The 57,671-nt window shown below is 62.1% G+C and carries 50 protein-coding genes (2 of these 50 running past the window's edge); 29 read left to right on the top strand and 21 right to left on the bottom strand.

Features of this window, described 5'->3' with window-relative positions:
* From JP75_RS04275 to JP75_RS04320, 10 genes are all read left to right on the top strand, one after another.
* On the top strand, positions 1 to 872 hold the 3' portion of the coding sequence (locus tag JP75_RS04275; protein ID WP_035079689.1) for a LysR family transcriptional regulator. It extends 34 nt beyond the left edge of the window; only the last 872 of its 906 coding nucleotides appear in the window; its start codon lies beyond the left edge, outside the window; the stop codon is at positions 870 to 872.
* A 109-nt stretch (positions 873 to 981) separates the two neighbouring features.
* Entirely contained in the window at positions 982 to 2,034 is a 1,053-nt protein-coding gene (locus JP75_RS04280) for a LacI family DNA-binding transcriptional regulator (protein ID WP_244446250.1), read from the top strand.
* 149 nt (positions 2,035 to 2,183) lie between these two features.
* Positions 2,184 to 3,059, top strand: coding sequence for an ABC transporter permease (locus JP75_RS04285; protein WP_244446251.1), 876 nt, complete (start codon positions 2,184 to 2,186; stop codon positions 3,057 to 3,059).
* Positions 3,059 to 3,958 (top strand): carbohydrate ABC transporter permease, encoded by a 900-nt coding sequence (locus tag JP75_RS04290; RefSeq protein ID WP_035079695.1) that lies wholly within the window; start codon positions 3,059 to 3,061, stop codon positions 3,956 to 3,958. The genes JP75_RS04285 and JP75_RS04290 overlap by 1 nt, the downstream gene beginning before the upstream one ends.
* A 220-nt stretch (positions 3,959 to 4,178) precedes the next feature.
* Positions 4,179 to 5,612, top strand: a complete 1,434-nt coding sequence (locus JP75_RS04295; protein WP_035079697.1) for an extracellular solute-binding protein — start codon at positions 4,179 to 4,181, stop codon at positions 5,610 to 5,612.
* Positions 5,613 to 5,816: 204 nt separating this feature from the next.
* Complete coding sequence (locus JP75_RS04300; protein WP_035079699.1) at positions 5,817 to 6,986, top strand: ADP-ribosylglycohydrolase family protein; 1,170 nt, start codon at positions 5,817 to 5,819, stop codon at positions 6,984 to 6,986.
* Positions 6,987 to 6,995: 9 nt separating this feature from the next.
* On the top strand, positions 6,996 to 9,092 hold the full coding sequence (locus JP75_RS04305) for an ADP-ribosylglycohydrolase family protein (protein ID WP_035079702.1): 2,097 nt from the start codon (positions 6,996 to 6,998) through the stop codon (positions 9,090 to 9,092).
* 13 nt (positions 9,093 to 9,105) lie between these two features.
* Positions 9,106 to 10,173, top strand: coding sequence for an ABC transporter ATP-binding protein (locus JP75_RS04310; protein WP_035079705.1), 1,068 nt, complete (start codon positions 9,106 to 9,108; stop codon positions 10,171 to 10,173).
* Positions 10,170 to 11,366: a CaiB/BaiF CoA transferase family protein gene (locus tag JP75_RS04315; protein ID WP_035079707.1), complete on the top strand. Its 1,197-nt coding sequence runs from the start codon at positions 10,170 to 10,172 to the stop codon at positions 11,364 to 11,366. The genes JP75_RS04310 and JP75_RS04315 overlap by 4 nt, the downstream gene beginning before the upstream one ends.
* Complete coding sequence (locus JP75_RS04320; RefSeq protein ID WP_051960340.1) at positions 11,366 to 12,154, top strand: HpcH/HpaI aldolase/citrate lyase family protein; 789 nt, start codon at positions 11,366 to 11,368, stop codon at positions 12,152 to 12,154. The genes JP75_RS04315 and JP75_RS04320 overlap by 1 nt, the downstream gene beginning before the upstream one ends.
* A 208-nt stretch (positions 12,155 to 12,362) precedes the next feature.
* Here JP75_RS04320 and JP75_RS04325 read toward each other — a convergent pair whose 3' ends face one another.
* The 9 genes from JP75_RS04325 to JP75_RS04365 form a co-directional block, all read right to left on the bottom strand.
* Positions 12,363 to 13,175, bottom strand: coding sequence for an inositol monophosphatase family protein (locus JP75_RS04325; protein WP_035079714.1), 813 nt, complete (start codon positions 13,173 to 13,175; stop codon positions 12,363 to 12,365).
* The gene (locus JP75_RS04330) at positions 13,172 to 14,008 is read right to left on the bottom strand and encodes a glycerophosphodiester phosphodiesterase (RefSeq protein WP_035079717.1); all 837 of its coding nucleotides are present in this window, start codon (positions 14,006 to 14,008) and stop codon (positions 13,172 to 13,174) included. The genes JP75_RS04325 and JP75_RS04330 overlap by 4 nt, the downstream gene beginning before the upstream one ends.
* Positions 14,005 to 15,045: an ABC transporter ATP-binding protein gene (locus tag JP75_RS04335; protein ID WP_035079720.1), complete on the bottom strand. Its 1,041-nt coding sequence runs from the start codon at positions 15,043 to 15,045 to the stop codon at positions 14,005 to 14,007. Before JP75_RS04335 ends, JP75_RS04330 begins: the two co-directional genes overlap by 4 nt.
* A 367-nt stretch (positions 15,046 to 15,412) precedes the next feature.
* A complete protein-coding gene (locus JP75_RS04340) occupies positions 15,413 to 16,240 on the bottom strand; it encodes an ABC transporter permease (RefSeq protein ID WP_051960341.1) in 828 nt (275 codons plus the stop codon).
* Between the two features lie 2 nt (positions 16,241 to 16,242).
* The gene (locus JP75_RS04345; protein WP_051960342.1) at positions 16,243 to 17,121 is read right to left on the bottom strand and encodes an ABC transporter permease; all 879 of its coding nucleotides are present in this window, start codon (positions 17,119 to 17,121) and stop codon (positions 16,243 to 16,245) included.
* A complete protein-coding gene (locus JP75_RS04350) occupies positions 17,118 to 18,269 on the bottom strand; it encodes an extracellular solute-binding protein (protein ID WP_035079723.1) in 1,152 nt (383 codons plus the stop codon). Before JP75_RS04350 ends, JP75_RS04345 begins: the two co-directional genes overlap by 4 nt.
* A 349-nt stretch (positions 18,270 to 18,618) precedes the next feature.
* Positions 18,619 to 19,632 (bottom strand): LacI family DNA-binding transcriptional regulator, encoded by a 1,014-nt coding sequence (locus JP75_RS04355; RefSeq protein ID WP_035079727.1) that lies wholly within the window; start codon positions 19,630 to 19,632, stop codon positions 18,619 to 18,621.
* Positions 19,633 to 19,693: 61 nt separating this feature from the next.
* On the bottom strand, positions 19,694 to 20,524 hold the full coding sequence (gene fghA, locus JP75_RS04360) for an S-formylglutathione hydrolase (protein ID WP_035079730.1): 831 nt from the start codon (positions 20,522 to 20,524) through the stop codon (positions 19,694 to 19,696).
* Positions 20,525 to 20,689: 165 nt separating this feature from the next.
* On the bottom strand, positions 20,690 to 21,799 hold the full coding sequence (locus tag JP75_RS04365; protein WP_035079733.1) for an S-(hydroxymethyl)glutathione dehydrogenase/class III alcohol dehydrogenase: 1,110 nt from the start codon (positions 21,797 to 21,799) through the stop codon (positions 20,690 to 20,692).
* 127 nt (positions 21,800 to 21,926) lie between these two features.
* On the opposite strand from JP75_RS04365, the gene gabD reads away from it, so the two are divergent.
* From gabD to JP75_RS04385, 5 genes are all read left to right on the top strand, one after another.
* Positions 21,927 to 23,378 carry an NADP-dependent succinate-semialdehyde dehydrogenase gene (gabD, locus tag JP75_RS04370; RefSeq protein WP_035079736.1) on the top strand — a complete coding sequence of 484 codons (1,452 nt, stop codon included), beginning with the start codon at positions 21,927 to 21,929 and terminating at the stop codon, positions 23,376 to 23,378.
* 345 nt (positions 23,379 to 23,723) lie between these two features.
* On the top strand, positions 23,724 to 25,328 hold the full coding sequence (locus tag JP75_RS04375; protein WP_035079739.1) for an OpgD/OpgG family glucan biosynthesis protein: 1,605 nt from the start codon (positions 23,724 to 23,726) through the stop codon (positions 25,326 to 25,328).
* Positions 25,325 to 25,459, top strand: a complete 135-nt coding sequence (locus tag JP75_RS27185) for a hypothetical protein (protein WP_280113984.1) — start codon at positions 25,325 to 25,327, stop codon at positions 25,457 to 25,459. Before JP75_RS04375 ends, JP75_RS27185 begins: the two co-directional genes overlap by 4 nt.
* Positions 25,460 to 25,469: 10 nt before the next feature.
* A complete protein-coding gene (gene mdoH, locus JP75_RS04380; protein ID WP_051960343.1) occupies positions 25,470 to 27,221 on the top strand; it encodes a glucans biosynthesis glucosyltransferase MdoH in 1,752 nt (583 codons plus the stop codon).
* Complete coding sequence (locus JP75_RS04385; RefSeq protein WP_051960344.1) at positions 27,214 to 28,422, top strand: OpgC family protein; 1,209 nt, start codon at positions 27,214 to 27,216, stop codon at positions 28,420 to 28,422. Before mdoH ends, JP75_RS04385 begins: the two co-directional genes overlap by 8 nt.
* A 116-nt stretch (positions 28,423 to 28,538) precedes the next feature.
* Here JP75_RS04385 and JP75_RS04390 read toward each other — a convergent pair whose 3' ends face one another.
* Positions 28,539 to 29,573, bottom strand: coding sequence for a LacI family transcriptional regulator (locus JP75_RS04390; RefSeq protein WP_051960345.1), 1,035 nt, complete (start codon positions 29,571 to 29,573; stop codon positions 28,539 to 28,541).
* Between the two features lie 276 nt (positions 29,574 to 29,849).
* Here JP75_RS04390 and JP75_RS25075 point away from each other — a divergent pair, with 276 nt between their 5' ends.
* The 5 genes from JP75_RS25075 (at position 29,850) to JP75_RS04415 (ending at position 37,318) form a co-directional block, all read left to right on the top strand.
* Positions 29,850 to 31,166, top strand: a complete 1,317-nt coding sequence (locus JP75_RS25075) for an extracellular solute-binding protein (RefSeq protein ID WP_051960346.1) — start codon at positions 29,850 to 29,852, stop codon at positions 31,164 to 31,166.
* Positions 31,167 to 31,361: 195 nt separating this feature from the next.
* A complete protein-coding gene (locus tag JP75_RS04400) occupies positions 31,362 to 32,252 on the top strand; it encodes a carbohydrate ABC transporter permease (RefSeq protein ID WP_051960347.1) in 891 nt (296 codons plus the stop codon).
* On the top strand, positions 32,252 to 33,061 hold the full coding sequence (locus tag JP75_RS04405) for a carbohydrate ABC transporter permease (RefSeq protein WP_035079742.1): 810 nt from the start codon (positions 32,252 to 32,254) through the stop codon (positions 33,059 to 33,061). The genes JP75_RS04400 and JP75_RS04405 overlap by 1 nt, the downstream gene beginning before the upstream one ends.
* Positions 33,058 to 36,252, top strand: coding sequence for an alpha-mannosidase (locus JP75_RS04410; protein ID WP_051960348.1), 3,195 nt, complete (start codon positions 33,058 to 33,060; stop codon positions 36,250 to 36,252). Before JP75_RS04405 ends, JP75_RS04410 begins: the two co-directional genes overlap by 4 nt.
* Before the next feature lie 10 nt (positions 36,253 to 36,262).
* Positions 36,263 to 37,318 carry an ABC transporter ATP-binding protein gene (locus JP75_RS04415; protein WP_035079745.1) on the top strand — a complete coding sequence of 352 codons (1,056 nt, stop codon included), beginning with the start codon at positions 36,263 to 36,265 and terminating at the stop codon, positions 37,316 to 37,318.
* 95 nt (positions 37,319 to 37,413) lie between these two features.
* Here the strand turns inward: JP75_RS04415 and JP75_RS04420 are convergent, their stop codons facing one another.
* Together JP75_RS04420 and murQ are read right to left on the bottom strand one after the other, a co-directional pair.
* Complete coding sequence (locus JP75_RS04420; protein WP_051960349.1) at positions 37,414 to 38,418, bottom strand: IS30 family transposase; 1,005 nt, start codon at positions 38,416 to 38,418, stop codon at positions 37,414 to 37,416.
* A gap of 114 nt (positions 38,419 to 38,532) precedes the next feature.
* On the bottom strand, positions 38,533 to 39,465 hold the full coding sequence (gene murQ / locus JP75_RS04425; protein WP_035079750.1) for an N-acetylmuramic acid 6-phosphate etherase: 933 nt from the start codon (positions 39,463 to 39,465) through the stop codon (positions 38,533 to 38,535).
* A gap of 237 nt (positions 39,466 to 39,702) precedes the next feature.
* Here murQ and JP75_RS04430 point away from each other — a divergent pair, with 237 nt between their 5' ends.
* From JP75_RS04430 to JP75_RS04460, 7 genes are all read left to right on the top strand, one after another.
* On the top strand, positions 39,703 to 40,551 hold the full coding sequence (locus tag JP75_RS04430; RefSeq protein ID WP_035079753.1) for a MurR/RpiR family transcriptional regulator: 849 nt from the start codon (positions 39,703 to 39,705) through the stop codon (positions 40,549 to 40,551).
* A 594-nt stretch (positions 40,552 to 41,145) separates the two neighbouring features.
* Positions 41,146 to 42,210, top strand: coding sequence for an ABC transporter ATP-binding protein (locus tag JP75_RS04435; protein WP_035080237.1), 1,065 nt, complete (start codon positions 41,146 to 41,148; stop codon positions 42,208 to 42,210).
* Between the two features lie 50 nt (positions 42,211 to 42,260).
* Positions 42,261 to 43,502, top strand: a complete 1,242-nt coding sequence (locus JP75_RS04440; protein WP_035079756.1) for an extracellular solute-binding protein — start codon at positions 42,261 to 42,263, stop codon at positions 43,500 to 43,502.
* Between the two features lie 71 nt (positions 43,503 to 43,573).
* A complete protein-coding gene (locus JP75_RS04445) occupies positions 43,574 to 44,494 on the top strand; it encodes a carbohydrate ABC transporter permease (RefSeq protein WP_244446252.1) in 921 nt (306 codons plus the stop codon).
* A complete protein-coding gene (locus JP75_RS04450; protein WP_035079760.1) occupies positions 44,491 to 45,354 on the top strand; it encodes a carbohydrate ABC transporter permease in 864 nt (287 codons plus the stop codon). Before JP75_RS04445 ends, JP75_RS04450 begins: the two co-directional genes overlap by 4 nt.
* Positions 45,351 to 46,022, top strand: coding sequence for an N-acetylmannosamine-6-phosphate 2-epimerase (locus JP75_RS04455; protein WP_035079762.1), 672 nt, complete (start codon positions 45,351 to 45,353; stop codon positions 46,020 to 46,022). Before JP75_RS04450 ends, JP75_RS04455 begins: the two co-directional genes overlap by 4 nt.
* The gene (locus JP75_RS04460; protein WP_051960351.1) at positions 46,019 to 46,957 is read left to right on the top strand and encodes an N-acetylglucosamine kinase; all 939 of its coding nucleotides are present in this window, start codon (positions 46,019 to 46,021) and stop codon (positions 46,955 to 46,957) included. Before JP75_RS04455 ends, JP75_RS04460 begins: the two co-directional genes overlap by 4 nt.
* Before the next feature lie 202 nt (positions 46,958 to 47,159).
* Here the strand turns inward: JP75_RS04460 and JP75_RS04465 are convergent, their stop codons facing one another.
* The 3 genes from JP75_RS04465 to JP75_RS04475 form a co-directional block, all read right to left on the bottom strand.
* Positions 47,160 to 49,454: a Tex family protein gene (locus tag JP75_RS04465; RefSeq protein ID WP_035079764.1), complete on the bottom strand. Its 2,295-nt coding sequence runs from the start codon at positions 49,452 to 49,454 to the stop codon at positions 47,160 to 47,162.
* Positions 49,455 to 49,668: 214 nt separating this feature from the next.
* Entirely contained in the window at positions 49,669 to 52,224 is a 2,556-nt protein-coding gene (locus tag JP75_RS04470; RefSeq protein ID WP_035079766.1) for an ABC transporter permease, read from the bottom strand.
* Positions 52,224 to 52,988, bottom strand: a complete 765-nt coding sequence (locus tag JP75_RS04475) for an ABC transporter ATP-binding protein (RefSeq protein WP_244446253.1) — start codon at positions 52,986 to 52,988, stop codon at positions 52,224 to 52,226. The genes JP75_RS04470 and JP75_RS04475 overlap by 1 nt, the downstream gene beginning before the upstream one ends.
* A gap of 139 nt (positions 52,989 to 53,127) precedes the next feature.
* Here JP75_RS04475 and JP75_RS04480 point away from each other — a divergent pair, with 139 nt between their 5' ends.
* Both JP75_RS04480 and JP75_RS04485 read left to right on the top strand, forming a co-directional pair.
* Entirely contained in the window at positions 53,128 to 53,643 is a 516-nt protein-coding gene (locus tag JP75_RS04480; protein WP_152565724.1) for a hypothetical protein, read from the top strand.
* A 581-nt stretch (positions 53,644 to 54,224) separates the two neighbouring features.
* Entirely contained in the window at positions 54,225 to 54,440 is a 216-nt protein-coding gene (locus JP75_RS04485; RefSeq protein ID WP_035079772.1) for a hypothetical protein, read from the top strand.
* Between the two features lie 275 nt (positions 54,441 to 54,715).
* Here the strand turns inward: JP75_RS04485 and JP75_RS04490 are convergent, their stop codons facing one another.
* The 6 genes from JP75_RS04490 to JP75_RS04515 all read right to left on the bottom strand — a co-directional run.
* Entirely contained in the window at positions 54,716 to 54,991 is a 276-nt protein-coding gene (locus tag JP75_RS04490) for a hypothetical protein (RefSeq protein WP_035079774.1), read from the bottom strand.
* Between the two features lie 120 nt (positions 54,992 to 55,111).
* Positions 55,112 to 55,309: a hypothetical protein gene (locus JP75_RS04495; RefSeq protein ID WP_035079776.1), complete on the bottom strand. Its 198-nt coding sequence runs from the start codon at positions 55,307 to 55,309 to the stop codon at positions 55,112 to 55,114.
* Positions 55,296 to 55,445: a hypothetical protein gene (locus tag JP75_RS26765; protein ID WP_035079779.1), complete on the bottom strand. Its 150-nt coding sequence runs from the start codon at positions 55,443 to 55,445 to the stop codon at positions 55,296 to 55,298. Before JP75_RS26765 ends, JP75_RS04495 begins: the two co-directional genes overlap by 14 nt.
* A gap of 52 nt (positions 55,446 to 55,497) precedes the next feature.
* Positions 55,498 to 56,064 (bottom strand): phosphonate metabolism protein/1,5-bisphosphokinase (PRPP-forming) PhnN, encoded by a 567-nt coding sequence (gene phnN / locus JP75_RS04505; protein WP_035079783.1) that lies wholly within the window; start codon positions 56,062 to 56,064, stop codon positions 55,498 to 55,500.
* Positions 56,061 to 57,197 carry an alpha-D-ribose 1-methylphosphonate 5-triphosphate diphosphatase gene (locus tag JP75_RS04510; protein WP_035079786.1) on the bottom strand — a complete coding sequence of 379 codons (1,137 nt, stop codon included), beginning with the start codon at positions 57,195 to 57,197 and terminating at the stop codon, positions 56,061 to 56,063. The genes phnN and JP75_RS04510 overlap by 4 nt, the downstream gene beginning before the upstream one ends.
* 1 nt (position 57,198) lies before the next feature.
* Positions 57,199 to 57,671, bottom strand: partial view of a DUF1045 domain-containing protein gene (locus tag JP75_RS04515; RefSeq protein WP_035079790.1) — the 3' portion only. It continues 217 nt past the right edge of the window; the window shows 473 of its 690 coding nt (coding positions 218-690); its start codon lies beyond the right edge, outside the window; it ends in the stop codon at positions 57,199 to 57,201.

Below are 57,671 nucleotides of genomic sequence, written 5' to 3' on the forward strand. Positions count from 1 at the left end.
TGGAAGTGTTCGTCAGCGTCGTGCAGCTCGGCGGATTTTCCCCGGCAGCGCGGGCGTTTCGGATGACGCCATCGGCGGTGAGCAAGCTTATAGCAAGGTTGGAAGAACGGCTCGGGACGCGGCTACTCAACCGGTCCACCAGGCAATTGCAACTGACGCCAGAGGGCTCGGCTTTTTATGAGCGGGCGCGCGATATTCTGGCTGATCTTGAGGATGCAGAGCGGGCCGCAGGAATGGGCGAGCAACCGGTGGGGCGGGTGCGGATCAATACCAGCGCGTCCTATGCCAACCATGTGCTGGCGCCGATCCTGCCGGAATTCATGCAACGATTTCCAGGCATTACGCTCGACATCGTGCAGACGGACCTGGTGGTAGACCTCCTTGCCGAACGGACGGACGTGGCCGTGCGGGCCGGGCCGCTCAAGAGTTCGAGCCTTGTCGCCCGCAAGCTGGGGGAGACGACGCCGACCATTGTCGCCTCCCCGGCCTATCTCGAGCGCTGCGGCGAGCCCCAGACGATTGCCGAGTTGGAGCGGCACAATCGCCTGGGCTTTGGCTATGCCCGGACGGTGGATGGCTGGCCGCTGCGCGAGGATGGCAGGACAATCGTCGTGCCGCCCGCCGGGCGCGTGCAGACCAATGATGGCGAGGGCATGCGGCACCTGGCGCTGGCGGGCGTGGGCTTGGCGCGGCTTTCCATGTTCACGGTGCGGGACGATATCGCGGCGGGCCGGCTCAAGCCGGTGCTTGCGCATCTCGAAACCGGCGAGATGGAAGCGTTTCACGCCGTCTATGTCGGACAAGGCGGGCCTCTGTCCTCGCGCATCCGCGCCTTGCTGGACTTTCTGGCCGAGCATGGCCGGATCAACTGATCTCTCCGTCAACCGAAGGCACGCAAAAATCTCATTCGGTGACGGATTGGTTGTGGGGCGGTTGACATTTGGATAACGCGTGGTAACGTTCCCACGAAGGTCATGATAATTGACCACGGAGGATCTGCCGTTGCGCAAGCGCCGGCCTACCATCATTGATGTGGCCGAGCGGGCCGGGGTGTCGAAAAGCACCGCGGCGCGCGCCCTTGCGGGTGCCGAGAGCATCCTCGATGAGACGCGCGAGCGGGTGCTCGCGGCGGCGAAAGCCGTTGGCTATGAGCGCAATCACCTCGCGGTGGGGATGCGCTCAGGGCGTTCCGGCATGTTGGGGCTGGTTATTCCCGATATCACGAATCCCTTCTGGGCCGATGTGGCGCGTGGTGCGTTGGATCGGGCGGCGGAGGCGGATGTTTCGCTGCTGGTGTTTTCCTCGGACTGGGACCCGGCCAAGGAAGAGAGCCATTTGCGGGCCTTGCGGCGGGCGCGGGTCGACGGGGCCATCGTCAATCCGGTTTCCGATGCGCTCGACGATCTCGACAAGTTCGGCCTGCCCTTCGTACTGATCGGCTCGAGCGCCGAGCGCTTTGCCGATGTGTCGAGCGTGGGTTCGGATATTACCCAGGCCGTTGAACTGGGGCTCGATCATCTCGTCTCCAAAGGGCATCATGCGCCGACGCTGATCGTCGGCCCAAAATCGCGCCTGGCGCGGACGCGCTTCTTGAATGCCGTGCAACGGCACAGCATCAAGCGGGATGTCGATCCGGCGCAACTCATTGTCGAAGATGGCGAATATACGCTCGAAGGCGGGCGTCTCGCCATGCTGCGGCTGCTTGATCGGCCGCGCCTCGGGCATATCTGCGTGTTCGCCGCCAATGACATGATGGCCATCGGCGCCATGATGGCGGTGCGCGAGCGCGGGCTGCGCTGCCCCGAGGATGTTTCCATACTCGGGTTCGACGGCATCCCCTCGGGCGCCTTTACCTTTCCGGGCCTTACCACCATTGCCAAGCCCGGTCGAGATATCGGCGCGCGGGCGGTGGAGAGCCTGTTTGACGAAATCGAAGGACGGCCGGAACACGGCCGCGTCTATATGCCTTGCCGGCTGATCGATCGGGCTTCGCTCGCGGATCTGTCGCGCGAACCCCGCAAACTGGCGGGGTAGGGAGGATCTGACTGATGGCAGAACCAAGTGCTGGCCGCATTGCTGCACCCAACAATGGGAACGTTCCCAAACCTGATGCCGTTTTGGATAACGGAGGGCGGGAGTTCGCTAACAGACTGTTACCGTCTGGCGTAACGTTCGGGGCGCAAGTGCGACAGTGGTGGCCCTATTACGCCATGATGGCGCCGGGGCTAATCTTCTTCATCATCTGGCACTACGTGCCGATCTGGGAAGCCAAGATGGCTTTCGAACAGGTGCGCATCATCCCGCCCAATATCTGGGTCGGGCTGAAGAACTTTCAGGTCCTGTTCTCGTCGCCGATCTTCTATCAGGTGCTCGCCAATACGCTGATCATTTCGGGCATGAAGATCATCTTCGTCTTCCCCGTGCCGATCATCGTTGCGCTGCTGCTCAATGAAATCCGCAGCGGCAAGCTGCGCGGCACGCTGCAATCGGCGATCTACCTGCCGCACTTCCTCTCCTGGGTCGTCATCTCGGGCGTGTTCATTGCCCTGCTCTCGCCCACCGATGGTGCGGTCAATCAGATTCAGACGGCGCTCGGCTTCCAGCCGGTGAGCTACATGACCAATACCGGCACCATTCGCTGGGTGCTGGTGATCTCGGAAATCTGGCGCTCGGCCGGCTGGGACAGTCTTCTATACCTTGCCGCCATCTTCGCCATCGATCCGCAGCTCTATGAGGCCGCCGAGATGGATGGGGCCAATCGCTGGCAGAAAATCTGGCACGTCACCATTCCCGGCATCGTGCCGACCATCGCGACGCTCTTCATTCTCAATATGGGCATGTTCCTCAGCGCCGACCTCAACCAGGTCATCAACATGCAAAACGACGTCAACGCTTCGACGATCGATATTCTCGACACCTATGTCTATCGACTGGGTCTCTCGACCGGCGAATACGCCCTCGCCACCGCCGCCGGGCTCTTCAAGGCCGTCATTGGCATGATCCTCGTGATCACCTCGCATCTCGTCAGCAAGAAGCTGACCGGCAAGGGAGTGTGGTGATGTCGAGCCAAGTGCGCCGCAGCCCGCTTGAGCGGGTCGAATATGTGCTCATTGTTTCCACGCTCCTGCTGCTGGTGGTGTTTACCCTGCAGCCGCTGCTGAACCTGCTTGCTTTGTCCTTTTCGGACCCGAGCAAGGTGGCGGGGTTCTCGGGGCTCTCCATCGTGCCCGATGGGTTCTCGCTCGATGTGTGGACGCTGCTCTTGCAGCATCCCAATGTGCAGCGCGGGCTGTTCAATTCGGTCTGGATGACGACAACCAGCGTTCTCATCGGCGTGATGGGGACAGCGCTGATGGCCTGGGGCCTGTCGCGGCCCGGCCTGCCAGGCCGGCGGCTGATCTTTCTGATGGTGCTCGTCACCATCGTTTTCGAGCCGGGCATCATTCCCGACTACTTTCTTATGAAGCGGCTGGGCCTGCTCAATTCGCCCTGGTCGGTGATCCTCTACAAGGCGGTCAGCGCCTGGTACCTGATCATCCTCGTGCGCTTCTTCGAGGAGATTCCGAAGGAGCTGCTGGAAGCCGCCGAGCTCGATGGCGCCAATCCGTTCCAGACCTTTTTCCTCGTCGTGCTGCCGCTGGCAAAGCCCGCGCTCGCCACCATTGCGCTGTTCTACTTCGTGTTGCACTGGAACGAGTTTTTCCGCTCGATGATCTACCTCAACGACCAGACCAAATGGCCGCTGCAGGTGGTGCTGAGGCAGTTCGTTATCGAGGGCGACAAGATCGCCATCGTCGGGGCGAACAATGCCAACAACAATATCGGGCTGGCGCAGATCAATATCCGCGCGCTGAAGGCCGGGATGATTTTCATCACCATCCTGCCGATCCTCGCGATCTACCCGCTCATCCTCAAATATTTCACCAAGGGCACCATGTCGGGGGCGCTGAAGGGATGATGCTGGGGCCGATCAACATTCTCGATGGTCGTCACCACCCGGCTTGTCCGGGTGGTCCATGGGCGCCGCGGCATCGCTGGATTGCCCGGACGAGCCGGGCAATGACGACGTGGCGAGGGCCGGGCGAGAGAACCGACGCCGCTGGCGGGGAGCCACTGAGCCTAAAATTTCAAAAATACCGCGAGAGCGGGAAGACTAAAAACAACGGAGGAGACTACCAATGACACTGAAGAAACTGCTCCTGGCCACCACGGCTATGGCGATGGTTGGAGCGCTTGCCGCGCCCGCCATGGCGCAGACCACTTTGCGTCTCGTCAGCAAGGACCTGCTTACCACCAACCCCGATGACATGAAGGAAATCGAGGCCATCGAAGCTGCGCTCAAGGCGCAGGGGACCGATGTCGATATCCAGACGATCGACCTGCCGGGCGGCACGTCGGCCTATGTCGATGCGCTGGGCGTGATGCTGCTTTCGGGCGATATTCCCGACATCATCTACTTCCAGGGCGGCGACCAGAAAATGGCCGAGCAAGGGATTCTCGAAGACCTGACGCCCCATATCGAGGCTTCGCAGCACGTCAAGGCTGCGCTCTGGCCGCATAATGTGGATCGCCTCGCCAACTATCCCTACCTGATCTACATCTACCCGCCGCGCGCGCCGCAGCCGGTGATCCGCACCGATTGGCTGGAAAAGCTGGGCCTACAGGCCCCGACCACGGTGGAAGAATATGAAGCCCTGTTCCAGGCCATTCATGACGCCGATCTCGATGGCGATGGCACCGCCGGCAATACGCTGGGCCTGACCGGTTTTGGCAATACCGGCGAACTCGACTCCATCTTCAACCAGGCTTTTGGCGTGACCGGGACCTGGATGAAGAATGCCGATGGGCAGTGGGTCAATTCGCGTGTGACCGACGCCGAAAAGGCCAAGATCGAGTTCTATGCGCGGCTGGCCGAAAAGGGCCTCTTCGACAAGGAATATGTCACCAACACGTTCGACGTGAAGGAAGACAAGTTCTACACCGGCAAGGCCGGCGTGGTGTTTGGCTCTTCGCCCGAAGTGATCGACATTTATGCCGGCAAGATGCGCCAGGCGCATCCGGGCGAGGATATTTCCCTCACCCTGCTTCCGGTTCCCTCGGGCCCGGGCGGCCAGGGTCTGGCGGCAGTCGACGTTTCCAAGGAATCGCGCGGCTGGGCCATTTCCTCGCTCTCCGAGCACAAGGAAGAGGCATTCAAGGTGCTCGATTTCATGGCTTCCAAGGAAGGCCAGGATATCGACCGCATGGGCTTTGAGGGTACGCAATATACCAAGGACGCGAGCGGGGCGGTGACGTTCACCGACGCGATCTCGACCTGGTATGCGCGCTTCTTCAACTCGGCCAACTGGACCCCGCCGACCCCGCTGCTTTCGCCCACCGCGCAGGCTGCACTGGATACGATCAAGGCCGACTTCACGGCGGACAATGCCTTTGTCTGGCCGGCCGAATTTGCCGCCGATGTCGATGCGACCGAGCAGGTCTATCGCTCGTGGGTGGCAAAATTCATCACCGGCGAAGCCGGGCTCGACCAGTGGGATGCGTTTGTTGCCGAATACAATGCTGCCGGTGGCGAGCGCATGGCCGAACACGCAAGGACTGTGTTGGGCGAATAAGGACGAAACAGGCTCCCTCCCCCAACTTGGGAGGGAGTTCACTGAGCCTGTTCAACCACGATGTCATTCCCGCGAAAGCGGGAACCCCTGTTCACCAAACGGGGGTCCCCGCTTTCGCGGGGATGACACGGTGGATGAGCGGGCAGCAAGCGCCGGACCCGAAGGTTTGGCGACAACTAAAATGACAAAAGAGTCGGAGTCGAGATGACCCCATCCTTCCAGTCCCGCATTCGGGCCATGCTTTATGGCATTGCCCTGGGAGATGCGCTGGGCGCGCCGGTTGAAAAACTGTCGGCGGCGCAGATCAGGGCGCGCTATGGCCGCGTGACATCGGTGATGACGCGCTGGCACAAGATGGACCTGCCGCCCGAACAGCGGAACCATCGGGTGCGCGGGGATGGCATTATCACCGACGACACGATGATGACCCTGGCGCTGATGGATATTTATGCCGAGACCGGGCGGCATCTCGACGCCTGGGACATGGCCGATGGCATGGTCAAGCAGATCGCCTGGACGCCGCGCTGGGTACCGGAATTGCAGCGCGAGGCCATGCTGATCGACCGGCTATTTTATCCCGAAAAGTGGATTTTCCAGCGGCACCAATTGTCCAATTGCGACCCGCGCCAGGGCGGGATCGGCAATATGGTGAACTGCGGGGCGGCGATGTATATCGCGCCCATCGGGGTCGCCAATGCGGCCAATCCGCGGGCGGCCTATGACGAGGCCGTCGGTTTCGCGGCCGGGCATCAGGAAAGTTATGGGCTCGAGGCGGCCGGCGTGATGGCGGCGGCGGTGGCTGCTGCCTTTGTGCCCGGAAAAACCATTGAAGGCGTGGTCGAGACCGTCTTGGGGCTCGCCAAGGATGGCACGCGCGATGCCATTGCCGAAATTGCCGATGTGGCCAATCGGTTGCGCGGCAGCGGGGCAGAGCATGCCGAAATCTGCGATGCGTTTCACGCCGCCATAGCGCCGTTTTCGGTGATGGGCGACGACGTCAATCACATGCCCGAAAAAGTCGGGCGGCTGACCGATGCCTATCGGCCGAGCCGGTTGCAGGCGATCGAGGAATTGCCGCTGGCGCTTGGGTTCTGTCTGCTGAACCAGGGGAATTTCCGTGCCTCGATAGAGGATGGAATCAATTCGGGGCGCGACACGGACTCCATCGGGGTCATGGCCGGCGCCATTCTCGGCGCGCTGCATGGTGAGGCGGTTATCGATGCTGCTGATCTTGCTCAGCTTAATTCGGCCAATCGTCTCGATCTCATGACTTCGGCTGACGCCTTTGCGGCGACGGCTTCCAAAATCATTGCCGCCGATCGCGCCGCTGCCCGCGCCCGCGAAGAGGCTTTTTCCCTACTCAATCTTGCCTGAAAGTTGCCCATGCTGACCGAAACGCAAATCCTAGAAAAGATCTATGCCGGCTTCATCGCCAAGGCCATCGGCGTGCGGCTTGGCGCGCCTGTGGAGCCGACCATCTGGAGCTATGACCGCATCCAGAAGACCTATGGCGAGGTGACGCAATACCTTCGCGATTTCAAGAATTTCGCGGCTGACGACGATACCAACGGGCCGGTCTATTTCATCCGGGCGCTGCGTGACTATGGGCTGAATTGCACGGCCGAGGACGTGGGCAAGACCTGGCTCAACTATGCGGCTGAAGAGCATGGCATGTATTGGTGGGGCGGGTTTGGCGTTTCGACGGAACACACCGCCTACAAGAACCTGCAGGCCGGCATTCCGGCGCCGCATTCGGGCTCGATTGCCACCAATGGCACGACTGTGGCCGAACAGATCGGTGGGCAGATTTTTATCGATAGCTGGGGCTGGGTGAACCCGGGCAATCCCAAGCGCGCGGCAGAAATGTCGGCCATGGCGGCTTCAGTGGCGCATGATGGCGACGGGCTCAATGGCGCGCGCTTCTGCGCGGCGGCGATTGCGGCTGCGTTCGAGGCCAAGTCGATCGACGAGATCATCGAGACGGCGATGGCGCAGATTGATGCGAACTCGACTTACGCAAAAGTTTGCCGGGCGGTGATCGATTTCCATAAGGCCAATCCGGACAATTGGCGGCTGTGCCGCGACATGCTGACGGCGGGATGGGGCTATGATCGCTATCCCGGCGTCTGCCACATCATCCCCAATGCCGGGGTGACGATCATGTCGATCCTTTATGGCGCGGGTTCGCTGCCGCGCACGGCCGAGATCGCCACCATGGCGGGCTGGGATACCGACTGTAACGCGGGCAATGCGGCGGCCATCGTCGGGACGTTCCAGGGGCTCGATGCGAGCTGGGACAAGTATCGCAAGCCGATCAGCGATTTTCTGATTGCCTCGGGCATCGTGGGCTCGATCAATATCGTCGATATTCCGAGCTTTGCGCGGGAGCTGACGGTGCTGGCGCTGCAACTGGCCGGGTGCGATGTGCCGGCGCGGTGGCTGGAAGATTTTACGCGGCGCGGGCTGCGGTTCGATTTTGATCTACCGGGCTCGACGCATGGTTTCAGGACCGAGGGGTTCAATCAGATCAGTCTGAAACATTCCGATGAGCGGCATGTCGAGGGATCGCGCGGGTCGCTGGAAATCCAGCTTGATCGGCTGGAGCGCGGACAGGGCGGGCGGATTTTCTGGAAGCCGTTCTATCGCCGGAGCGATTTTGACGACGAGCGTTATCGTCCGATGTTCTCGCCGGTTGTCGATGCTGGGCAGGTGGTCAAGTTCAAGCTGTGGCTTGATCCATGGAATGGCGACGGCAATCTGCGGGTGGCGCCCTATGTGCGGCGCGCCATGAGCGGGACGATCGAGGAAACCGGCGCCTGGCATGTGCCGTCGCATGAAGGCTGGCAGGATTATGAATTCGTGGTGCCCGAGGGGGTCGAGGCAATCGACGAGATCGGTATTTCGGTCGAGTATTTTGGGCGGCTAAAATTCCTCGGGCGGTTGTTCCTTGCGGACTTTACGGTCTCGGGACCGGGGCATCTGACCATCGATCCGGCCACCGAGATCCAGGAATGGGGCGCGATTTCGCGCTTTACCTGGAACCGCGGGCACTGGACCAAGCAGTTTGGCCGTATCCATGGGCATGCTTCGAGCGATGCCGATATGTGGACCGGGCACTATTATAGCCGCGACGTGACGGTGTCGGCGGATCTGGAAGTGCTGGCCGGGCAATCGCAACTGGTGACGGCGCGCGTGCAGGGAACCGGGCGGTTCTATGCCGGCGGTTTCCAGAATGGCGAAGCGGTGATTGTGAAGCATGACTTTGGGCAGACGGTGCTGGCGAGCGTGCCGTTCAAGCCGGAGGCCGGGCGCGTTTATCGCGTGGAGCTGAGCGTCGAGGGCGACATGCTAGCGCTGTCGATTGATGGCAAGGCGCTGGCGTCCGCGAATGACAAAACCTTTGCCTATGGCATGTCCGGGCTGCGGCTTGGTTCGGCTGGGCGCATGGCGGTTGATCGCTTTGCCGTGACGGAAAAGTAGGAGGCCTACGAAAATGCCGGAAATCGAACTCCGCAATGTCAGCAAGAGCTATGGTGGTGTGACGGTCATCGAGGACCTGTCGCTCTCCATGGAAAAGGGCGAGTTCGTGGTGCTGGTCGGACCCTCGGGCTGCGGCAAGTCCACGCTTTTGCGCATGATTGCCGGGCTGGAGCCGATTTCCGGCGGCGAGATCACCATTGGCGGTAAGGTGGTCAATAACATGCCCGCCAAGGAGCGGGACCTTGCCATGGTGTTTCAATCCTATGCGCTCTATCCGCATATGAAGGTGGCGGACAATATGAGCTTTGCGCTGCGGCTAGCCGGGATTTCCAAGGCCGAGCGCGACAAGCGCGTGGCCGAGGCGGCTGCGATCTTGGGGCTGGAAAAGCTGCTGGACCGGTTGCCGAAGGAGCTTTCGGGCGGGCAGCGGCAGCGTGTGGCCATGGGGCGGGCCATCGTGCGCAATCCGCGGGCGTTTTTGTTCGATGAGCCGCTGAGCAATCTCGATGCGAAACTGCGCGTGCGTATGCGCGGCGAGATCAAGGCGCTGCATCAGCGGCTCGGGAAGACTACCATCTATGTCACGCACGACCAGACCGAGGCCATGACCATGGCCGACACGATCGTGGTGCTGAATGGCGGCAAGATCGAACAAGCCGGGGCGCCGCTCGATCTCTACAACGATCCCAATAATCTGTTTGTGGCGGGTTTTATTGGCTCGCCGGAAATGAACCTGCTTGAGGTTACAACGCTCGGACCTGATGTCTCGAGCGTGGCTCTGGCGGGCGGGGAAAAGCTCCCAATTCCCCGTCCGCTGTCGCTGCCCGCAGGGATGCCTGTGGTCTATGGCATCCGGCCGCAGCATATCGGGCTCAATGCCGGTGGCGTTGCAGCCGAGGCGCTGGTGGTGGAGCCGACGGGCGAGGCGCAGGAAGTGCGGGCGCGGATTGGCGGGACCGAGATCAGCGTCGTCATTCGGGATGCAGAACTGCTGTCACCGGGACAAAAGATTGGTCTCGGGATTGATCCCTCAAAGGTGCTGCTGTTTGACAAGGCGAGCGGGGAAAGGCTCGACCGGTGAGTTTTTCGCGAGCCCGGTTTGATGGCACGGCGACGGGGCCGCTGGAAGGTATTCGCGTCGTTGATCTGTCGCGGCTGATGGCGGGCAATATGCTGAGCCTGCAGCTCGGGGACTTTGGCGCCGATGTCATCAAGGTGGAGCCGCCCGAGGGTGACCCCCTGCGCGACTGGAAGGAGGAGGGGCACTCCTTTTTCTGGAAGGCCTATGGGCGCAACAAGCGTTCCATTTGCCTCAACCTGCGCGAGGCGGCGCAGATGGATGTGCTGCTGAGATTGCTCGATACGGCCGATGTGTTCATCGAGAATTTCCGGCCGGGCACGCTCGAAAAAATGGGGCTGTCGCCGGACATTCTGCTGGCGCGTAATCCGCGACTGGTGGTGGTGCGGATTTCGGGGTTTGGGCAGACCGGGCCCTATGCGCATCTGCCAGGGTTCGGGACCATTGTCGAGGCGATGAGCGGCTTTGCGGATCGGACGGGGTTTCCGGATCGAGAGCCGGTGCTGCCGCCGCTAGCGCTGGCCGATATGATTGCCGGCGTATATGGGGCGTCGGCGACGATGACGGCGCTTTATGCGCGGGATGTGCGGGGCGGCCGCGGGCAGGTGATTGACCTGTCGTTGCTCGAATCCATGTTTTCGGTGCTCGGGCCCGAGGCGGGGATTTTTGCAAAAACCGGGAAGATCAAGCAGCGGGTGGGGAGCGCGTCGAATACGGCTTCGCCACGGAATGTGTATTTGTGCGCCGATGGCGGCTATGTCGCCTTGTCGGGGTCGACGCAGACGGTGGCGCGGCGGATTTTTGAGATCATCGGCCAGCCGGACATGAACGATGATCCGCGCTTTGCCACCAATTCGGATCGGGTGAAGCACCGCCATCTGGTGGACGCGGCGATTTCCGCGTGGTTTGCGACGCGGACGCGCGATGCGGCGCTGGCGGAGATGCGGGCTTCGGGGGCGACGGTGGGGCCGGTCTATAATATCGGCGACGCGATGGACGACGCGCATTTTCAGGAGCGCGAGATTGTCGTGGCGCTGGACGATGAAGAGTTTGGCACTATGCCCATGCACAATGTGGTGCCGCGGCTTTCGGGAACGCCGGGCGGATTTCGGCTTCCGGCGCCGGGTCTCAATGAGCATGGCGCGGAATTGCTGGCGGAGCTTGGATTTGACGGGGAATTCCGGAGGGTCGCCTGATGCGCTCGCTGCTCTATGTGCCGGCCGACCAGGACCGGTTCATCGCAAAAGCGCATCTGCGGGGCGCAGATGCGGTCATTCTCGATCTTGAGGATTCTGTCGCGGAAGACCGCAAGGATTTTGCGCGGAGCAATCTTGGCGAGGCGGTAAAAAGCCTGCGGCAGGGCTCGGGCGCTGTGGCGGTGCGGATCAATTCGGGGGTTGAGGCCGATGTGGCGGCCGCGCTTGGTGCGGGGGTGGACCTGTTGGTTTTTCCCAAGGCCAACTCTGTGGCTGCGGTGGATGAGCTCGACACGATGATGCGGCGGCATGGCGGGGAAGAAATCCCGGTGCTGGGCACGATCGAGAGCCCGGCGGGCGTGCTGGATGCGGCGGCGATCTGCCGGCATCCGAGACTTCAGGCGATCAATCTGGGCAGCGAGGATTTTGCACTGGAGCTGGGCGGGATGCCGGACCCGGATGTGCTGCGCGTGCCAAAACTGCTGGTGCATTATGCGGCCAAGGCGGCAGGGAAACGCTCGCTGGGGCTGCTAAGATCGATTGCCGATTATGCAGATATGGAAGCCATCGCCGAGGCGGCGCGGGAGGCGCGGCGGCATGGATTTGATGGGGCAACCTGCGTACATCCTTCGGCGGTGCCGCTGCTGAATGCGGCGTTTGCGCCGAGTGTCGCGGAGATCGAGTGGGCTCGGGCGGTGATGACGACCGAGGGGACGGTAAGCCTTGATGGCAAGATGATCGACAAGCCGTTGCGGGATCGGGCGGCGGCGATTTTGCGGCAGGTGTAGGCCGCGCAGAGGCGGCAATCCTGGGTCCGAAACGGAGGTCCCCGCTTTCGCGGGGATGACACGGTGGGTGTTTGGGCGCCGATTCCCGAACAGTCGTCGGGCTCGTCCCGGCAATCCACTCCCGAGGGAGCATGGACCACCGGGACGAGCCCGGTGGTGACGATGGAGGGAGAAGTTGGGGCTATCAGTCCGGCTCCAGTCGGAGGAATCAGGCGGCCGGGTTCTTCTGCGGCACCTCCCGAAGATGGTCGAGGAGGAAGGCGTGGGTCGCGGGGTTGGCGACGACGAGAACGCCGGTTTTTTCAAAGGTTTCCGGGCCGCGGCCCCACCAGTCGGTGACGATGCCGCCGGCTTCTTCGACGAGCAGGATGCCGGCAGCGGTGTCGACGAAGCCGGTTTCTTCGAAATAGCCGGTCAGACGACCACAGGCGACCCAGGCGCAGGAATTGGCAGCGCTGCCGACGATGCGGACGGCGCCGATGGGGGCGCGGATGGCGTCGAGGCGGGCGTAAGCACCTGGATGTAATGAGAGATTTGGCGTGGGGAGGCCCGTGCCGACGCACATCATGGCAACGTCGGTGGAACGGCTGACATGGAGGCGCTCGCCGTTGAGGAAGGCACCCTGCCCTTTTATGGCCGTGAACATCTCGTCGGCGACGGGGTCGTAGACGAGGCCGCAGATGGTTTCATTGCCACGACGCAGGGCAATGGTGATGGTATAGTGCTGGCCATTCAAGAAGTTAGTGGTGCCGTCGATGGGGTCAACGAGCCAGCGATGGGTTTCGTCGTCGCGCTCGGCGGGGGCGAATTCCTCGCCGGTCAGGCCCCACGGGTACCGAGAAAGAAGGCGGTCGCGGATCAGGGTTTCGGAATCGCGGTCGGCATCGGAGACGAAGTCACCCGGGCCCTTTACGCCGATCTCCAGATCGCGAAAACGCTTGAAATGTTCGAGGGTTAGCGCGCCGGCCTCGCGGGTGGTGGCGACCATGTCGGCGAGGATGGCGTTGTAATCGTGGCTCATGATGCGAGGGCCGCGATGAGCCCCTCCGGGTCGTCGGTGGTGATCTGGTCGACTTTGAGCGCCAGGAGGCGCCGGACTTTTGGGAGAGTCGTGTCGTCGACTGTGCGGATGGTCCAGGCGTCGATGCGCCGGCCGGCGGCGTGAATGGGCGCCACGATGTCAAAGCCCGCGGCGTCGGCTTCGAGCACGATGTCGTAGGCGAGGTAGATCATTTCGGCGTCGGGCGCGGTGTTGAGGGCGTCGTTGATGAATGCCGAGAAGTCACCCGTGGCTTTCAGACGGGCGAGGGATTCGCCGTAGCAAGGGTCGTAGCCGGTGCGCAGATTGGGGGCCGAGTTCGCTAGCAGACTGATAGCATCGAAGTCGCCGCCCGAGAGAATGAGTGAACGCGCGACAGGGCCGACGGTGGCGCCGAAATTGGCGACCACTTCCGGGGTGAGGGCCGCGCAATCTTCCTTGAAATCGAGCTGCAGCAGCGCATCGGGATTCGGCTGGTTTTGCGCGAGCAGGCCGCAGAGGTCTTCGAGCAGCATCACCTTGTCGGCGATGGGCTGCCCATCGCTGCCGCGCAGGTGCAAATCGCGGAGGACTGCGGCCGGCGTTTCGCGCACGAGGCCAGACCCGGTGGTCTCTTCTTCGAGCGAGAAGTTATGGAGGATAGCACAGCCGTGGCCGGCGTGGATAACCAGGTCCACCTCGACGCTGGCGCCGAGGCGCATGGCTTCCAATATGCGGCTGCCGGTGAAGACTGGGTCAGAGGCCTTGCGGCGGCCGCGGTGCCATTTGAGCCAGGTGCGGTGACCGCCCTGTTCGATATGGAGCGGGTCGCTCATGCCTCGCTCCGGAAAATCTGCTTGTTGTCGCGATAGGCGGCGACGGCGCGGGGGGCGAGGTTGACGCCCTGACCGTTTTTGAACTGGCCGGGGTGATCAACCATGGCTTTTACGCGGGTGCCGTCGGGCAGGTTGAGATCGAGGAGGCCGTGGGTGCCATAATCGGTGACCCGGTGGACCTTTGCGGCACCCGGTTCGGCGGCGACGAGATCGAGGGCTTCGGGGCGGATGGCGAGGGTTGCCGGGCCGTCGGCGACGGCGAGCGGATGGCTGAAGCTGGCGCGGGTGAAAGTGCCGTTGGAGACGGTGCCTTCGATCAGGTTCATCGTGCCGATGAAGCCGGCGACGAAGGGGGTTTGGGGATCGCGGTAGACGACGTCGGGGCGGTCGATCTGCTCGGTGCGGCCATCGCGCATGACGACGATGCGGTCGGCCATGGAGAGGGCTTCGTCCTGGCCGTGGGTCACGAACAGGGTGGTGATGCCGACGCGCTGCTGGATGTCGCGGACTTCTTCACGCAGGCGCTCGCGCAGGTGCTGGTCGAGGCTGGCAAAGGGTTCGTCGAGCAGCAGGATTTTGGGTTCGAGCACGAGCGAACGGGCAAGGGCGACGCGCTGCTGCTGGCCGCCGGACAATTGGGTGACGCGGCGCGAGCCATAGCCGCCGAGGCCTACGAGTTCGAGCACGGCTTCAACCCGGCGCTTGATCTCGTCGGCCGGGAGGCGACGCAGTTTCAGGCCAAAGGCTAGGTTTTTGAAGACGTCCATATGGGTCCAGAGCGCGTGACTCTGGAACACCATGCCAGTGGGACGTTTTTCCGGCGGCATATGGGTGATGTCCTGGCCGTCGATGGTGATGAGGCCCGAGGTTGGCTGTTCAAAACCGCCAACCATGCGCAGGAGCGTCGACTTGCCGGAGCCCGAGGGGCCGAGGAGGCAGACGAGTTCGCCATCGGCCACTTCGAGCGAGAAGGAGTCCACGGCCTTGGTGCCGCCGGGGAAGAGCTTTGTGACGTCTTTGATAGTCAGAACGGACATTTTTATTCCTTCACCTCTCGGGCGGCGGCGAGATTGGCGCGAGGGGCATCGGCCGGAAAGCTGGCGTGGGATGGGGTGGAGCGCAATGATGGCAGGGGGTGCCAATGGACACCCTCACCCCCAACCGAATTCGCTTCAGCGAATTCGGTGACGCTGCGCGATTCGACCTCTCCCCCAGAGGGAGAGGTGAGCCGCAACCAGAGAGCTAGCGTGTGCCGGCACCCCCTCCCAACCTCCCCCGTCAAGGGGGAGGTGCTGGATCGAGTTTGGCGCAGGCAGCGGGTCAAACCCACCGCTGCGGCACCCTCCCCCTTGCGGGGAGGGTTGGGGAGGGGGGCGGGAGCCGAGATGTGTGAGATGGCCACGCTCATGCGCCAAAGCCCTTGGCGAAGGAGCCGGAATTGACGACGCGGCGCGCGAAGAGGAGGGCGATGAAGCTTGGGACCCAGAGGAGGACCGAGAGCACTGCGCCATATTGGATGACGGGCTGGTTGTTGATGAAGGAGATCATCAGCACCGGCAGGGTGCGCACCTGGGGCGCGCCGATGAGCCAGGCGCCTTCGGTTTCGTAGAAGGTGCCGACAAAGCTCAGGAGCAGGGCCGCAGCGATGGTCGGGCCGGCCTGTGGCAGGGTGATCGACCAGAAGACCCGGAGCGGCGAGGCGCCGACATCCCTTGCGGCTTCTTCCATGCGGCGGTCGACGGCCTGGAAGGCGGCGACGGGAATCCAGATCATGAAGAGAAGGGTTCCCACGAGCTGGATGAGGACGACACCCCAGAAGGTGCCGATGAGATTGAGTTGCAGGAAGATGCCGGCGATGGCGACGAGCAGGCCGAATTTTGGAAAAGCGTGACCGGCGAGAAACGAGAAAAACAAAATATCGCGGCCGGGGAAGTCGAGGCGGGCGAAGGCGTAGGCCGCGGGCAGGCAGATGATGGCGGAAAGAACCGTCACCGTGGTGGCAAGCGTCAGGCTCATGGTGATGGAGCTCCAGACGTCGGCCCGGGCCAGCGTCTGGTACCAGAACTTTAGGCCAAATTCCTGCGGGATGACCGAGGGGAAGCGCCAGACATTGGTGAAGGCCCAGGTGCCGACGACGAGCAGCGGGAAGACGATCACGAGTGTGAGGATGACGGCGAAGGCGATGCCGGTCCAGTCGATCGGCTGTGAGACTTTGATAGAGGGGGCGCTCATTTTTAGGGCGTCCTGTTCTTGGCGACGGACCGCACATAGAAGAGCCCGAAGACGATGCAGAAGCCGAACGTGATGACGGCCTGGGTGATGGCATTGGTGGGATCGAACAGGTCGCGGAAGGTGCGCTGCATGAACGGACCCATCATTTCCGGCGCGGCGGGACCCAGCACGTAAGGCAGGGTAAAGGCCGAAAAGATGCCGAGGACGGCGAAGGAAATGGCGACGAGGATCGAATTGGAAATGCGCGGCAGGATGATGTGCCGGAGGAGCGCAAAGCGCCCTGCCCCGACATCGCGCGCCGCTTCGATGGCCTGATTGGACACATTGCCGAGGCCAGAAAGAAGGATCAGCACCGTCAAGGGGATATTGTCCCAGACAAGGCCGATGACCGGGCCCCAGGGGGTGAGGTAGGGCGACTTGATCTTGGGGAGGCCCACGGAATTGAGCAGGAGATCGACAGTGCCATTGGGGCCGAGCACGCGGATGAAGGCGAAGCTCAGGATGATCGAGGGCACGAACATCGGGAAGATGGCGAGGCCCTGCACATAGGCTGCGATGCGCGAATTGGAAAAGCGCAGATAAAGCGCGATCGGCAGGCAGATAATCAGCAAGAAAATGGCGCAGACGCCCGTGGTCCAGAGCGTGATGGCAAGGTTCGCCCGGCTATAGGGATCGCTGGCGAAGAACTGGTAGCTCGAGACCGAAAGGGCGCGCCCGCCATCGGGCGTCGGCAGCCAGAGGGTCTGGATCACAGCCGAAATGATCGGCCAGATGATGAGCCAGAGAACGAGCAGGACGGGGGCGGCCACGAGCAAGAGGCCGATCGGCCTCTTGCGTTGCGTGGGTGCGGGCGCCAAGGCGCCCGCGTCTGTAGTGGTCACGAGGCAGGGTCCACGTTCGGAGCAACGGCGCGGTACCAACCATCATTGATGGCCGTTTCCCATTTGCCGCCCGGGAAGGTCGGGATGGAGGCCGGGATGATGTCGGCAAACTTCTCGCGCAGATCGGCGGAGATATAGTCCCAGCTGACGCCGGGGAAGCCGCCGAGTTCGGTGAGAACGGCAGACTGGATTTCCTCGGTGAGGAGGAAGTCGGCCAAGAGCAGCGCCGAATCCTTGTTGGCGCCGTTGGAGAGCACGGCGATATAGGTGAAGCCGCCGGGCAGGCCGAGATCCTGAAGCTGGACGAGGCCGGTGGTTTCCGGGAGAACGCCCTGGGCGATGGCCGAGAGAGCCTGATCGGACCAGGCCGGGATCATGGTGACGGCCGACTGGCCGAGCAGCTGCAGCGACTGGGTATTGCCCGACGTATAAGCGCCGCCTTCGAAGAGCGAGGGGGCGAGGTCGTTGAGCATTGCAAAGGCCGGCGTCAGGGCCTGTTCGGCAAATTCGGGGGTGAAGTTGTCGACGGTAAACTTCTTCGGATCGTTGCCATTGGCTTCAAAAATGGCGCGACGAACGAAGTTGCCACCCGAACCGCCCTTGTTGGGACGATTGTAGATGAACTGGCCCGGGTTTGCCTTGATCCAGGTGACGAGGTCAGCCCAGGTCTTCGGCACGGAGGCCGGATCGAGCTTGGTGGTGTCGTAAGCGAGGAGAACCTGCGAACCGCGATAGGCGAGGCGGGTCGGGATGTCGTTGGCGAGCGGGTTGACCTTGGAATAGTTGGAAAGGCCGGCGGCTGCGAAATCGACGAAGAGACCCTTGTCGATGGCGCCAGCATTGACGCGGGTATCATAGCCTTCAAAGAGGTCGGCCTGCGGATCGGCACCGCTGGCAAGCGCTGCGAGAGCGCGGTCGCCGATGGCGGCAACGCCCGGACCGTCGCCACCGTCAACGAGGTTGAGCGTGATGCCGGCATGGGCGGCTTCGAATTTGGGCTTCACCACATTGGTCCAGAAGTCGATGACGTTCTGGTCCGAGGTGAAATAGACGTCAATCACGCCTTCGGCGGCGAAGGCCATGCGCGGCATAATCGTGACGCCGGCCGTGACGGCAGCGGCGGAAATCAGGAAATGGCGGCGTTTCATCGTGTTCTCCCATATGGGTAGCCCCAAGAGCTACCCTAGCTGCGCTGGCGACGGAGTCCATGAGCCGGCAAGGCCGACAAGCCGATGCGCACCAGCCCGCATCCGCAAACTCTGATGGAACTCCCCTCCTCTGCTGCGTCGCGCGGGGCAATTCCGAATTCTCTGTCGGATATTGCCGGCCACGCAACGCGCATGCATAGACAACACCGAATGACGCTTGCACACAAGTGCATTTGCATCTCTTTCGGTGAAGCTAGATATTTGGCTTCGATAACGCTTTCATGACAGCGTGTTCATTGCGCGCGTGTGCAACGCTGTGCAAGGGGCAAAACGAGCCCGGCCGGACCGGCTATTCCGCTGATGGCCTTACGCTTTTTCGCCAGATGGGAATGGGCTCGAAAATCCGCCTGCCGGTTTCGGCAGGAACGGTCTGACCGAGCAGTTCAACCAGGTGATCACCCATGGCGGCGAAGGGCTGGGCGAAGGTGGTGAGCTTGTAGGATTGCCAATCGCCCTCGTCGATATCGTCGAATCCGACAAGGCAGAGATCGCCCGGCAGGGAGAGGCCGAATTCGTGGCGGGCGGCATCCATGAAGCCGAGCGCCAGGAGATCGGTGACGCAGAAGACGCCATCGGGGCCATCGGAGCGGCCGAAGAGGCGGCGGGCGCTTTCGTAGCCGGAGGCGTAGTTGGTGGGACCGGCGGCCATGACGGTGACGTCCATGCCTGCCTCTTTCGCGACCTCGACGAAGACGCGTTCGCGTTCGAGGAGGCTCGCGGTGCTCGCCGTGGAGGTGACGAGGGCGAGGCGCTTGCAGCCGGCGCGGCGGAGCAGGAAGAAGGCTTCGCGTCCACCCATTTCATTGTCGACGCTGAGATTGTGGCAACCGGTCAGGGGATCGTCGCGATTGATCAGCACGACCTGCTGGCCATTGGCGAGGCTGGTTTCGATCAGTTTTGCCGAGGGCGTGCCGGAAAGGACCACCGTGGCATCGGCGCGATAATTGAGGGTCTGGCGCAGGGCTGAGGCCACGCTTTCCTCGTCGGTGCCGGTATTGATGATCATGATCACCTTGCCGGCAGCCTGCAGTTTTCGCGTGAGGACGTCGACGAGGCGGGCACGGATGGGGGTCGTCATGTCGGCGACGACGAGGCAGACGATATTGCTGCGTTCGCGCAGGCCGCGGGCCAGGTGATTGACGTGGTAGCCAAGTTCGCTCGCGGCTTCGAGCACCTTGCGGCGGGTTTCCTCGGAAACGCTGGCGCCATCGGTAAAGGTGCGCGACACGGCCGAGCGCGACACGCCGGCGCGTTCGGCCACCGTGCGGGCGCTGACAAAGGGGCGGCGTTCCTGCTCGCTCATGATGGGGGCCTTTGGTTGACGGCCGCGATAGTGCTTTCTATGCGGCCGCCGTCAAGGGGCGTCAGGCCTTTAGCGCGTTTGCGTGGTGGGCGATGTGGGTGCCGATGAAGCTGGCGATGAAATAATAGGAGTGATCGTAGCCGAGGCGCAGGTTGAGCGTGACCGGGTGATTGTGGCGCGCGGCTTCGGCGGTGAAGATTTCGGGTTTGAGCTGCTCGGCGAGGAAATTGTCAGCTTCGCCCTGGTCGATCAGGATGGGCAGGCGTTCGGTCGCGGAAGCGAGGAGCGCGGTTGCGTCGTATTGTTTCCACGTCTCGCGGTCGGGGCCGAGATAGGCGGCAAAGGCTTTTTCGCCCCAGGGCACCTGGCTTGGCGCGACGATGGGGGAAAAGGCGGAGACGGCGCGGTAGCGGCCGGGATTTTTGAGGGCGATGGTGATGGCGCCGTGGCCGCCCATGGAGTGGCCCATGATCGAGCGGCGTTCGCTGACCGGGAAATTGGCTTCGATGAGAGCGGGCAGTTCGTCCACGATGTAGTCGTACATGCGGAAGTGTGCGGCCCAGGGGGCTTGGGTGGCGTTGAGGTAGAAGCCGGCGCCTTTGCCGAGGTCGTAGGCGGGGTCGTCGGCGACGTCATCGCCGCGGGGCGAGGTGTCGGGGGCGACGACGATGACGCCGTGCTCAGCCGCATAGGCCTGGGCGCCGGCTTTTGTCACAAAATTCTGCTCGGTGCAGGTGAGGCCGGAGAGCCAGTAGATGACGGGGAGGCGGGTGCCTTCAGCGTGCTGGGGCACGAAAATGCCGAAGGTCATGTCGCAGTTGAGGGTTTTGGACGTGTGCCGGAAAACGCTCTGCGTGCCGCCGAAACTGGCGTGTTGTTCGATGAGATTCATTGGATTGGTATCTTCGTGCCGGGTCTGGCTGCAAAGCTCCGGCCGCCCCTCTTCCTCGATGTCATTCCCGCGAAAGCGGGAACCCCTGTTTTAAACGGAGGTCCCCGCTTTCGCGGGGATGACGGTCGGTGGGTGGCGCGACTTGGCTGCCAAATTACAAAAGAATCAGTACTTGATGACCGAGCGGATCGACTTGCCTTCGTGCATGAGGTCGAAGGCGGTATTGATCTCGTCGAGGCCCATGGTGTGGGTCACGAAGGGTTTTAAGTCGATCTTGCCCGCCATGGCGTCTTCGACCATGCCGGGGAGCTGGGTGCGGCCCTTGACGCCACCGAAGGCGGTGCCCATCCACTTGCGGCCGGTGACCAGCTGGAACGGGCGGGTGGAGATTTCCTGGCCGGCGCCGGCAACGCCGATGATGATCGACTGGCCCCAGCCGCGATGGGCGCATTCGAGCGCGGCGCGCATGACGTTGACATTACCGATGCACTCGAAGGAGTGATCGACACCCCAGCCGGTCATTTCGACGATGACCTGCTGGATCGGCTTGTCGTGATCTTTTGGGTTGATGCAGTCGGTGGCGCCGAATTCGCGGGCGAGGTCGAATTTGCCGGGATTGGTGTCGACGGCGATGATGCGGCCGGCCTTGGCCTGGCGGGCGCCCTGAATGACGGCGAGGCCGATGCCGCCGAGACCGAAGACGGCGACGCTATCGCCTTCCTGCACTTTTGCCGTGTTGTGGACGGCGCCGATGCCGGTGGTGACGCCGCAACCGAGCAGACAGACGTGCTCGTGGTTAGCTTCGGGGTTGATCTTGGCGAGGGAGAATTCGGCGACGACCGTATATTCGGAGAAGGTCGAGCAGCCCATGTAGTGGTAGAGCGGCTGGCCATTATAGGAAAAACGGGTGGTGCCGTCGGGCATGACGCCCTTGCCCTGGGTGGCGCGCACGGCGGTGCAGAGATTGGTTTTTCCCGACTTGCAGAAGAGGCACTCGCCGCATTCGGCGGTATAGAGCGGAATGACGTGGTCGCCCGGTTTTACCGAGGTGACGCCTTCGCCGACTTCGACGACGGTGCCGGCGCCTTCATGGCCGAGAACGACGGGGAAGAGGCCTTCCGGGTCGTCGCCCGAAAGTGTGAAGGCATCGGTGTGGCAGACGCCCGTATCGGTGATCCTGATCAGCACTTCGCCCTTCTTGGGCGGGGCGACGTCGATCTCGACGATTTCCAAGGGCTTTCCGGGTGCGAAGGCAACGGCAGCACGGGATTTCATCTGGGCTCTCCTTTTGGGCGTCTGTTTCCGTCAGGTACAAGTGGAACCGGGCCGGCGCAAGCCCGGTGGGTGTCCATGGCCGGGTCCGATTGTATATGCTGTCCCCGACAGCCCAAGGGAGTGGACCATGCAGCTCAAGGATTCGACGCTTTTTCGCCAGGCCGCGCTTGTGGGGGAGCGCTGGATCGAGGCGGATGGAGCCGGCATTGCGGTGACCAATCCGGCGACGGGCGAAGTAATCGGGCATGTGCCCAAGCTGGGTGCGGCGGAAACGCGCGAGGCCATCGAGTTTGCCGAGGGCGCGCAAAAACTGTGGGCGAAGCGGACGGCCAAGGAGCGGTCCAATATTTTGCGGCGCTGGTTCGAGCTGATGATCGAGAACAAGGAGGACTTGGGCAAGATTCTCACGCTCGAACAGGGCAAGCCTGTGGCCGAGGCGACGGGGGAGATCGTCTATGGGGCGAGCTTTATCGAATGGTTCGCCGAGGAGGCACGGCGGGTTTATGGCGACCTGATCCCCGGGCATCGGGCGGATGCGCGGATCATGGTGATGAAGCAGCCGATCGGTGTGGTCGCGGCGATTACGCCGTGGAATTTTCCTAATGCGATGATCACGCGAAAAGCGGGGCCGGCGCTGGCGGCGGGTTGTGCGATGGTGCTCAAGCCGGCTTCGCAGACGCCATTTTCGGCTATTGCCATTGCGGTTTTGGCGGAGCGGGCTGGATTGCCCAAGGGGCTTTTCAGCGTCGTAACCGGCTCCGCTAGGGAAATTGGGGCGGAGATGACCGCCAATCCGATCGTGCGGAAGCTGACGTTTACTGGGTCAACCGAGGTGGGGGCCGAGCTCTACAAGCAGAGCGCGCCGACGATCAAGAAACTGGGGCTGGAGCTAGGGGGCAATGCGCCGTTTATCGTTTTTGACGATGCCGATCTCGATGCGGCTGTCGACGGGGCGCTGATCGCGAAGTTTCGCAACAATGGGCAGACCTGCGTCTGCGCCAATCGCATCTATGTGCAGGACGGTGTGTATGACGCCTTTGCGGAAAAGCTCAGCAAGGCCGTAGGCACGCTGAAAACGGGCAATGGCTTTGACGAGGGTGTTATTCTGGGGCCGCTGATCGATCAGGCGGCGCTCGAAAAAGTGGAAGAGCACGTCGCCGATGCTTTGGGCAAGGGCGCAAAAGTGCTGCGCGGGGGCAAGGTTTCCCCGCTTGGGGGCACATTCTATGAGCCGACGGTTCTGGCCGATGTGACGGCGGAGATGGCCGTGGCGCGGGAAGAGACCTTTGGGCCGGTAGCGCCGCTGTTCCGCTTCAAGGACGAGGCCGATGTCATCGCGCAGGCCAATGATACCGAGTTCGGGCTGGCTTCTTATTTCTATGCGCGGGACCTGAGCCGGGTGTGGCGGGTTGCCGAGGCGCTCGAATATGGGATGGTCGGTGTAAACACCGGGCTCGTTTCCACCGCCGAGGCGCCGTTTGGCGGCGTAAAACTCTCGGGGCTGGGGCGCGAGGGGTCGCGCTATGGCATCGAAGACTTTGTCGAGATCAAATATGTCTGCCTCGGGGGAATTGCCTGAGATTTTTGGCAACTGGCATCGGCGCGGGGGCTAAAACCGCTGCCGGAGGCCGTGTCCCACACTGCGACAAATCGCGCGCCGAACCTCGGAAGTCACTGACTCACGGGGGTTTTCTTTTCCGTCATATGACAGTTTTTTAACGTTTTCTTCATGCGCCAGTCTTTCGCCCCATTTGCCCCTTAGCTCAGCCTCGCCTGCTCATCACGAGACGGTGAAGACGGTTTCAAGGCGGTTTTTGGGCAGCATTGCGCCATGCGTTTGCTGCATGCCCGCCATGCGACAACTTTACCGGCTTGGCGACGTTGCCGGAAATTGATGGATAGCGAAGAACAACAAGCGTCACAAATGCTCACCGCCCCAAATAATCGACTGTCTCGCCGCGCCTTTCTCTCCGGCGCCGCCGCTTCCATCGCCTTGCTTACTTCCACATCGCTGACCCAGACTGTCCTGGCGATCGAGCCCATGTCGGGCGCCTTCGACTATGACAGCTTCTCTCAGCGCATGAAGGACCTGGCGGCTCAGCCCTATCAGAGCCCCGTCCTGATCGACTCCCCGGTCTATACCGGCCTCAACTATGACGGCTATCGCCGCGTGCAGTTCAACACGGACAAGGCACGCTGGCGCGGTGACGATCACGGTTTTCAGATCCAGGCCTTTCCGCCCGGTTGGCTCTTCAAGGAAACCGTCTCGGTCTATGAAATCACCGATGGCGATGCGCATCCCTTCGCCTTCGACAGCGAAGATTTCATCTATCACTTCGATGACGATACCGAGCGCAAGACGATTGAGACCGCGGAATTCCCGGGTATTGCCGGCTTCCGTATCAACTATCCTCTCAATACGCCCGACCTCGCAGACGAACTCGTCGCGTTCCTGGGCGCCAGCTATTTCCGCGCCCTGGGCCGCGGCAATATCTATGGGTCGAGCGCGCGTGGCCTGCTCATCAATTCCTGGCGCGAAGGCCCGGAAGAATTTCCGCGTTTTTCCGAATTCTATGTGGAGCGCCCCACGGGCGAGGGTCCACTGACTGTTTATGCCGCGCTTGAAAGCCCGAGCGTGACTGGCGCCTATCGTTTCCTGATTTCACCGGCGGGCGAAAACCAGCAGGAGACGGTGATGGATGTCACGGCGCGGCTCTATTTCCGCAGCGATATCGGGGAAATCGGCATTGCGCCGCTGACCTCGATGTTCCTCTTTGCCGAGACCAATCGCCACCAGTTCGACGATTTCCGGCCGCAGGTGCATGATTGCTCTGGGCTCGTCTTCGAACCCGAGGCCGGGCTGCCGCAATGGCGCCAGCTCAATAATACGCCGCAATTGGGCAATTCCTTCTTCTGGGATGCCAATATGCGCGCCTTTGGCCTTTATCAGCGCAATCGCAACTTTGACGACTACCAGGATGCCGGCGCGCATTACGAGCGCCGCCCCTCCATGCGTGTCGAACCGACCCATGATTGGGGCCAGGGCCAGGTGCGTCTCATCGAAATTCCGGCCAAGTCGGAAACCGATGACAACATCGCGGCGTTCTGGATTCCGAACGAACCGCCCAAGGCCGGCCAGGAACGTGAATATGGCTATCGCCTGATCTGGGGTGACCTCGTTCCCAAGGAAGATGCCGAACTGGCGCATGTGGTTGAAACCCGCATTGGCCAGGGTGGCGTTTCCGGCGTCGAAAACGCGGCAACCCTGCGGAAATTCGTCATCGACTTCGATGGCGGGCGGCTCGCAGACCTGTCGCCGGACACGATCTTCGAAGTCGATGCCAAGGCATCGGCCGGTGAAATTACATCGTCGACCTTCTCGCAGATCGACGCCAATGGACTTTGGCGTCTGGTCCTCGATGTCGAGACGGAAGGTCAGAACCTTATCGAGCTGCGGGCCAGCATTGGCTCCGGCGGCGAACCACTGACGGAAGCCTGGCTTTATCAGTGGCGCGGAGAACCTGCATGAAGCACCAGCCCTTTCAGCCTATTGACGGCCTTCCCAATGCCCCTCTCGCCATGCCCAAGCAGACGCTTGAGCGCGGCCCGGCCTTTGGCGGCTTCTTCAAGGCCTTCTTTCTCGTCTGGCAGCGCAACTAGGGCAAGGTGAATGGCTAATCGGTTCACTCCGGGGCGGGCTGGGTGGCTGCGGCTGCTCACGCTGGGCTTCGCCGCGGCCGTGAGCCTGACCGCCGGCATCGCCTTTCTCGACCTGATCGGGGGCAATCGCCCGGTTTTTCTTGATTGGTTGCGCACGATCCTGCTCGTCCTGACCGGCTTCTGGCTGGTCTGGGGTGGCACGATCGGGCTTTTGGGGGCGCTGTCGCCGAAATCGCGGCGCCTCATGGACCTGACGCGGCCCGAGGGCAAGACGGCCATTCTGGTGCCGATCTACAATGAAGACCCGGTCGAAACCTTTGCGCGCATTGCGGCGATGAACCGGCAGATTGTCGCCAAGGGTCTCGGCGAGCATTTTCATTTCGCCATTCTCTCGGACACGACATCGCTCGAGGTTGCGGCCGAGGAAGCGAGCGAATTCGAGCGGCTGATCGTCGAGCCGGACGCGCCGGGGCGCATCTTCTATCGCCGCCGCGAGCGCAATGTCGGCCGCAAGGCCGGCAATATCGAGGATTTCATCGCCCGCTCGGGCGCGGCTTATGACTATGCCATCATTCTCGATGCCGACAGCCTGATGGAAGCCGAGACCATGCTGGCCATGGTGCGGCGCATGGATAGTGATCCGAAACTCGGACTCTTGCAGACGGTGCCGGTGGTGATCGCCGCGCGGACCCTGTTCGGGCGCATGATGGCTTTTTCCTCGGCCTATTTTTCGCGCTATTTTGCCCGTGGCTCCGCCATGCTGCAGGGCGAGGACGGTCCCTATTGGGGGCATAATGCCATTGTGCGCGTGCGCGCCTTTGCCTCCTGCTGCGGCCTGCCGGTGCTTTCGGGAAAACCGCCCTATGGTGGGCATATCTTGAGCCACGACTATGTCGAGGCGGCGCTTTTGGCTCGCGGCGGCTGGAAGGTTGAGGTCGATCCTGAACTGCTCGGTTCGTTCGAACAGGGGCCGGAGAACCTCATCGAATATGCCAAGCGTGACCGCCGCTGGTGCCAGGGCAACCTGCAGCATCGCCGGCTGATTGCTGCGCCGGGGCTGAAATTCTGGAGCCGGTTCACCTTCGTCCAGGGCATCATGGCCTATCTCGCCTCGCCGCTCTGGCTGCTGTTGATGGCGGCGAGCCTGCTTTCAAGCCTTACGCCCGATAGCGGCGGCGAGCGCTGGGGGGCGACGCCCTGGGTGATCGGCGCCGGTGTGCTGGCAACGCTGCTCCTGCCCAAATTCGCCATTGCCCTCCGCGGCGCCATGGACGGCACCAATGCGGCCTTTGGCGGCTGGCGGATCATTCCCTCGGTGTTGAGCGAGATTGTCATCTCGACTGTGATCGCCCCGGTTCTGCTCGGCTTTCAGAGCCGCGCGGTGTTCCAGATTCTTTTCGGCATGGATGGCGGCTGGCCGGCAACCGAGCGCGACGCCAAGGCGGTGCCGCTGAAGACGGCGTTTTCGGCGAGCTGGTGGATCGTTTTGGCGGCGCTCGCGGCCTTGGTGTTCATGGCCTATGCCGGGCCGGCATTCCTGCCCTGGTTGCTGCCGGTGGCGGGTCCTGCCCTCCTCGCGCCCTTCGTCATCTGGGCAACGGCGCGCGGCGGCGAGCGGCCGGTCAGCACCTGGCTATTCTCGACCGCCAATGAACGGGCACCAAGCCCGATCATCGTCGAAGCCGATGCCATCCTCGCCAGTTGGCGGGCGACCGAGCCTGTCGTGACGGTGGGCCTTGCCGAAGTCGCCGTCCATGCTTGAGCGCAAGCCGACCGTCTGGGATCGTATCCCGGGCCTGCGCGCCATTGCGGCTGGCCCTGCCCCCCTGCCCCAGGGCGCGCGCGACGAGCGGCTCGACATGTTCCGCGGGCTGGCGCTGGTGATGATTTTTATCAATCATGTGCCGGGCAATGTGTTCGAGGCTTTCACCAATCGCAATTTCGGCTTTTCCGATGCGGCTGAGGCTTTCGTCTTCATGTCGGGCGTTGCGGCAGGACTCGCTTATTCGGGCGCGTTCCTCAAGCAGGTGCCGGTCTGGCTTGCTATTGCGCGGCCCTGGGCGCGAGCGCGGCAGCTCTATTTCGTGCACCTGACGCTGACCTTCATCTTCCTCGGCACCTTTGCCGCGGCGGCGCATTTTTTTGGCCTCTATGAGCTGCTGACGACCAATAATCTGAAGGCGCTGGCGCAGAAGCCGCTCGAGGTGCTGATCGGCATTCCGCTGCTGACGCATCAGTTCGGCTATCTCAATATCCTGCCGCTCTACCTGACCTTCCTGCTGGTGACGCCGGCGCTGATCGTCGTCGGTTTGAAAAAGCCCTATTGGTTGGTGGCGGGCTCGGTGCTGCTCTGGGTGCTGGCCGGCACGTTCAGGCTCAATTTCCCGAACTATCCCAATTCTGGCGGCTGGTTTTTCAATCCGCTTTCCTGGCAGTTGATCTTTGTGCTGGGGCTTGTGGCCGGCATGGGCATGAAGCTCGGCAAGCGCGCCTTTCCGACTCATCCCCTGGCATTTCTGCTGGCGCTGGGATTTCTGGTCCTGTCGCTGTTGTGGATGAAAGTGTCGCCGGTGGGCGCCATGGGCAATGGTGTCTTGCGCTGGTTCTGGCAGATCGGGGCGCCCTTCCACATCCACTCCTTCGACAAGACCTTTCTTTCCCTGCCGCGGCTCTTGCATGCGCTGTGTCTGTTCTATGTGTTGGCTTCCATTCCCAGCATGCAGGCGATTGCCGCTTCGCCCTGGGTTTCTCCGCTGCGCGCCATGGGGCGGCAGGGCCTTGCGGTTTTTGCCACGGGCACGGCGCTGAGTCTGCTGTTCCAGGCGGTAAAGGCCGGCGTGCCGGAGAGTGCTCTTACCGATGCAGCGATCCTGGTGGTGGGGCTGTCGATCCAGGTCGGGCTCGCCTATGCGCTCAACCATACGGTCAAGATGAAGGCAGCGCTGGCGCGGGCGAAGGCCTGAATGCTTTTAAAAACACCGGCTGTCATCCCGGCGAAGGCCGGGATCCATCTTGAGATCTCAGGATGGGCCCCGGCCTTCGCCGGGGTGACAATCGAGTATTGGGCAGCTTCACAAACCTAGCCGCTGCGCCAGTGGGGCTGGGGTTCGGCGAGGGTCTGCAGGTCCTGGGCGGCGACGCCGTCGATGCGGCGGATGAGGAGCCGGGTCAGTTCGCCACCGGCGGCAAAGACGTCCTCGCGAATGCTGTCCATCTGCGGGAAGAGCGTCGGCAGAATGCCCGAGGTCTGCTTATAGATCAGTTGCACTTCGCGCCCGAGGGTCACGCCGCCCTCGGTGAGGCCGCCGACGAGGGCAATGGTGCGCATTTCGCTGTCGCAGACGATGCCATCCGGCCGGTCCCCGGCGGCAGCGAGCTCCATGCCGACGCTGCGCATTTCGGCGGGGCTGAGCTTGACCGTGCCTTCGAGGACGCGCGCCTCGATGCCGGCGCGCGCCGCCTCCTTGCGGAAACTGGTGACGATATTGTGGTAATTGGTGGTACTGTCATCGCCGATGACGAGCATGATATCGCGACAGCCCTTGCCGGCGAGGCGTCTGACCGCCAGCGCCGCAAAATCCTCGGAATGAAAATCGTGATAGGCGTGCGGCGTATAAAACTCCGTGCGCCCATGGCTGACGAAGGGGAAGTCGGCATCGATCATCATCTGCACGCGCGGATCGCGCGGGCCGGTATGGGTGATAATCACGCCATCGGCGGTGCGATTGGAGAGAATGTAGTTGATCGTGTCGGTCGACAGGTGCCGCTCGAATTCGGGGATCACCGTCAGGTGGTAGCGCGTGCCCTGAATGGCGTGGCCGATGCCCTGGATCATGCTGCGGGCAAAATCGATTGAATCTTCCGAGCCATCGAGCACCAGGGCAATGACATTGGTTTTGCCGGTGCGCAGGCGCACGCCGGCGCGATCGGGCACATAGCCGAGCGCCTTGGCCGCTTCGTTGACCTTGTCGCGGGTTTCCTGCTTGAGCGTGGTGCCGCCCCTTAGGGACAGGGAAACAGTGGAAAGGCTGAGACCAGTCATCTCGGCGATGGTCTTGAGCGTCACGCGCCGCTTGCCACTGGCCATATTGTTCGTCGTCGTCTTGCTGCTCATTGCTTTCCCCGCCCCGATTTTACACGGGCGCGCCGGCAAACCAATGATGAATTTTTTGCAACGTTGGATAAGATTCAGGCCGGGCTGAAATCGATGCAACCCTCGTATCACCATTGAAAAATAATGATAAAAAACTCTATATGTCAGCATGCATGACAATTTTCGAATTGTAATTGCAACGTTGCATCACATGTGATTACGTTCTGGCCGTTCGGGATGTGGAGGTCCCGGATAATGCCGCATGCGATAAGCGGCAGCAGAGCAGAGGAGGAGTTAATGCTCAGAACCGGTTTTCTGACGACGGTGGCCGCCATGACCTTGATGGCCGCGTCCGCGATCCCCGCCCAGGCGGAAGTATCGTTCATGTATCCCGAATGGCTGGCGGCACTGGTCGAGCCCGGCATCACGGCCTTTGAGGCCGAGACCGGCGAAACCGTGAAGGCCATCAAGCTGCCGGGCCAGGGCTATGACCAGCGCATCGCGCTCGATCTCAGCGCCGGCACTGCCGCCGATGTCAATGTGATGGACTCCTTCATGGTCAGCGAACTGGCTTCGGCCGGTTATCTGCTGCCGCTCAACGAGCCGCTCAATGGCTGGGACCAGTTCGAGCCCTATATGAAGGGCCTCTTGGAAGTCGCGTCCTATCAGGGCCAGATCTATGCCCTGCCCACCGATACCGACGTGCGCATGCTCTGGTATGATCTGTCCAATTTCGAGAAGGCCGGTATTCCCACCCCATGGGAGCCCAAGAGCTGGGCCGACATTCTCGATGCCGCCCAAAAACTCAAGGATGCGGGCGTGCAGTATCCGTTCCAGTTGCCGGCCGGCACCAAGCAGGCGGAAGCGGCCACCATGCAGGGCGTCTATATGGCGCTGCTCGGCGCCGACGTGCCGGAAGGCGACCGCAATCGTCTCCTCAAGCGCGATACCAATCAGTGGATCGGCGACAGCCCGGCCCTGCGCCGCACTTTCGACTTCTACCACCAGGTCTATGCCGAACGCGAACTGAACCCGGCCGATCTCAACTATGCCACCGATATCGGCGCAGCGGTGCGTGCGGCGCTGGCCAATGACCAGCTCGGCATTCTCGCCTCCGGTTCCTGGGAAGATGCATGCCTTTGGGACTGCAACACCCCGCCGAGCCGCGAGGAGCGCGATGCGCTCGTCGCCTGGACGCCGTGGCCGGGCTCGGGCGAACCCGGGACCAAGGCAACGACAAATATTTCCGGCGGCTGGGCCATCGGCGTCAATGCCAATGCCAGCGACAAGGACCTCGCCTTCAAGCTCGTGACCTCGATCTTCGACCTCGACAATTTCAAGGCCTGGACCCTGGCGACGCACCGCATGGCCGTTCGCACGGATATTTCGGAATCTCCGGAATATATGGCCGATCCGTTCCTCGCCAAGGCAACGGCACTGGCTGCCGACACCACCGGCCGCGATACCGTCCCCGGCTATCAGACCGTTTCGGCGCTGATCCAGCAGGCGACCTCGGATCTCGTCGATGGCGTGCCGGTCGAAGAAGTCGTCCAGACTTATCATGACGCGCTCGTCGACGAATTCGGCGAAGAAGCCGTCGTGACCTACGAGTAAGTCGAACCTCCCGACGCGGCGGCGCCCAAAGATGTCCTCCGGGTGCCGCCGTGACGGGTGTTTTTCTAACAATCTCCCGCGTCATTCCCGCGCAAGCGGGAATCTCATTCCCAAACGGAGGTCCCCGCTTTCGCGGGGATGACACCGAGTTTCTGGAAGCGTGTTGGCCTACCGACCGCCCAAGCGAGAAAGCCCATGAAAAACCAGGCCAATCCTTGGCTGACCGGGAATCTCTTTGTCCTGGTGCTCGGCATGTTGCCGGCAATCGTTCTTATAGGGGCGTTGCTTTATTTTACCGCCTGGGCTTTTGCCTTCTCCTTCACCGATCTGGCCCTGGTGGGCAGGAAAAGTGTCGAATGGAGCTGGGTGGGGCTCGAAAATTTCGAGCGGCTGTTTACCCGGCGCGGGTTCCTCGAATCGCTCTGGACCACCGTCATCTTCGTGTTCTTCTCGGCCATTGTCGGCCAATCGGTGCTGGGCTTCCTGCTCGCCGCCGTGTTGCGCGGCACGCAATCGAGCATTCGCAGCGTGGTGGAAGTCTGCATCATGCTCGGCTGGCTGCTGCCCGATATCGTGGCGGCATTCCTCTGGTCGGCAACGACCAGCCAGACGGGGCTGATCAATCAGTTGATCGTCGTGCCGCTCGGTTTTCGGCCGATCAACTTCATCAATGAATATGCCCTGCCCATCGTCACCATCGCCAATATCTGGAAGGGCACTGCCTGGTCCTATCTGCTGTTCTCCGCCGCGCTCGACTCGGTGTCGCGCGAAGTGGTGGAAGCCGCGAAAGTCGATGGCGCAACGCCGTTTCAGCGCATCTGGCTTGTGCAATTGCCGATCATCCGGCCGCATATTGCGACCAATATGCTCTTCATCACCATCTGGACCTTCACCTATTTCCCGCTGATTTTCGCAATGACCGGCGGCGGTCCGGGGCGGCAGACGGAAACGCTGGCCGTGTTCCTTTACAACCAGAGTTTTGCGCGCGGTAATCTCGGCTTCGGTTCGGCCATTTCGGTCGCCATGCTGGCCATTGTCGGTGTGCTCTCGCTCTTCTATCTGCGCCTCTTGCGGGAGCCCAAATAATGGACAGCCAACCCTCCCGCCTGACCGCGGTCGCCCTCGCCTTCATGGCCGTCATCTGGGTGAGCCCGTTTTCCTGGCTGATCCTGAACGCCTTCAACCCGCTCTCGACCGGCCAGCTCGAAATTCCGCGGGCCTTCGGCTTCGACAACTTCGGGCTTGCCGTGAGTGGCAATGCCGGGCGGCAGTTTCTCAACTCGATCATCATTGCCGCGGGCACGGCGACGCTTTCGGTGCTGGTCGGGATTTCGGCGGCCTATCCGCTGTCGCGCCTCAGGATTCCCGGCCGCAATGCCCTTTTGTGGACGCTGGTGCTGCTGCGCATGCTGCCTTCGGCCGGCGTTTTGGTGCCGCTCTATTTTGCTGCGCAGCGCTCGGGCCTGCTCAACCAGCTCGGCGTCATCGTGGCGCTGACCATTCTCAACCTGCCTTTCACGCTGCTGCTGTTGAAAAATTTCTTCGATACGGTGCCGATCGAACTTGAAGAAGCGGCCTATGTGGAAGGCGCCAGCCTTCTCCAGATTGTCACGAAAATCGTGTTGCCCATGTCGCGCGCCGGAATCGCGGTGGTCTGGTTCTTCAGTTTTACGGGGGCGTGGAACGAGTTCCTGCTGCCGCTGATCTTTGCGCGCGTGCAGGATGCCTTTCCAATGTCGGTGGGCCTCTATGCAGCCTTCGGGCAGCAGGGCGCCATCAATTACGGCTTCCTCACTGCCTTTTCCATTCTCTACGCTGCGCCGGCGGTCGGCGTGTATTTCTTGTTGCGGCGGAACATGAACACAGGGTTCGCCGGTGTCGGAGTCAAAGGATGACCTATTCCAATCCTCAATCTACCAAGCTCGGTCTTCTGGACGACGACCTCAAGATGGAGGGCAAGCTTCTCCGTCTCTGCGCTGACCTTGAGAAGAAAATCCGCACACCGATCGCCAATGTACCCTTCCAATGGCATGTGCAGCGCGCTGATGGTTTTTCCGCTGCCGAGGCGCTGAAGGCGGACTGGAAGACCTGGGAAAAATTTGGCCATCATTCGGTTTGGGCCAAGCACCAGGAACACACCTGGTTTGCTGCTGAAATCACCGTACCCGAAGAGGCCAAGGGCAAGGTCTTTGTCGCGCATTTCACCAGCCAGTGGCAGGATCGGCCGGGCTCGACCGACCCGCAATGTCTCGCTTATCTCGACGGCAAAGTGGCTCAGGCGCTGGATGGTAATCACACCGAACTGGTCATTGAGCGCAATGCCAAGCCGGGCAGCAAGCATGTGCTGCTGGTCAACGCTTTTACGTTCTTCGATCGGCCGCTGGTTGGCTTTGAAGTCGATTTCTTCGTGCGCAATGAACGCGCGGAAAAGCTCTATTATGACCTGCAGACGCCGCTCGATGTGGCGGTGCGGCTTTATCAGAATGATCCGCGGCGGCAAGCTATCCTGAACATCGTCGACCGTGCTTTGCGCGCGCTCGATCGGCGCGATGGGCATACCGATGCGTTTGAGGCGGGGCTACCGGCGGCGGAGAAGATTGCCAAGGAAATCTATGATCTCGTCGATACCGAGGTGCAGCCGCAGATCACGGCGGTTGGCTCGACCCATCTCGACGTCGGCTGGCTCTGGCGCGTAATGCATACGCGCGACAAGACCGGCCGCAGCTTTGCCACGGTGCTCAACCTGATGGAGGAGTATCCGCAGTTCGTCTTCATGTACAACCAGTCGGTGCTCTTCGATTTCCTGAAAAAGGACTATCCGGAAATCTGGGAGCGGATGCTCAGACGAGTAAAATCCGGGCAGTTCGAGATCGAAGGTGCCATGTGGGTGGAGCCGGACGTCAATATTGCCTCGGGCGAGTCGCTGGTGCGCCAGATCATGCGCGGCCGCCGCTTCCATATCGAGCATTTCAACGTGACGCCGAAGACGGTTTGGCTGCCGGACACGTTTGGCTATTCGGCCAACCTGCCGCAGATCATGGAAAAATCCGGGCTCGAATATTTTGTGACGTCGAAGCTTTCTTGGAACGACACCGACCGGCATCCCTATGACACGTTCTTCTGGCGTGGCATCGACGGGACCGTCACCAAGGCGCAGCTCATCACTGCCCAGAGGTATGACAGCGAACAGATTTTTACGACCTATAACGGCGATCTCTCGGTCTCCGAAACAATGGGCGCATGGAAGCGCTATGAACCCAAGGCGGCCTACAACGAAGTCGTCATGTCCTATGGCTATGGCGACGGCGGCGGCGGGCCGACCCGCGCCATGATCGAGCGCGGTACGCGTCTCGAACGCGGCATTCCCGGCGCGCCTAAGGTGAAGCTTGAGGGGATCGTTCCGTTCCTTGATCGCTTGGGCAAGGCGATGGACGCCAATCCCGCGAAATTCCCGACCTGGAATGGCGAACTTTATCTGCAGTACCACCGCGGTACGCTGACCTCGGTCGCCAAGAACAAGGCCAATAACCGCAATGCCGAGCGGCGCTTGCGCGAGCTGGAATTCCTGGGCGCCATGGCGCTGAGCCAGGCGGGGCATGCCTATCCCTCGGAAACCCTGGCCGAATTCTGGGAGCTGGTTCTTATAAACCAGTTCCACGACATCCTGCCGGGCACGTCCATTCCCGAAGTCTATGTCGATAGCGACGGCGAATATGCCCAGATTTTCTCGACGCTTTCGTCGCAGAACGGGCCCTGGCATGCGGCGGCGCAGGCTTTTGCCAAGCCGGGGGCCGATCAGCTTCGCGTGCTCAACTTTACCAGCCAGAACCGGGCGGAACTGGTGAGCCTCGGCAATGTTGGGGCGGGCAATGGGCTAGCGACGGCTGGCGGCGTTACGCCGGTGCAGAAGATTACGCGGGCTGATGGCTCGACGGAAAATGTTGCGCCGGTTGGCAATATTGCGGCCCTGGGCTGGACGGCGGCGCAGATTGTTTCCTCCGCTCCCGCAGCCAAGAGCACGCTGTCGGTTTCGGAAAAGCACCTTGAGAACGAGTTGATCAAGGTGAGCTTCGACAAGGCGGGGGAAATCACCTCGGTCTTCGACAAGACGCGGCAGCGCGAGGTGCTGGCGCCGGGCGCGGCCGCCAACCGGCTCATTGCCTATGAAGACAAGCCGATGGAGTGGGATGCCTGGGATATCGACCGCTATTTTGAGGAGCAGTTCTGGCCGCTGGCCGATAGCCCGACCAAGATTTCCGTGGTTGAGACCGGGCCGCATCGTGCGGCCATCCGGGTTGAGCGCAAATACCAGAAGTCTTTGATCGTGCAGGTGATTTCGCTTGCTGCCGGCGCGCGGCAGGTCGAGTTCGACACCTTTATCGACTGGCAGGAGCGGCAGCAGGTCATCAAGGCGCAGTTCCCGTTCGATCTCAACATTTCCGAAATTCGCTCGGAAATTCAGTTCGGCCATGTGAAGCGCCCGACGCATCGCAACACGACTTGGGACCGTGCACGGTTCGAGGCCTCGATGCATCGCTGGGTCGATATTTCGGAAGCCGATTTCGGTGCGGCGCTGATCAATGACAGTAAGTATGCCTATGATTGCCACGAGCAATCGGTGCGGTTGACACTGGTGCGCGGTTCGACCTTCCCGAGCCCGGATGCCGATCTTGGCGAACACCGCATTCGCTATGCGCTGTTTGTCCATGAAGGCGTCGCTGACCTGGCGCAGGTGCACCGGGCGGCGGAACGCTTCAACAATCCGGTTGCCGTCATCGGTTCGATCTCTCCGCAGGCGCAGGCTGCACAAAACTTTGGGCAGTTTAGCCTGGCGCAGGTGAGCGGGGATAACGTCACCATCGAGACGGTGAAGAAGGCCGAGAAATCGGACGAAGTGGTGCTGCGCGTCTTCGAGCACGCCAATATCCGGGCCGAGGCGGTGATCTCGTTTGGTCTCAACGTGAAGCGCGTTCGCACGGTCAACCTGATGGAGGAGGGCCCGAGCAAGCCTCTGGAACTTAGGGATAATTCAGTCACCTTGAGCCTGCGGCCCTTCGAGATCGTCACGCTCCTGGTAGAAGTCTGAGGAGGATTTCATGGCCGATGTCACGCTGCGGCAAGTCAGAAAATCCTATGGATCGCTTGAGGTGGTTCATGGGGTCGATCTCGACATCAAGAGCGGGGAATTCGTGGTTTTCGTCGGGCCTTCGGGCTGCGGGAAATCGACGCTTTTGCGCATGATTGCGGGGCTCGAACCGATTTCCGGCGGCGACATTTCGATTGGTGGGAGGGTGGTCAATGACGTGCCCTCGCCCCAGCGTGGCATCGCCATGGTTTTCCAGTCCTATGCGCTTTATCCGCATATGTCGGTCTACGACAACATGGCCTTTGGCCTGAAGCTGCAAAAGACGCCGAAAGAAGAGGTGGACCAACGCGTTAGGGAAGCTGCTCGGATATTGCAGATCGAGCCCTATCTCGATCGCATGCCCAAGGCTCTCAGCGGTGGTCAGCGCCAGCGCGTCGCCATCGGGCGGGCGATCGTGCGCAATCCAAAAGTGTTTTTGTTCGATGAGCCCTTGTCCAATTTGGACGCGTCGCTCAGGGCGCAGACGCGGGTGGAGATTGCAAAGCTGCACGATACGCTTGATGCGACAATGATTTACGTGACGCATGATCAGGTCGAGGCGATGACGCTGGCGGATCGGATCGTGGTGCTCAATGCCGGGGTGATCGAGCAGGTGGGTTCGCCCCTGGAGCTTTATCGCAACCCGGTGAATACGTTTGTCGCGGGGTTCATTGCCAGCCAGCGCATGAACTTTGTTCCGGTGACACCGGAGGTCGGCGGGTTGCGGCTTCCGGGTAACAGACTGTTAACGTTGAGTGGCACCGACCTCACGAAAGTGCGAGTGATCGGGGCACGACCGGAGCATCTGGAACTGGCTGATGCGAAAACGGCCGATCTCAGCGGCACTTTGGCGGTGATCGAACAGTTCGGGGAATATGCGCTGGCCTATGTCGAACTGCCCGATGGCGAGACGGTGACGGTGAAGCTCGATGGGGCGCCGGAGTTGGAATTGCATCAGGAGATGCATATCAAGCTGCCGGCGGGGCAGTTGCATTTGTTCGATGAGGCGGGGCGGGCGATCAGGTAGTTCGGCGCGCGGGGCTCCCCCCTCCCGGCCTCCCCCATCGAGGGGGAGGTGCCGCATCGAGTTTGCGGCACGATTTCTTTTCCCACCACCGCTTGTCACCCCCGCGAAAGCGGGGGGGTGGATTCTCGTTTGAAGTGCAACATGTGTTGATAAAAGGCTTGAGCTGGTGTGTTCCAGTCAAGGCATTTGCGCGGTGTTGTGTTGTAGACGAGCAGAGCGCGCCGCAGTTGTTTTGGGTCGAGTTTGGCCAGATCGGTCTTTCGCGGTAGGGAGCGTCGCATGCGCCCAATGGCGTTTTCGATGCCGCCCTTCTGCCAGGGTGCGTGCGGGTCGCAGAAGAAGGTGGCAATGCCCTTGCGGTGCAAGAGGGCATGACGCGCGAACTCTGTGCCATTGTCGAAGGTGATGGTCTGGCGCATGGGAGCGGGCAGCGGCGCGAGGGCGGCCTTTATGGCTCTTGCCACCGGTTCGGCATGTTTTGAGGGCAAGACAACCGCGACCAGCACCCGGCTCATGCGTTCATGCAGGACAAGCAGGTTCTGCCCATAGCGAGAGAAGGCCATCAGGTCCGCTTCCCAATGGCCAGGGCTCTGGCGGCTCTGTGCCGCCTCGGGCCGCAGGGTTATGGAGACACGCTCACGGATCAGCCGGGTCGAACTTCCGCCGGGCTTGGGGCGAATGCCGCGCCTGGCCTTGCCGCGCGGCAGGAGGTGGCGCCAACCATAGTCCTTGGTCCGTCGGATCTGGGCATGGATGAAGCGGTAGATGCTCTCCACCCCGATGGGGGATGGCCCTTGATGACGGAACCAGCCGACAACCTGCTCGGGGGACCAACCCCGGGCTAAATGGTCCAGGACCGTGTTGCGCAGGTCCGCATTCCGATCCAGCCGGCTCCCTCGCCACCAGCGCGCCATGGCTTGTTGGGCGGCATATTCAGCCAGATAGCCGGACTGCCCGCCATTGCGCTCTATCTCGCGACAGATCGATGATGCCGAGCGACAAAGAGCTGTAGCGATTTGCCGGAGAGAGGTGCCAACGCCAAGTAGACGGGCAATCTCAACCCGCTCGCTAATACTGAAGTGCTCATATCTGCGTCCCATGACAACACCTTACAAAGGTGTTGCACTTCGTTTGAGAACTCATCGGACCTCCGTTTCCAAACAGGGGTTCCCGCTTTCGCGGGAATGACACCGAGTGTGGGGGTGGCCGGGATATTACCCAGCAGCGCGCGGTTGGATGCCGGCGGCGCGGCGGAGGAAACCTTCGGAGTTTTCGAGGGCGGCTTCGGCTGTGGGGCGGTCCATGCCGGTCAGGGCCATGAGAATGGCCAATTTGACATTGTTGTCGGCGGCGAGAAGCAGGCGCTCGGCTTCGTCGGGGGTGCAATTGGCCACCTCGACGATGATGCGGATGGCGCGGGCTTCGAGTTTTTTGTTCGAGACTGAGAGGTCGACCATCAGGTTCTGATAGGTCTTGCCGATGCGGATCATGCTGGCCGTGGTCAGCATGTTGAGCACCAGTTTTTGTGCCGTGCCGGATTTCAAACGGGTCGAGCCGGTGACGGCTTCGGGGCCGACGACGGGCGAAATGGCGATTTCGGCCTGGCGGGCGATGGTCGAGTCAGGATTGCAGGAGAGCGCAACCGTGGTTGATCCAACCGACTTGGCATAGTCGAGGCCGCCGATGACATAGGGGGTGCGGCCAGAGACGGCGATGCCGACGACGACGTCGCGGGCTTCGAGTTTTACACGCTCAAGATCCTTGCGGCCTTCTTCGGGGGAATCTTCGGCGCCTTCAATGGGGTGGCGCAGGGCGTGGTCGCCGCCGGCGATGAGGCCGACGACCATTTCGGGCGGCACGCCGAAGGTCGGGGGGCATTCGGAGGCGTCGAGGACGCCGAGGCGGCCGCTGGTGCCGGCGCCCATATAGATCAGGCGCCCGCCATGGCGGAAGGCATCGACGATCTTGTCGACGGCCAAGGTGATTTCAGGCAGAACCTTTTCGACGGCTTGAGCGACCTTGCTGTCTTCCCGATTCATGGCCGCGAGGACCTCGCGGGTCGACATGAGATCGATCTCGACCGTATCGGGATTGCGAGCCTCGGAAACCAGCGTTTCCAGCTCCGCCATCAGAGCGCTTTTTGCCATGGGTAGTCCCCTCTGTTCGACCAAAATGCTAGAAGCGAATATTCCGCTTGTCAATGAAATGAGGAATAGAATATTCCTTTTCATGTGAGGTGTCTCGCACCTCTGCACTGCGCCCTGACGTGACGAGCGGAAATCCCGGTGACCGGGGGTTTTGATGGCGCAGTGGGTGGAGCGGAACCTGAGATGGATTGACCGGCATCGACTTTCGGGAGATGTCGTTTCCTGGGGGTATGAGCCATGTCCATCCTGAAAATTATCGGCGCGAAGATCGAATCCATGACCCAGGCGGATCGTCAGATCGCCCGGTTCATTCTCGATCACCCCGAGGAAATGCTGGCCATGTCTTCGGCGGCCCTGGCGGAAGCCACGGGACGCAGCCAGTCGAGCGTCGTCAAATTCAGCCAAAAGCTCGGCTATGAGGGCTATCAGCAGCTCAAGCTGGATGTGAACAAGGCCAAGGCGCAGGAATTTCATGCGCCGGCCGGGGTCATTCACGGCACGATCGATGCCAGCGACAGCTATATGACGATCCTGCAAAAGCTGATCGGTTCAAAACTGCTGTCCATGCGGGAAACGTCGGCGGTCAATACCGAGGCGACGATCGACTCCGCGCTCGACGCGCTGATGTCGGCACGGCGGATACAGCTTGCCGGGGTCGGCGCGTCGTCGCTGGTGGCGCGGGATTTTTCCTACAAGCTCTTAAAGCTTGGGCGGACGGTGCTGGTCGATAGCGACAGCCATATCCAGATTTCCAATGCTTCGGCGCTGAATGACCAGGACCTCATTATTGCGCTGTCGCATTCGGGGCGGAGCATGGAAACGCTGCGGATTGCTGAACTGGCGAAGAAGCGCGGGGCGACGCTGTTGTCGGTGACCGGGCTGCAGCCCAATCCGCTGCTCGACATTGCCGATATCAGCCTCTTTACGGTGGCGGACGAGGAGCGGGTGCGCTCTTCGGCGATCACCTCGCGCGATGCGCAGCTTATGTTGACGGATATGCTGTTCATCCTGCTGCTGCGGCGGCAGGCGGATGCTTATGATTATATCCACCGCAGCGAGGCGGCGGTGACGGTGCTTAAGGCTTAGCGCCGGCCCGAAGGGCAAATTCGCTCCAGTGGAGCGAATTTAGGCGTGAAGGCCATGAGAGCTGTGCTCGAATGGCGGGTGGGTGCCGTATCCCATTTCGTCGTCATTGCCGGGCTTGTCCCGGCAATCCAGCGATCTGGCGACATCCCATGGACCACCGGGACAGGCCCGGTGATGACGACGGTGGAGTGGGCGGGTCTTAATTTCGTCCGCAGTGTCATTGCTGCGAAAGCGGGTATCTTCGTTTCAAACAGGGATTCCCGCTTGCGCGGGAATGACACCGAGTGGGTGGGAAGCTTGGTGTTTCCAAATCCACCGGACTGCCCTCGGACTTGATCCGAGGGCCCGCTGCAGCAAGCGCGCGAGTGGATAGTGGCCCTCGGGTCAGGCCCGAGGGCAGCACGGAGGTTGGGAAGGCTTCTGTACATATGCCACCCCTCCCTCAAATTCCCCAACCCCGCCGACATCCTTACCAAAATATGACCTGTCACATGCCTGATGTAATTTTCTATTCTTGACAGTCATGAAATTTGGAATTTAGTATTCCATCCCAAGGTGCTCATGAGGGGGCATCGAGGGCAAGTGGAGGGCATCTTGGCTCGACTATCGCTGCGCGGCATCAAGAAGCGCTTCAAGACCACCGATGTGCTCCATGGCATCGACCTCGAAATCGGGGATCGCGAATTTGTCGTGTTCGTCGGGCCTTCGGGTTGCGGCAAGTCGACCCTGTTGCGCCTGATTGCGGGCCTTGATCCGATTTCGGACGGCGACTTCTTTCTCAACGACCAGCGCATGAACGATGTAGCGCCGTCGCGGCGCGGCATTGCCATGGTGTTCCAGTCCTATGCGCTCTACCCGCACATGGATGTCTACGAGAACATGGCCTTTGGCGCGCGCCTGATGGGGCTGACCAGGGACGAAGTCGAGAAGCGCATTGCCGATGCGGCGCGTATGCTGCGGCTCGATGAACTGCTGAAGCGCAAGCCGCGTGAGCTTTCGGGTGGCCAGCGCCAGCGTGTTGCCATTGGCCGGGCGCTGGTGCGCAAGCCAGATGTGTTCCTGCTCGACGAGCCGCTGTCGAACCTCGATGCGGCGCTGCGCAGCGATGTGCGTCTCGAAATCGCAAAACTGCACCGCGATATCGGCGGCACCATGATCTATGTGACCCATGATCAGGTGGAAGCCATGACGCTGGCCGACAAGATCGTGGTGATGAATGCCGGGCGCATCGAGCAGGTTGGTTCGCCCCGCGAGCTTTATGAAACCCCGGCCAATATGTTTGTCGCGACCTTTATCGGGTCGCCGCGCATGACGCTGGTGGATGTGACTCGCAATGGCGATCGCCTGGCCGTTGCCAATGGCGGCTCGGTGGTAACGGGCGCCCTGCCCGAAGCAAAGAACCTCAAACTCGGACTACGGCCGGACGCCGTAAAACTGCACCGTGGTGCGGCGGGCGAGGGGCTCGCGGCGACGGTGGTCTATACCGAATATCTGGGCGACAACGCTTATGTCTATGCGCGCCTTGCCGACGGCACGCTGCTTTCGGCGCGCACGACACCCAATGATCTCTATGCGCCCGACGAGGCTGTGACCGTGACGGTCGAGCCGGGCTCCGCGCATTACTTTTCCGCCGAGGATGGCCGGCGGCTGACCCCATAAACGGGGCCGGATCAAAACTATCCAGACGTTTTCAAGGGAAGGGAACACACATGAAAACCAATCTGATCCGCATCGGCGCCGCACTCAGCGCCGTGCTCGTCGCAGCCCCGGCTTTTGCCCAGGACCTAACATTCTGGAGCTGGCGCCAGGAAGACCGCGCTGCCTACGAAACGTTCATCGACACGTTCGAGACCGCCAATCCGGGCATCACGGTAAAATTCGAGACGTTTGAAGCGGCGAACTACAACACCATTCTCTCGACCGCTCTCGCCGGTGGCGTTGGTCCCGACGTGATGATGGTTCGTGCCTATGGCGGTCTCGAAAACGTCGCCTCGGCCGGCTATCTCGAAGAGCTGACCACGGCAAGCGTTCCGGCCCTCGCCGATTTCGCCGCGCCGGCAATCGCCGCTGAAAGCATGCGCTCGGACGGCAAGCTCTATGCCGTGCCCTTCGCCAGCCAGACCCAGCTCGTGATCTATAACAAGGCCCTGTTCGACGCCAACGGCATTGCCGAACCGCAGACCTGGGACGAGCTGAAGGCCGCAGCCCAGAAGCTCAAGGACGCTGGCGTCATTCCCTTTGCCAATGGCACCGCGACAGCCTGGCAGAACGAAACCGTCACCTTCGGTCTCGGCTCCTCGCTGATGGGCAAGGATTTTTATGACGCGCTAATGGCTGGCGAAGCCGACTTCACCGACGCCCGTTTCACCGGCGCGCTGGGCGAAATTGCCGCCGTTGCCGCCGAATATTTCCCGGACGGCTTTATCGGCCTCGACTATCCCTCGGCCCAGCAGCTCTTCTCCTCGGGCATGGCCGGCATGTTTATCGGCGGTTCCTATGAACTGGCGACGTTCAAGACGCAGAACCCGGATATCGAACTCGGCGTGTTTGCCGCTCCCGGCAAGACGGCGGAAGATGCCAAGCTCGTTGGCCTCTATTTCGACGGCGGCTATGCCGCCAATGCCGCCGGCGCCAACAAGGAAGCGTCGGTAAAGTTCCTGAACTACCTGGCGAGCCAGGAATTCGGCCAGGCTTTCGCTAATACGCTCAACAACATCTCGACCATTCCGGGCGTGACCTTCGACAACCCGCTGCTGGCTGAAGTCAACGATCTCAACAAGTCCTCGATCCCCTACCTGATGCTCGCCCACTTCCGTTATGGCGAACCCTCGGGCTCGGTGCTGATCCAGGGCGAAATGCAGAAGCTGTTTGCCGGGGAAACGACGCCGGAAGCTATCGGTGAAGCCCTGACCACGGGTCTCGCCGCCTGGTACGAGCCGTTCCAGAAGTAAGGCGGATCTCCCTCCGCCGGAGGGTGGGCCTTTGGCCCGCCCTCGCCCTCATCTCCAAGCGAGCCCTAAAAGTGCCCCAACTTCGGATGACAGGCCGCGGCCTCTGGATTACCGCGCTCATCGTGCCGCCACTGGCCTTTGTGGCTCTCTTTATCGTCTATCCCATCGTTTCGGCCTTCGCCTATGCCTTCTTCGACTGGCAGGGGTTGAAGCGGCTCGATTTTGTGGGGCTCGAAAATTTCCATACGGTGCTGTTCGTCGAGCCCTATCGCAGCTGGACGATCAATGCCTTCAAGAACAATGTCATCGTGTTCTTCGCGCTGATGGTGCTGCAGAACGGGCTGGGGTTCATCCTTGCCTATGCGCTCTGGCGCGAACTGCCCGGCGCGCGCTTTCACCGGATCGCTGTGTTTCTGCCGGTGGTGCTGTCGACCATCATCGTCGCCTATCTCTTCAAGCTTTTTTATCACCCGCTCTTTGGCGTCGTGAACATCACGCTCAAGGGGATCGGGCTGGGCTGGCTGGCGCAGCCCTGGCTCGGACAATCGGGCACGGCGCTTGGCAGCATCATCGTGGCGCAGGCCTGGCACATGGTCGGGTTCCCGACGCTGGTTTTCCTTGCCGGCATGCAGCGTATCCCGAGCGAAATTCTCGATGCGGTGCGCATGGAGACGGAGAGCGAGTGGGTGAAAATCACGAAAATCGTGTGGCCGCTGGTGGCACCGAGCGCGACGATTGTGTTCACGCTGCTGTTCGTTGGCGCGTTCAACTGGTTTGAGCTGCCCTATATCATGGGCGGGCTGGATGGCTCGCCGTTCGGGTCGACCGACGTCTTGGGGCTTTATTTCTATCGCACGGCCTTTGGCAATGTCTCGGCCGGGCAGCAGGATTTTGGGCTCGGTTCGGCGCTTGCCGTGATCATCTTCATCTTTATCGCGATCGTTGCCGGGGTGATCACCACGCGGCTGCGGGCCCGGGAGATCCAGCTATGAGTGCGGCTGCGACCGATTACTATGACCGCAAGGGGCTGTTCGCGACTTTGGGTCGCGACGGCATGCTGCAGATCATCCTCATCGCCAATACGGTGCTGATGCTGGCGCCGATCATCATCATGGTGTTTTCGGCCTTCAAGACGACGCCGGAAATTTTTAAATCGCCGTTCGGCATTCCCGATTTCACGCAGGTGGCCAACTTCGTGAAGATCTGGAGCGAGACGAATTTTCTGCGCTATCTCTTGAACTCGTTTGTCGTGACCGGCGCCTCGATGGTGCTGATCCTGACGCTCGGGACCATGGCGGCCTATGCGCTGGGGCGCTATGCCTTTACCGGCTCCAGTTTTATCCTGATGTTCTTCCTCGCGGGGCTGACGCTGCCGCTGAAGCTAGCGATCATTCCGCTCTTCATGCTGATGCGGGACCTGTCCATTCTCAACAACCAGCTCTCGCTGATCTTCGTCTACACAGCCATGGGCCTGCCGACGACCGTGTTCATCATGACCGGTTTTATCCGCAGCCTCCCCAATGAGCTGGAAGATGCCGCCCGCATGGATGGAGCGAGCGAGGCGCGGATCATGTGGGCGATCATGCTGCCGCTGGTGCGTCCGGCCATGGTGATTGCCGGCATCCAGAATGTCGTGCCGATCTGGAACGACTTCTTTTTCCCGCTGGTCTTCATCCAGAACGACAGCCTCAAGACGCTGCCGCAGGGGCTGACGACGTTCATGGGCGAATATACGACCGACTGGGGCGTACTGTTCTCGGGCTTGACCCTCTCGGCCGCGCCGATCATTCTCATCTATATTGTCCTCTCCAAGCAGTTCATTGCCGGCATGACTTCGGGAGCGGTGAAGTGAGTTTTGCACTGCCCAAGGGCCTGATCGTTTCCTGCCAGGCGCGGGCGGATAACCCGCTGCATGGCCCGGTCTTCATGGGCGCCATGGCGCTCGCCGCGCGCGATGGCGGGGCGAAGGGACTGCGGGCCAATGGCCCGACGGATATTCGCGCCGTGAAATCAGCGGACCTGCCGGTGATCGGCATTCACAAGGTGTTTTCGGACGAATACCCGGTCTATATCACGCCCGATTTCGACGCTGCGGCGGCGATTGTCGAGGCGGGGGCGGAAATCGTGGCGCTCGACTGCACCATGCGGCCGCGCAATGGGGAAAGTCCGGAAGTGCTGGTTCGGCGCATCCGCGAGGAGTTGAAGGCGGAGGTTTTCGCTGACATTTCCACCTTCGAGGAAGGCGTGGCGGCGGCCGACTGGGGCGCAACTTATGTTGCGACGACGCTGTCGGGCTATACGGAATATACCGAGCCCAAGCCGGAGTTTCCGGACCTCGAACTTTTGGAAAAGCTCTCAAAACGCCTTTCCGTTCCCGTGGTGGCAGAGGGGCGCTACAATACACCGGAATGGGTGAGGCGCGGTTTTGAGGCCGGTGCCCATGCCGTCGTGGTCGGTACGATGATCACCAATCCGCGCGAAATCACCAAAATGTTCGTCAGGGGCGGCGTGCCGGAATGACGGCTGTGCATCTCGGGGTCGATGTCGGCGGCACGGCCAGCCGGTGGGTGGCTTGTGACGATTCCGGCGCGGTGCTGGCGCGCGGAAAGACTTCAGGCGCTACGGGGCATCTGTTCAATCCGGCGGAGAAGGAACGGCTGCGGGTGGCGCTGAGTGCCATTGCGGCTGATCTCAAGGCGCAGGGTTTTGCCGTGAAATCGGCGACGACGGGGCTGACGGGATTTGGCGCCGTGGTGGCCGGGTTGATGCGTGAGCAACTGGTCGAGTTCTTTGGTGTCGCGGCGGAAAGCTGCATCACCGTCGACGATATGACGCTGGCCTATGCTTCCATTTTCAAGCCGGGCGAAGGGCACCTCATTTCGGCAGGCACGGGGTCGATCGGGCTCCATATCGGGGTTGGTGATGCCTATGTGCGGGTTGGTGGGCGCGGGATTCTCATTGATGATGCGGGTTCGGGGAGCTGGATTGCGCTGAAGGCGCTCGACACGCTGTTTCGGCGGCTGGATCACGATGGGTCGTTCGATGGCGTCGCTGTGCTGGCGGAAGAGATCGCAGCGCGGCTGGGCAGTGTCGAATGGCATGTGGTGCGTGAATTTGTTTATGGCGGCGATCGCGGGCGGATCGGGACGCTGTCGGTGGCTGTTGGCGCTGCGGCGGAGCGGGGCGACCTGACGGCGCGGGAGATTTTGGCATCGGCCGGGCGCGAGCTGGCGCTGATGGGGTCGGCGCTGACGGGACGGGTTGGGTCGAGGCCGATTGGTTTTGTCGGTGGCGTGTTGGCGCTGCCGGGGATTCGGCAGGCGATTGTCGAGGCGCTGGCGGGGCACGAGGTGGTGTTCCCCGAGGCAGACGCGGCGCTAGCGGCGGCGCGGATGCAGACAAGCGCGAGTACGGAGTGGCGCGCGGCGCTGGCGGGGAATACGGGGCTGGCTTGAGCCACCGATTTTCCCTCGCCCCTTGCGGGAGAGGGACAGATTTTTCTGCGTTCAGCAGAAAATCAGGGTGAGGGGTTCTCTCCCCACGCGCAGAGCTTGCCCATGGAGCCCATACCCCTCATCCGCCCTTCGGGCACCTTCTCCCGCAAGGGGAGAAGGGAGAGCGGTGGGAGTGGAGGCGCCATTGGGCGCCCCAGCTGTCTTACTTCTTCTTCATCGCCGCGCTGAGCAGCGCACCGAACGCGCCTTGGTCGTTGGCCTTGGGCTTTTGTTCCGGGCGGGTGTTGGCTGGCCGTTGCTGCTGGGGGCGGTCCTCGCGGGCTGAAACGCCGCCGTCGCGGCGCATGGTGAGGGCGATGCGTTTGCGCGGGACGTCGACTTCGACGACGGTCACTTTTACCACGTCGCCGGCTTTGACGACCTCATGCGGGTCTTTGACGAATTTGTCGGCGAGTTGGGAGACGTGGACCAGGCCATCCTGGTGCACGCCGATATCGACGAAGGCGCCGAAGGCGGCGACGTTGGTCACAGTGCCTTCGAGCTGCATGCCGGGTTTGAGGTGTTTGATGTCATCCACACCCTCGGCAAAGGTCGCGGTCTTGAAGGCGGGGCGCGGGTCGCGGCCGGGCTTTTCCAATTCGCCGATGATGTCGCGGACGGTGGGGAGACCGAAGCGTTCGTCGACGAAGACGCGGGGGTCGAGGGCTTTGAGGGCGGAGGGGTCGCTCATCAGGGCGCGGACGTCGCGGCCGCAGGCGGCGACGATTTTTCTGGCGACACCATAGGCTTCGGGGTGGACCGAGGAGGCATCGAGCGGTTCGGTGCCATTGGGGATTCGCAGGAACCCGGCTGCCTGCTCAAAAGTGCGCTGGCCGAGGCGGGCGACCGAGAGCAGGTCTTTGCGGGTTTTGAAGGGGCCGTTGGCGTCGCGGTGCGCGACGATAGATTCGGCGATGGAGGCGCCGAGGCCGGAGACGCGGGCGAGGAGTGGTGCGGAGGCGGTGTTGAGGTCGACGCCGACGGCGTTCACCGCGTCTTCCACCACGCCATCGAGCGATTTGGCGAGGCGGTACTGATCGACGTCGTGCTGGTATTGGCCGACACCGATGCTCTTGGGCTCGATCTTGACCAGTTCCGCCAGGGGGTCCTGCAGGCGGCGGGCGATGGAGACGGCGCCGCGGAGGGACACGTCGAGGCCGGGGAATTCGGCGGCGGCCAATTCGGAGGCGGAATAGACCGAGGCACCGGCTTCAGAGACGATCACCTTGAGCGGCTTGGGCGCGGGCATGTCGGCCAGCATTTCGGCGACGAGCTTTTCGGTTTCTCTGGAGCCAGTGCCGTTGCCGATGGCGATCAGTTCGACATTGTGGGCGCGGATGAGCTTTGCCAGTTCAACCTGGGTGCCGGTGACGTCGTTGCGCGGCGGGAAGGGGTAGACCGTGGAGGTCGCGAGGACTCTGCCGGTGCCGTCGACAATGGCGACCTTTACGCCGGTGCGGATGCCGGGGTCGAGGCCCATGGTGGCGCGGGAGCCGGCGGGGGCGGCGAGGAGAAGGTCTTTCAGATTGCGGGCGAAGACGGTGATGGCTTCTTCGTCGGCACGTTCGCGGAGGTCACGCATGAGATCGAGCGAGAGGTGGACATAGAGTTTTGTGCGCCAGGCCCAGCCGGCGACGTCGAGGAGCCATTTATCGCCGGGGAGGCTACCACCGATCTGGTAGGCCGAAGCCACCATGCGGACGGCGGGTTTGACGGCGGCGGTGTCGTCGGCATCGACTTCGATATCGACGGAGAGCACTTCCTCGTTGCGGCCGCGCAGCATGGCGAGGGCACGGTGGCTGGGGGCGGTGGCCCAGCGCTCGGTGTGATCGAAATAATCGGAGAATTTGGCGCCGGCTTCCTGTTTGCCGTCGATGACCTTGGCGCGGAGCGTGGCACGGTCCTTCATATAGGTGCGCAGGCGGCCGACGAGATCGGCGTTTTCGGCCATCTGTTCGACGATGATGTCGCGGGCGCCGTCGAGTGCGGTTTTGGCGTCTGGGATGTCGTCGTTGAAATAGGACGGGGCGAGGTCGGCGGGGACGAGGCGGCGATCATTGAGGATCGCTTCGGCAAGGGGCCCCAGACCGCGCTCGCGAGCGATTTCGGCCTTGGTGCGGCGCTTGGGCTTAAATGGCAGATAAATGTCTTCGAGCTCGGCCTTGGTGGGGGCGGCGGCGAGGGCGGCGGCGATTTCGGGGGTGAGCTTACCCTGCTCGGTGATGGATTTCAGGATCGCATCGCGGCGGGCGTCGAGTTCGCGGAGATAGCCGAGGCGCTCTTCGAGATTGCGGAGTTGGGTGTCGTCGAGCCCGCCCGTCACTTCCTTGCGGTAGCGGGCGATGAAGGGGACGGTGGCGCCGCCGTCGAGGAGTTCGATGGCCGCCTTGGCCTGATCGGGCTTGGCGCCGATTTCCTGGGCAATGCGGGTGGCAAGGTTTTGAGTGGGGAGCGCCATGGGTCAGCCAGTCTGGATTCGCGTTGGCGCGACCATAATGGGGATTTTGGCGAAAACCCAATCGGTGGGGTGAGAGGGTGTGGAAACTCTACTCCATCGGGGCTTCGCCACTCGCTCCTCTGCGGAGGATAGAGACCCCTCACCCTGATTTTCTGCTGAACGCAGAAAATCTGTCCCTCTCCCGCAAGGGGCGAGGGGAAGTTCGGTGGCTCCCCTACACGCTCGACATTTCGCGCAGCAGCAGGGCTGGGCGGATGGAGAGAACCCGCAACAGCGTCGTAGCGCCGAGGATGGCGGTCATGCCGACGAGGCCGGCGACGACGAGGCCGATGGTGGCGGGATCGACGGCGAAGGAGACGTTGAGGAGGACCTGGGTGAGGAGCCAGGCCGTGAAGATGCCGGCGGGGATGGCGATGATTGCCGCGAAGACGGCGAGGAGGAGGAACTGGATCAGGGCCGAGACCAGGATCTCGCTGCGCTTGGCCCCTAAAACCTTGTTGAGGACGGCGTCAGATTCGCGCTGGCGGCGACCGGCGGCGAGGCTGCCGATGAGGATGAGGAGGCCATTGAGGACAGCGATGCCGCCCACGGCTGCCACCGCGAGGGAAAGCTGGCTCAGGGCTTCGGTGATGCGGGTGAGCGTGGCGCCGATTTCGATGAATTTGATGTCGATGAATTCATTGGCGAGGAAGCGTTCGACCTCTTCTTCGCGGCCGGGTTCGGCGGTGACGGCGGCGAGGATGGTGGAGGGATACATGTCCAACACGCCGGGGGAGAAGGCGACGAGGAAGTCGATGCCGCCCTGCCAGGCATAGTCGCGGAAATTGCCGACCGTGGCGGTGACGGTTTCGCCGAAAATTTCGAAGGTGATTTCGTCGCCGATTTTTGCGCCGAGCCCCTGGCGCAGGTTTTGGTGCAGGGAGACGAGGGCGGGACCGGTATAGTCGGCGGGCCACCACTGGCCTTCGACAAGGCGCGAGGCCGGGGGCAGGACCGTGCGATAGGTCATGGGGATTTCGCCCGAGAGCAGGAAGGCGGCTTCGGGGCCGTTGGCGGCGAGATTTTCGATCGGGGTGCCGGCAATGGTCATGACCGTGCCGCGCAGCATGGGGGTGGCGGTGACCAGCTCGATGCCGTGCTCGGGGCCAACGGAGGCCTGCAAGGTTTCCATTTCGTCGGGAAAAAGGTCGGAGGCGACGAGGGTCGGGGCGTCGAAGACCGAGGCGCCCAAGAATTCGTTGCGGAGGTTGATGGCGAGGACCTGTACGACGACGAGGATCACCATGGCGAGGCCGACGGCGGTGACGACGGCGGACGAGTTTCGCGTGGTGCCGATGATAGCGCGGAGCGACTGGCGCAGGGGGCGCCAGCGGGCGGTGGGAAGTTTGGTAAGGCCGATGAGGGCGAGACGGCTGCCGAGTTGCAGGAGTACGGCAGCGCCGATGGCGGAGCCGGCGAAGGCGAGGACCAGGGTGAGGTCCTTGGTGAGGACCACTGCGAGCCAGAAGAAGAGGAGAATGGCGATGGCGAGGGGCAGGAGTTCGGCGGAGGCGATGAACTTGCGCCAATCGATACGCGGGGCGCCGAGACCTTTCGAGCGGAAGAGATTGGCCGGAGACACCATCTGCGCCTGAACGAGGGGCAGATAGGAGAAGGCGAAGGCGGTGAGGAGGCCGACGGCGCCGGCGACGAGGACGGCGACAAGGTCGATCTCGCGGGCGAGCGGAATGCCGATGGCTTCGCCCACAGCGGGGAGCACGACGAGGCCGATGGTGACGCCGACGACAATGCCGATGCCGACGCCGACAAGGCCGAGGGCCAGCACTTGCACGAGGAAGTGGACGAGGACGCGCCAGCGGGCGGCGCCGAGGCTGCGGAGCACGGCGATAACGCCGGAGCGTTCGCCGATATAGGCGGACATGACGCTCCAGACGGAGACGCCGCCGATCAGCAGGGAGCCGAGGCCGACGACCATCAGGAAGCCGGTGAAGAGCTCATAGTATCGCAGCATGGGGCCGAGGCCATCGAGGGCCGAGCGGATTTCCCAGCCGGCATCGCCGAGTTCGGCGGCGAGACGCGTGCGTTCGGCTTCAGTGTCACCGGAGGCGAGCAGCAGCTTGTAGCGGAAATTGGTGCCGAGGCCCGGAAGGGGCGAGGTGCGGTCGGAAACGTGGGCAAAGCCATCGGTGCTGAGCAGGGTCGAAAGGCCCAGGCGGAAGCCGCGGACGGGGCCATCGGGGAGGCCGGTCAGGGTGCCGCGAACGGCAAAATCGGTGCCGCCGATGGAGATGGTGTCGCCGGTCTTGAGACCGAGCTGGTCGAGCATGACGGGATCGACGAGGGCGCCGAACATGCCGTCGCGTTCTTCGAGGGCATTGAACGGCGAGACCATGGCTTCGGCATCGCTGGTGCCAACGCCACCGAGAAGGGGATAACCGGGGCCGGCGGCGACGAGGTCGACAAAGGCTTCGCCGGTGGGGGATTCGGCGCCGAGGTTGGTTTCGATGACGCTGGCGAGCGTGCCGGCCTGTTCGAGAATGGCGAGTTCGCTGGCGTTCGCCGCACGGTCGGAGCGGGTGAATTCGAGATCGCCGCCCATGAGCATGGCCGCGTTCTGGTCGACGGCGCGGGTGATGGCCGAGGAGACAGCGGAGACGCCGGCGATCAGCGCCGTGCCGACGGCGAGGCAGATGATGAGGAGGGAAAAGCGAGCCCAGTCGCCGGCCATTTCCTTGAGGCCCACGCGGGCCGCGGCGAAGACGGCGCGCATCAGTGCTTGCCCGTGGTTTCGGTCAGTTGACCCTGTTCCATGGTGAAGCGGCGGTCGGTGCGCTCGGCGAGGTGCGCATCGTGCGTGATCATGACGACGGCAGTGCCGTTCTGGCGGGCGAGGTTGAACATGAGTTCCACCACCACGGCGCCGGACTTCTGGTCGAGATTGCCGGTGGGTTCGTCGGCCAAAAGTAGACGCGGCTTGGTGACGAGGGCGCGGGCGAGGCCGACGCGCTGCTGTTCGCCGCCGGAAAGAGCCGAGGGGCGATGATCGAGGCGTTTTCCCAGGCCGACGGCGTCGAGCGCGGCGGCAGCTTCCTTGCGCACATCGCTCAATTTCATGTCGGGGCGGGCGATTTCGAGCGCGAGGCCCACATTGTCGAGGGCCGTCAGCGAGGGAATGAGGTGAAAGCTCTGGAAGACGATGCCGAGGGTGTTGCGGCGGAAGACGGCCATGGCGTCTTCGTCGAGTTTTGTGATGTCGGTGCCGCCCACCTGGATGTGGCCGGCGCTGGCGCGCTCGAGACCGGCGAGGAGCATCAGGAGCGAGGTCTTGCCGCTGCCCGAGGGGCCGACAATGGCGACCACTTCGGCCGGATTCACGGAGAGATCGACTGCGCGCAAAATGTTGAGCGGCTTGCCGGCGACATCGACGCTATAATCGACCTTGCTGGCAATGATGATCGGGCTATTGGCCATGCGCGCCGCTTTCTTGGAAGGAGCAGGAGCATCGGAAAGCGGGGACTGATCAGGCGCGGACACGCTGCCTCCGGCGATATTGGTTTACGCAGCGTAAATGCCGCATCTTTGCGCAATCATATTAAACTGGCATTGTTGGATGAAGTACTAAAGAAGTCATGCTCCGGTGGGCGGACAATTATGACCAAGAGGATTTGACGTGGTGAAGGGTGGGAAGAGCGCCATTGGCGTGGCGATGATGCTGGTTGGTCTGGCCGCAACGCCGGCGCTGGCGGGGCCGGGCGAGCAGGCGCTGCTGGCTTCCTATGTCGGCAACTGGCGCGGGGAAAGCATCCTGCAGGGGGGCGACAAGCCCGAACCCTTTCGCTGCCGATTGGCCGTAAGCCCCGGAAATTCCGGCAAAATCAACTATACCGGCCGCTGCACGCTGGTGAACATGAACCTCTCGGTGTCAGGCACCATCGCCTATGTGGATGCCAAGGGCCAGTATGAAGCGGTGATGACCTCCAATGCCGGCTTTTCGGGCATTGCCGTGGGCAAGCAGGGCGGCGACGAGATCGGCTTCGACCTTGTCGAGCGCCAGAAGGATCGCGGCGGCAATGACGTTGCCATCGGCTCGCGCATCTTCCTCGTCGGCGATTCGATTCGCGTGGATTTCCAGGTCGAGTTCAACGATTCGGGGAAGCTCCTGACCACCAGCGTGCCTTTCGCGCGCTGATCACAAGGTTTTGCCCGGCCCTTTGTTATGAGGGCGGGCGGACCGATCCCGCGGGACCATGACCGGGGCGCATAATGGCGTGCCCCGTCCGAGCGTCTTCCTGCGCAAAAACATGATCAACTGTGTCATGTTTTTACCACACGACGAAAGTCGAGTACGGTTTTTCGATTTTTTCGCGCATTGCGCATCACGCCCTACTGGTGAAAACGCAAAAGCTCGCCTATCTTGCCATCGCTGCGCCGCAAATGGCGCGCACCCATACGTTCAACACTCGCAAGGAGAGGAATGACGATGACGACATCGCCGACCATTACCATCCATGCCCTGTGTTCGCTCGTAGTAGCCCGCCGCACTGACGCCAAACGCTGGCAAGGGTTCTGCTCGAAACGAATGTGACAGTCGTCACATTTGCAATGTGACTGAAGTCACATTCACGGTGTGAAACCAGCCAAATAAAGATCTGGCAGCAGTCACACCACCGTCTCAGAGTTTCGATAGACCCGCAGCGAAATGGCCTCACCGGCGTGGACAGTTCCACCGCCCGTGTTTTTCCATTCGTCGCGCAAGTGGAGATTCCACCCATGCAGGAAAACAGTTTTTCTAAGGCCGAAACACTCCGGCCAACCGTGATCGAAGTCGGCGGCGAGCCACAGGGCGTCGTCGTGCCGACCGAGGGCGGCTATCGCTTCCTCGCCGTCAAGCTGCCGGCCTTCGTGGTCGACGGCCAGCATTTTGCTAGCGTTGAAATCGCCCATCGGGCGGTGCGCGACGCCGTGCAGGGTGCCGCAGAACTCTAGGCGCGGTCGGCCCGGGCCGCGCTCCATCATTCATGCTCCCTGCCATCCCCGCGCAAGCGGGGATTTTTGCTTTTGGAGCCCCTGCCCTACCGCTGCGTTTGTCCTTCACTAAGATTATCCTAAACTCGATTGTCACCCCGGCGAAGGCCGGGGTCTATCCCGAGATCTCAAGATGGGCCCCGGCCTTCGCCGGGGTGACCGACCGTGGGAGAGAAATCATCGTGCCAGCCTGCCTCAGTCGAAATTTTGCGCGGAAGCAGGCGCAGCAAAACACTTCAGAGGCGGTGCAGGAGTGGAAAAGGTTCGGGCCAATAGGCCAGAGGCTCGAGGACGACGAAAAGGTCGGCATCGGCGGGCATGTCGGCCATCATCCGGCAAATGCCGAGGATCAGGTCGGACGGGGATGGATTATCGGGGACCAGGCGCTCAAGACTGCCATCGAGGCCGTGCTTCAAGACGCCGGCACAGAGCTCGCCGTCATGCACGAAGAGCAGAAGAGCCGTCTGGCCGGCCGGGAGCTGATCCGGCGTGACGCGCACATAGGATGTCATTTCCGCACCGCAAGGTTTTGACCGTGACGCTGCGAAAATGATCAGGCCGGGGCGGTTGGAAGCGCCTTTCCGGCCCGGCGCGCAGAAATGCGGAGGCCTGTAAGCAGATCAACGGATCGATCAGCCATCATTGCTCGAATTGAGCTCTTCGGGGCGTTGGCCTTCGGCCAGGGGCGGATGCGGATCGAGCACGCGCAGGACCGCTTCGGCCAGCGCTTCCACATCGACGCGTTGCGCGCCGGCCTCGGCCTGGCGCTGCAATTCGGCCGACAAGGCCGTGGCGATGGCCGTGCGGTGCGTTTCCCTAGCCGTTTCCATCGATGGACACTCCCTGCTCGTCGATCCGCACTTCAATGCCCGGTTGGGATTGCTGCTGCTGATAGGTATAGATCGCGAAGGCGACGACGGCCACGGCAAGCACGGCCACCAGGGCATAAAGTCCGTTTCGGCTCATTGAGAACTCCTGACGCTTGATCAGGATTGAACGCACCGAAGCGAAAAAGGGTTCACTCGTCGGCGAGTTTGCGTAGGGCCATGACGAAGGCGGTGACGCCGATGCCGACGGAGCTGGAATTGTCGATGACGACGGGGGAGACATCGGCCGGCAGGGCCGCCCCTTCGCGGGCAAGGCGGGCGGTGATCTGGTCGCGGCTCTCGCGGCCGCGTTTCGACAGGCGTTCCGCGCGGAGCGAGATTTCGGCCGTGATCATGACGACGCGGCAGGTGGGGTATTTTGCCATGGCCGTGGGCACGACATGGCGCGAAACATTGGCGACGACGATGCGGCCGAGGGCGAGGTCGGTATCGACGCCGATGGGCAGGGCATAGTTGAGGCCGTGCGCCTCCCAATGCAGCGCCAGGCGATCGCCGGCGAGGGCCTCGGCAAATTCTTCGGGCTCGATGGAAAGATGGTCTTCAAGATCAAGATCGGTGGGGCGGGTGACGAGGCGCCGCACGAAGCTGAAGCGCTTGTCGGCATCGAGCGCCTGGCGGGCGCCCGTGATCAGCGTATCCTTGCCGACGCCGGAAGGGCCAATGACGAGAACCAGCACTCCGGGCGGACGATCGCTCAACTGACCCTGATCCCCTCTTTCCAGACGGCGCGCACGGCGGGCACGCGCGTCTCTCCAGAAACTCGCACCAGATCGGCCCTCTTGCCAATGGCGATCTCGCCGCGGTCCACAAGGCCGGCGGCTTCGGCCGGGTTTTTGGTCACGAGGAGGAGGGCCTGGGGCAGGCTGATCTCCTTCAACCGCTGGGGCAGGACAAAGACGGCCTGCAGCAGGGCGAAGGGGACATAGTCGGAGCTGAGGATATCGAGGAGGCCGGCGGCGACGAGATCGCTGGCTGAAATGTTTCCGGAGTGGGATTTGCCGCGAACCACGTTTGGCGCGCCCATAAGGACGGCCTGGCCGGCGTCGTGGGCAGCGGCGGCGGCTTCAAGGGTCGTGGGAAATTCGGCGATGGAAATGCCGTCTTCGGCGGCTTCTTCGACCTGGGCCAGGGTCGCGTCGTCGTGGCTGGCGAGAGCCAGGCCCAGTTCATGGGCGCGGGCGACGATGGCCTTGCGATTGGGGGCGGAATGGCGGTCGTGCTCGGCCTGGCGGGCATTGATATAGGCCAGCATCTGCTCTTCGTTCTGGCCCATATGTTTGGCGTAGAAGCGCTTGTAGTCGTCGAGCGAGCGGAACTGGCGCTGGCCCGGCGTGTGGTCCATGACCGAAGCGAGACGGGTCTGGGGATGATCAGCAAAAGCCTCGAAATGTTCGACGACGTCGTGGCTCGGCAATTCGCAGCGCAGGTGCAGGAAATGCTCGGCACGGAGCCAACCTTGTTCGGGGCCGGCGCGGACGGCCTCCACCAGATTTTTCGAATGTTCGAACATGTTCGGCAGGTCGACATCGGAGCCGATGCGGACGGCGTCGAAAACCGTGGTGATGCCGGAGCCGGATATCTGCACGTCATGGGCGTGAAGCGCGGCCAGCGGATCCCAGAAGACGCCGGGACGCGGGCGATAGTGATTTTCGAGATGGTCGGTGTGGAGTTCGACGAGGCCCGGGATCAGGTAGTCGCCGCCAAAGTCTTCGCCGCTGCGGGTGTTTTTGCTGTCGATATCGGCAATCCTGCCATCGCGCACCAAAACGCTGCCGGTGACGACATCATCGGCAAGGACGACACGGGCATTGGAGAGGACGAGGTCGGACACGTTACGCTCCCAACTTGTAGTCTTCGAGGCGGCGGAAGGGGCGGCCGCTGTCGGGCTCGTGAAAGAGCACGAGGCGATCGAAGAGGATCGGTTCGGCAATGTCGGGGGCGAACCAGGATTCGAGGGCCGTGGCAATTTCGGCGCGCTCGACTTCCGGCAGGCGATCGGTCAGCGTCATGTGGAAGCGGAATTCGTCGAAGACATAGGGATAGCCATAGGAATCGAGCAATTCTTCCTGGCGCGGCGTGAGGCCGCGGGCGGCGCGGGCAGCACGATCCTTGATGCTGAGCGGGGCGCGGAAGGGTTCGAACTCTTCCACCACGTGAGCGGCGAAATCCTGCAGTTTTTCGTTCGGCTCGGCGGGGATCAAGGCGAGGAAGCCATCGAGGGAGGCAACGCGCAGGTGGCCCAGCACGAAGGGCGCCTGAGTGCGGGCAAAATTGGCGAGGGCTGCGCGCAGCTCTTCGATGGTCG

The sequence above is a fragment of the Devosia riboflavina genome (genome assembly GCF_000743575.1).
In the GTDB taxonomy this organism is placed as follows: domain Bacteria; phylum Pseudomonadota; class Alphaproteobacteria; order Rhizobiales; family Devosiaceae; genus Devosia; species Devosia riboflavina.

Bases quoted from the DNA above. Each gene is read 5' to 3' on its own strand.
- JP75_RS04375 (WP_035079739.1), top strand. From the start codon at position 23,724: ATGCTCACCGCCCCAAATAATCGACTGTCTCGCCGCGCCTTTCTCTCC.
- JP75_RS04340 (WP_051960341.1), bottom strand. From the start codon at position 16,240: ATGAGCGCCCCCTCTATCAAAGTCTCACAGCCGATCGACTGGACCGGC.
- JP75_RS04485 (WP_035079772.1), top strand. From the start codon at position 54,225: ATGCAGGAAAACAGTTTTTCTAAGGCCGAAACACTCCGGCCAACCGTG.
- JP75_RS04350 (WP_035079723.1), bottom strand. From the start codon at position 18,269: ATGAAACGCCGCCATTTCCTGATTTCCGCCGCTGCCGTCACGGCCGGC.
- JP75_RS04330 (WP_035079717.1), bottom strand. From the start codon at position 14,008: ATGAGCGACCCGCTCCATATCGAACAGGGCGGTCACCGCACCTGGCTC.
- JP75_RS25075 (WP_051960346.1), top strand. From the start codon at position 29,850: ATGCTCAGAACCGGTTTTCTGACGACGGTGGCCGCCATGACCTTGATG.
- JP75_RS04335 (WP_035079720.1), bottom strand. From the start codon at position 15,045: ATGTCCGTTCTGACTATCAAAGACGTCACAAAGCTCTTCCCCGGCGGC.
- JP75_RS04410 (WP_051960348.1), top strand. From the start codon at position 33,058: ATGACCTATTCCAATCCTCAATCTACCAAGCTCGGTCTTCTGGACGAC.
- JP75_RS04385 (WP_051960344.1), top strand. From the start codon at position 27,214: ATGCTTGAGCGCAAGCCGACCGTCTGGGATCGTATCCCGGGCCTGCGC.
- JP75_RS04405 (WP_035079742.1), top strand. From the start codon at position 32,252: ATGGACAGCCAACCCTCCCGCCTGACCGCGGTCGCCCTCGCCTTCATG.
- gabD (WP_035079736.1), top strand. From the start codon at position 21,927: ATGCAGCTCAAGGATTCGACGCTTTTTCGCCAGGCCGCGCTTGTGGGG.
- JP75_RS04490 (WP_035079774.1), bottom strand. From the start codon at position 54,991: ATGACATCCTATGTGCGCGTCACGCCGGATCAGCTCCCGGCCGGCCAG.
- JP75_RS04495 (WP_035079776.1), bottom strand. From the start codon at position 55,309: ATGGAAACGGCTAGGGAAACGCACCGCACGGCCATCGCCACGGCCTTG.
- JP75_RS04310 (WP_035079705.1), top strand. From the start codon at position 9,106: ATGCCGGAAATCGAACTCCGCAATGTCAGCAAGAGCTATGGTGGTGTG.
- JP75_RS04430 (WP_035079753.1), top strand. From the start codon at position 39,703: ATGTCCATCCTGAAAATTATCGGCGCGAAGATCGAATCCATGACCCAG.
- JP75_RS04390 (WP_051960345.1), bottom strand. From the start codon at position 29,573: ATGAGCAGCAAGACGACGACGAACAATATGGCCAGTGGCAAGCGGCGC.
- JP75_RS26765 (WP_035079779.1), bottom strand. From the start codon at position 55,445: ATGAGCCGAAACGGACTTTATGCCCTGGTGGCCGTGCTTGCCGTGGCC.
- JP75_RS04465 (WP_035079764.1), bottom strand. From the start codon at position 49,454: ATGGCGCTCCCCACTCAAAACCTTGCCACCCGCATTGCCCAGGAAATC.
- JP75_RS04400 (WP_051960347.1), top strand. From the start codon at position 31,362: ATGAAAAACCAGGCCAATCCTTGGCTGACCGGGAATCTCTTTGTCCTG.
- JP75_RS04295 (WP_035079697.1), top strand. From the start codon at position 4,179: ATGACACTGAAGAAACTGCTCCTGGCCACCACGGCTATGGCGATGGTT.
- JP75_RS04450 (WP_035079760.1), top strand. From the start codon at position 44,491: ATGAGTGCGGCTGCGACCGATTACTATGACCGCAAGGGGCTGTTCGCG.
- JP75_RS04440 (WP_035079756.1), top strand. From the start codon at position 42,261: ATGAAAACCAATCTGATCCGCATCGGCGCCGCACTCAGCGCCGTGCTC.
- JP75_RS04420 (WP_051960349.1), bottom strand. From the start codon at position 38,418: ATGGGACGCAGATATGAGCACTTCAGTATTAGCGAGCGGGTTGAGATT.
- murQ (WP_035079750.1), bottom strand. From the start codon at position 39,465: ATGGCAAAAAGCGCTCTGATGGCGGAGCTGGAAACGCTGGTTTCCGAG.
- JP75_RS04365 (WP_035079733.1), bottom strand. From the start codon at position 21,799: ATGAAATCCCGTGCTGCCGTTGCCTTCGCACCCGGAAAGCCCTTGGAA.
- JP75_RS04355 (WP_035079727.1), bottom strand. From the start codon at position 19,632: ATGAGCGAGCAGGAACGCCGCCCCTTTGTCAGCGCCCGCACGGTGGCC.
- JP75_RS04290 (WP_035079695.1), top strand. From the start codon at position 3,059: ATGTCGAGCCAAGTGCGCCGCAGCCCGCTTGAGCGGGTCGAATATGTG.
- JP75_RS04325 (WP_035079714.1), bottom strand. From the start codon at position 13,175: ATGAGCCACGATTACAACGCCATCCTCGCCGACATGGTCGCCACCACC.
- JP75_RS27185 (WP_280113984.1), top strand. From the start codon at position 25,325: ATGAAGCACCAGCCCTTTCAGCCTATTGACGGCCTTCCCAATGCCCCT.
- mdoH (WP_051960343.1), top strand. From the start codon at position 25,470: ATGGCTAATCGGTTCACTCCGGGGCGGGCTGGGTGGCTGCGGCTGCTC.
- JP75_RS04305 (WP_035079702.1), top strand. From the start codon at position 6,996: ATGCTGACCGAAACGCAAATCCTAGAAAAGATCTATGCCGGCTTCATC.
- JP75_RS04300 (WP_035079699.1), top strand. From the start codon at position 5,817: ATGACCCCATCCTTCCAGTCCCGCATTCGGGCCATGCTTTATGGCATT.
- JP75_RS04460 (WP_051960351.1), top strand. From the start codon at position 46,019: ATGACGGCTGTGCATCTCGGGGTCGATGTCGGCGGCACGGCCAGCCGG.
- fghA (WP_035079730.1), bottom strand. From the start codon at position 20,524: ATGAATCTCATCGAACAACACGCCAGTTTCGGCGGCACGCAGAGCGTT.
- JP75_RS04470 (WP_035079766.1), bottom strand. From the start codon at position 52,224: ATGCGCGCCGTCTTCGCCGCGGCCCGCGTGGGCCTCAAGGAAATGGCC.
- JP75_RS04320 (WP_051960340.1), top strand. From the start codon at position 11,366: ATGCGCTCGCTGCTCTATGTGCCGGCCGACCAGGACCGGTTCATCGCA.
- JP75_RS04415 (WP_035079745.1), top strand. From the start codon at position 36,263: ATGGCCGATGTCACGCTGCGGCAAGTCAGAAAATCCTATGGATCGCTT.